This is a genomic window from Microbacterium martis (genome assembly GCF_047246685.1).
Taxonomy (GTDB): Bacteria; Actinomycetota; Actinomycetes; order Actinomycetales; family Microbacteriaceae; genus Microbacterium.
Genome location: NZ_JBFOKT010000001.1, coordinates 967,023 through 1,021,640, shown reverse-complemented (window position 1 = coordinate 1,021,640; position 54,618 = coordinate 967,023). Strand labels below are relative to the sequence as shown.

Genomic DNA, 54,618 nt, shown 5'->3' with positions numbered 1-54,618 from the left:
AGCACCTCAGCGGTCATCGCCTCGGACTGAACGTCGTGACCGACACGGGGAGCGCCCGTCATTTCTCCGACGCACCGCAGCTCGGCCACGACGAGGCATACGACCGGGCGGAGGAGTGGCTGAGCGGCATCCGCTCGCTCTGGCGCAGCTGGGACGACGGCGCGCTGGTGGCCGACCGCGACACGGGCGTCTACGCCGACGGGTCGCGGCTCCGACCGGTGCGGCACCGTGGCGAGCACTACGCGTTCGACGGCCCGTTGAACGCGATCCCGTTCACCGACGGCGAGCCCGCGATCGTGTCACCCGGCGGCTCGGGCCGTGGCCTCGGGTTCGCGGGGGCGAACTCCGACGTCCAGCTCGCGCTCGCGCCGCTGCACGAAGCCTCGGTGCGCGCGTACCGGGCGAAGATCCATGAGGCGGCCGTGGCGGCGGGACGCCGTCCCGACGACATCACGATCCTCTTCGCCATCCAGCCCGTCATCACCTCGTCGGCCGAGGAGGCCGATCGCATCGTGGCCGCGTCGAGGGAACCCGACGAATCGGCTCTCGTGCAGATCGCGCGCAAGCAGTCCAGCGACCTCGAGACCGACCTGACGTCGCTCGACCTCGACCAGCCGCTCGACCTGTCGATCTTCGGAGCGCACGTCTCGCGGGGAAGCATCCAGCGGCTCGTGGGCGACCGCGGGGAGGACGCGCCGCTGCGCGCGCACCTGACCGCTCTCGCCCGCGCCGGTCGCATGTCGGACCGCAGCGGCTTCGTCGGCACCGCCGAGGAGTTCGCCGACCTGATCGACGAGCTCGGCGACTGGGGGAACGACGGCGTGCTCCTGTGGGGCGACTTCCATCCGGTCACCCTTCATCGCACGCTCGACGAGCTGGTGCCCGTGCTGCGCCGCCGCGGCATCCTTCGTCGTGACTTCGTCGACGGCGGCCTGCAGGCGAACCTCCGCGCGTTCTGAACGCCTCGACGCCCGCTCACCAGCCGTGCGAGCCCGGCACGCCCTTGAACGGCCCGACGACCCACGACGTCACCCATCCGCCGTAGAACCCGCCGGGCTGAGGCGTGACCGCCTCTCCCCCGACCGTGCACTCGTCCATCGGTCCGGCGTAGACGGCGACCCGATCGGCCAGGACGTCGAAGCCCGGCTCAGGGTGAGGGTAGTTCCATGCTGCCCCCGGTCTCACCGTGCTCCCGCCTCGCACGTCGAAGTACCGGGCGGCGCCCTTGAACTCGCAGAACGATGCGCCGGTGGCGTCGAGGAGCGCACCCGTCGCGAAGTCGGCCAGCGGAAGGTAGTAGACCGGCGGGTGGCTCGTCTCGAGCACGCGAACGGCATCACGGGAATCGGCGATGACCTCACCGCCCAGACGAATCGTCACCCGCTTCGGCACCGGCTCGACCCGCGGCGGTCGCGGGTAGTCCCAGACGGACTCCTGCCCTGCCGCGGGGACGAAGGGCCGGGGTCTGCGCATCTCCTCAGCGTACGTCGCGGGGTGTTGACTGGGGGCATGTCCGCGCGACCGATGTTCCCGCTCGGCTCTGTGCTCTTCCCGCACACGCCGCTGCCGCTCCGCGTGTTCGAGCCGCGATACCTCACGATGATCGGTCGCCTCCTCGACGACGACGATCCGCGCTTCGGCGTCGTGCTCATCGAGCGCGGACACGAGGTCGGCGGCGGCGACCGGCGCAGCGGCACCGGCACGATGGCCCGGCTCGTCAGTGTCTCCGCCGGCGCGGAGGTCGTGCACGCGGTGGTGGTGGGCACCGAGCGCTTCTCGGTGGACGAATGGTTCGACGACGCCCCCTACCCCCGCGCCGAGATCACCCCGCTGCCCGACCTCACCTGGAACGACGCGCTGACGCCGCTGCGCACCGAAGCCGAGGCCATCGTGCGTCGGGCTCTCGCGCGCGCGCCCGAGGCGCGATGGGATGCCCGCACCGAGCTCTCCGACGAGCCGCTCGCCGCCGCCTGGCAGCTCGCCGCGATCGCGCCGCTCGGCGAGTACGACCGGTACGCCCTTCTGCGGTCGACCACCACGGGAGGACTGCTGCGGCAGGTGATCGATCTCACGCTCGAGGCGGAGCTCGTCTGGTGATGCTCCGCCGACCGCGGCGGAGCGCCGGCGTCACTCGACGGTCGGCGTCGCCCCGGCGGCGCGCTTCTCGCGAGACGAGGCGATGAGGCTCGCGATGGTGGCGACGGTCATCGACGCGAGGATCACGCCGAGCGAGACCATGTTGTCGATGTCGGGCACCCACTCGACGTGCTCGCCGCCGTTGATGAAGGGCAGCTCGTTGACGTGCAGCGCGTGCAGGATGAGCTTGACGCCGATGAATCCGAGGATGACGGCGATCCCGTAGTGCAGGTACCGGAGCCGGTCGAGGAGATCGCCCAGCAGGAAGTAGAGCTGACGCAGACCCATCAGCGCGAAGATGTTCGCGGCGAACACCAGGAAGCCGTTCGTGGTGATCTCGAAGATGGCGGGGATCGAGTCGATCGCGAAGATCAGGTCGGTGACGCCGATGGTGATGAACACGATGACCATCGGGGTGAACATCCGCTTGCCGTCGACGGTCGTTCGCAGCTTGGCGCCGTCGTACCCCTCGCTGATGTCGATGCGTCGGCGGAGCAGGCGCACGACGAAGTTCTCGCGCTTGACCTCGTCTTCATGCTCGCCCTCGGGCATGGCCTGCTTGATCGCCGTCCACACGAGGAACGCGCCGAAGATGTAGAAGATCGGCGAGAAGTGCTCGATGATCGTGACGCCCACGAGGATGAACGCGCCGCGGAGGACCAGGGCGATGATGATGCCGACCATCAGCACCTGCTGCTGCAGCCGTCGCGGCACCGCGAACTGGGCCATGATCAGCACGAACACGAAGAGGTTGTCGATGGACAGGCTGTACTCCAGCGCCCAGCCCGTGATGAAGTCGCCCGCGTTCCGCCATCCCCCGACGTTGCCGAGCAGCACCGCGAACAGCAGGGCAAGACCGACGTAGAAGACGACCCAGAGCGTGGATTCCTTCGTCGACGGGATGTGCGGGCGCAGCCGGATCAGAAGGAGGTCGCCGATCAGGATGATCGACAGCGCGACCATCGAGGTGATCTCGAACCAGAGGGGGATTTCCACGGGGTGCAATGCTACCGGAGCGGAGGTCGTCCGGACGCGGCTCGCGGATTCTGAGACGATGAGGCCTGCGCCGACACCTCCCTGGTGAGAGACACCGAACGGAAACAGGATGCCCGAGCTGACGACTGATCAGAGCTGGGCCGCGGCGGCCGCGGCGGGAGACGAGCGCGCCTTCCGCGCGCTGTATCGCGCCCACGTGCGACCGGTCTACTGGATCGCCCACGGCATCCTCGCCTCGCCGGCCGACGCCGAGGACGTGACCCAGGAGACGTTCGTCGTCGCATGGCGGAAGCTTCCGATGCTCGAGCTGCAGGGCGCATCGATCCTCCCCTGGCTGGCGACCATCTGCCGGCTCCAGGCCGCCAACCGTCTGCGTCAGCGCCGCCGCGACCAGGCGCACACCATCGATGCCGGGGATGACGAGCTCGTCGACACGGTCAGCGTGGAGGAGCAGGTCATCACCGCCGACCTGGCGGAGCGGATCGCCGCGGCGGTGGGCACGCTGGGCGAGCTCGACCGGGAGATCTTCCGGCTGTGCGCCGCGGAGGGCTACGCCTACGAGGCGGCCGCGCAGGAGCTGGGCGTGAGTCACGCCGTCGTTCGGAATCGTCTCTCCCGAGTGCGCAGTCGTCTGCGCAGCACCGTGAGGGAAAGGAGAGACGCATGAACGACCAGGACACCGGCCGAGGGCTTCCCGAGCTCTCGCAGCAGACCATCGATCGCATCGAGGACTCGGTCTTCGCCGCGATCAGCGACGAACGCCCGGGGGCGCGATCTGTCGCGACACGTGCGCGCACACGTCGACGGCGCTGGCTGACGGGCGTGGGCATCGCCGCCGCCTTCGCTCTGGGGGTTCTGGTGACTCCCCCGATCCTCACTGCGGTCGACGGCTCTTCGATGACGGCGGCGGATGGGGGCGGCAGTGCGGTGGACTCGAGCGCGCTCGCGCCCGATCGCAGCGTCGTCCAGCTGCCGGATGGCTCATCGCAGGAGATCGCCGACGCCCCCGCCCTCGTGGGCGGCGACGCCGGCGCCGCCGATCGCGAGGTCGTCGCCACGGCGCGCGCGAGCGTGCAGGTGACCAGCATCACGGATGCCGCGGCGGCGGTGTCGGCCCTCGCCGAGGAGCGCGGCGGCTATGTCGAGAGCACCGAGATCGGCGCCGTGCCCGTCGTCGACGCCACCTCGGAGCCTGTGCCGTCGACCGCGGGTACGGGATGGGTCAGCATCCGCGTCCCGTCGGCCGAGCTCGCCGAGGTGATCGACGAGCTCGACGACACCGGCGACGTCATCTCCTCATCGATCTCGCGACAGGACGTGACGGCGACCGCGATCGACCTGCGCGCGCGGGTCGAGGCCACGCGCGCATCGGTGACGCGTCTCACCGAGCTCATGGCGCAGTCGGCCTCGGTGTCGGACCTGATCGAGGCCGAGGTGGCGCTGACCGACCGTCAGGCCCAGCTCGAGTCGTGGGAGCAGCAGCTCGCCGCGCTCGAGGATCAGATCGAGATGTCGACGCTGCAGGTCGAGCTCACTCGCGCCGCCGCGCCGACGTCCGCTGATCCGGCGGGGTTCGGCGACGGCCTGCTCGCCGGGTGGAACGGTCTCGTGGTCTCGCTCAACGCGCTGGTCGTCGCCGTCGGATTCGTCCTCCCCTGGCTCGCGATCGCGGCACTCCTCATCGCCGTCGTGTGGCTGATCCGTCGTTCGCGACGCGGCCGCACGGCACCGGCGGCCGCGACGACGAGGGAGCCGCGCGACCCCACCGAGTGACGTCGGCTCGACGCCCGAGAGCCGCGGGATTCCCGGATATACAAGAACTCTTGTGAGATGGCCATCCCCGGCCTAGCGTTCTCGTCGTGGAAGACATCTCCGTGATCACGGCCGTGCACCATCCGCTGCGCCGACGCATCTACGATTACCTGCTGCTGTACGGCACGTCGAAGGTGACCACGCTCGCCCGCGCCCTCGAGAGTCAGGTCGGCAGCATCAGCCACCATCTGCGGATGCTGGAACGCGCCGGCGTCGTCGAGCGCGTTCCCGATCACGACGGCGACGGGCGCACCAGCTGGTGGCGCGCCGAGCGGCGGGGACTCAGCTGGTCGACCGACGACTTCGCCGACTCCCCGGCCGACGCGCTCCTGGCCCGGGAGGCGCAGCGACAGGGCATCCGTCTGCAGTTCGAGCGACTGCAGCGATGGCATCGCAACCGCGCCGACCCCGCCTACGCCGACTACGACGGCTACAGCAGCGACACCACCGCGTGGGCGACCCCGGAGGAGCTGAACGACCTGTCGGACCGCCTGCAAAGCGCGGTACGCGAGTGGCAGGCCTCGATCGACACCGATGACGGCCGCGATCGCACACCGGTGTTCCTCTTCACCCACGCCTTCCCGAGCGTGCCCTGATGGCCGTCGCCGAACCCGTCCTGCTGGTCGAGCCTCCGCCGTTCCGCCGTGACCGTCGTGTGCACGCGTGGATCGGGGTCAAGGCGGTGTCCGACGCCGGCGACGCGCTGTGGACGATCGCGCTGGCCTGGACGGCGGTGCAGATCGCCTCACCCGCGGTCGCCGGACTCATCGTGGCCGCGGGCACGGTTCCCCGCGCCGCCGTACTGCTGTTCGGGGGCGTGCTCGCCGATCGTGCCGACGCGCGGCGTGTGATGCTGGTCTGCAACGTCGTCCGCGTCGGAGTCCTCGTCGCAGCGACGATCTGGGTTCTCGCGACACCGCCGACAGCCGGCGTGCTGCTGTCGGCCGCGATCGCGTTCGGCGTGTGCGACGCGTTCTACGAGCCGTCCGCAGGCACGATGGCGCGGCAGCTCGTGCGCCCCGCCGACCTTCCCGCCTATGGCGCGGCCGCGCAGACGGCCTCGCGACTGGGAACGATGGGCGGCGCCGCCGTCGGAGGCGTGATCGTGGCGCACGCGGGCCTCGCGGGGAGCGCATCGGTGAACGCGCTGACCTTCGCCACCGTGGTGGCCTTCATCGCCATCTGGCTGCGCCCCCGATATCGTCTCGCTCGCGCCGAGAAGGAGCACGCGCTGCGCGGCATCGCCCGTGGCTTCGGCCATCTCTCCACCCACCTCACGACGCGGACGCTGGTGCTCGCGCTGTCGGGGCTGAACCTCGCCGTCGGTCCCGCGGTGGGGATCGGTCTGGCGCTCCGCGCGCACGACGAGGGCTGGGGCGCGCCCGCCGTCGGTCTGTTCGAGGCTCTGCTCGGCCTCGGGGCGGCCCTCGGAGCGGTGTCGGTCGCGCGGTGGCGGCCGCGACACGAGGCCCGCGCCGGCTTCGGCGCGCTCGTGGTGCAGGGCGCCGCGATCGTCGCGCTGGGATTCGGGTGGGTCTGGACGGTGTCGCTCTCGGCGTTCGTCGTCGGTGCGACGGCCGGCTACGCCTCGGTGCTCCTCAGCGCTACGTTCTCGGCTACCGTCGACACCGCCTACCTCGGGCGGATGAGCTCGATCACGCGCCTCGGCGACGACTGCCTGATGCCCCTCGCGATGGCGGGTTTCGGCGCCCTCGCCTCTGCGACGGCCTTATGGGTCCCCTTCGCGCTCTACGGCCTCGCGATGCTCGGAGTCATGGCGGTGCCCCTGAGCAGTCGCACGTTCCGGCGGATGTCGCTCCGACAAGAGAGTCGTCGGCACGAGCCGTGCCGCCGCTGCGCTTCCTGATCATCGGAGGCCTGCTCGGCATCGAGCCGGTGCCGGTGGGCGGATACGGGGTGGGACAGGAGCTGTCCGGCATCCCCGACATCGCCTTCGTCTGGTCGTTCGCGCAGCAGGTGGGTTTGTTCCTCGCGCTCCTCGGCACACAGGGTCGCGCTGCGGCTGACGGGCGCCGTCGCTCGTGTCGCGACGACCGAGGCGCTCGGATCCTCACCCGGAACGACGGAAGCCCCCGGCGGACCGGGGGCTTCCTGATGTCGTGTGACCCCAGCGGGATTCGAACCCGCGTTACCGCCGTGAGAGGGCGGCGTACTAGGCCGCTATACGATGGGGCCGTCTGGGGAGCGTTTCCGTCCCGCGACAACCGTTCAAGTATGCCATGGCGATAAAGGCTCCGCCAAATCGAGCCGAGCCCGCCGCGTTCCCGGGCGTGGCGCCGGGAGGAACCGTTTGCCGCGCGACGTTCGAAGGAGTTGACTCGTGTCATGCGCCTGACGAAGTTCGAACATGCCACACTCCGCATCGACCGCAACGACGAGACCCTGCTGATCGATCCGGGCTCCTTCACCACCCCCCTCACCGGGCTCGCCGGGCTCGTCGGAGTGGTGCTGACCCACGAGCACCCCGATCACTGGACGCCGGACCATCTCGACCGCATCCTCCGCGACGCGCCCGGCACGCCGATCTTCGCCCCGTCGGGCGTGGCCCGCGCCGCCGAGGGGTACGACATCACCGTCGTCGCGCCCGGAGACACGGTGACCGCCGGCGGCTTCACCCTCCGGTTCTTCGGCGGCACGCACGAGGTCATCCACTCGTCCCTGCCGGTCGTCGACAACGTCGGCGTGCTCGTCGACGACGAGCTCTATTACCCGGGCGACTCCTATGCCGTGCCGGAGGGCGTGGAGGTCCGCACGCTCGCCGCGCCGCTCGGTGCGCCGTGGCTGAAGATCGGCGACGCCATGGACTACGTCCTCGCCGTCGCTCCGCGCCGGGCGTTCGGCACGCATGACATGACCCTGTCGGTCATCGGCCGGAACATGCATCGACAGCGCCTGCAGTGGGCGACCGAGCAGGGCGGCGGCGAGTTCCTCGCCCTCGAGCCCGGCGACGGCGTCGACCTCTGAGGCATCCTCCGATCAGCGACCGGCGCCGCCGCGCAGGCGCAGAGACCTGGACAGGTGGTCCCGCTGTTCGATCACCAGCCGTCGCAGGGCCGGCGCAGCATCCCGATTCCCCTCCAGCCAGGCGTCGACGAGATCGAGAGACCCGCTCTCGGGGAACAGGCCCACGACGAGGCGGCGCGCCAGCTCGATGCTCCGCGACTCCCACGCGCCTCTGATCCGGAGGAAGTAGTCCTCGTCGAACCGTTCCACGAGATCGCGTCGCCCGCCGGCGCGGAAACCGGCGATCTCGGCGTCGAGGTGGTCGTTGGTGAGGGATTCGTCGGTCCAGGCCGCCGTCCAGGCGGCCGCCCGCACGGCGGGATCGGGTCGAGCGGCCAGCGCTCCCCGTGCGGCGGATCGTCCGCTTCCCGTGTCGTCGCGCTCGAGTTCTGCAGCGACGTCGTCGGCGTCGGCCTGCCCCGTGGTGACCAGCGCCGTGAGGAACTGCCACCGCAGGTCGGGGTCGACCACGAGCCCCTCGGGAACGCGGCCGTCGAGGATCCCCCGCACCTCCTCCCCCCGGCTGTCGTCGAACGCCGACGCGCCCGCGAAGGCCCTCGCCCAGGAGAGCTGCGCATCGCTGCCGGCGTCCGCCGAGTGCAGCGCCTGCCAGGTCGCATCCGTCCACGCCCGCTGCTCGACGGGCCGTCGCGCATCGTCGACGAAGTGCTGCAGTGCGTAGGCGGCGTTCACGAGCGTCGCCGAGAGCAGTCCGCCGTTGCCCTCCGCCGGCGCGTGCGCACGAACGATCGCGAGGTAGCGGGCGACGTCGATGTCGCCGTCGCGCGTGGCGTTCCACAGCGCCGACCAGACGAGGGCGCGGGCCAGCGGATCCTCGACGGCGGAGAGGGAAGCCTCGACGGTGCGAAGCGAGCGCTCGTCGAGCAGCGCTTTGGCATAGGTGAGGTCGTCGTCGTTGAGGAGCACGAGGTCGGCGTCGGGCAGGTCGAGCTCGGTCCGCTCGCCGACGATGTCGAGCTCGACCTGATCGCGCCGGCGGATCCGTCCGTCGACGAGGTCGTACGACCCGATGCGCAGGCGGTGCGGCCGCGGATCCGACTGCACGACGGCGGCGCGGCCCTCATCGATCTCGAGCCGCAGCGTCGAGACGCCCGAGGTCTGCAGCCAGGCCGCGGACCAGTCGCGCATGTCGCGGTCCGACACCGCGCTCAGCTCGACGAGGAAGTCGTCGAGAGTGGTGTTGCCGAAGGCGTTCGCGGCGAAGTACCGCCGCCCACCCTCGAAGAACGCATCGTCGCCGACGAACGCGACCAGCTGCTTGAGCACGGCGGCGCCCTTGGCGTAGGTGATGCCGTCGAAGTTCAGCTTCGCCGCCTCGAGGTCGGGGATGTCGGCGACGATCGGATGCGTCGTCGGGAGCTGATCCTGCGTGTACGCCCAGCTCTTTCGCTTGCCCGCGAAGGTCACCCAGGCGTCGTGGAAGCGCGTGGCGACCGCTGAGGCATGAGCACCCATGTAGTCGGCGAACGACTCCTTCAGCCACAGGTCGTCCCACCACCTCATGGTGACGAGGTCGCCGAACCACATGTGCGCCATCTCGTGCAGGATGGTGTTCGCCCGCGCCGCCCGCTGCGCTTCGGTCGACGCTCCGCGCGAGATGTGAGCCTCGGTGAAGGTGACGAGCCCGGGGTTCTCCATCGCGCCCAGATTGTACTCCGGCACGAAGATCTGATCGTACTTGCCCCACGGATAGGGGAAGGCGAACGCGTCGGTGAAGAAGTCGAGCCCCTGACGGGTCACCTCGAGGATCTCGTCGGCATCGAGGTGGTGGGCCAGCGAGCGGCGCACGAAGACGCCGAGAGGGACCCGCTGCTCATCGCGCCGCCACTCCCCCTCCACCCGGGTGTACGGGCCTGCGGCGACGGCGGTGATGTAGCTGGAGATCGGGAGCGTCGGGGCGAACTCCACGCGCTGCACGCCCAGGCCGTTGTCGATCCGCGAGGGCGCCTGGTTCGACAGCACCTCCCAGCCGGCGGGAGCGTCGACCACGAAGGTGTACGCCGCCTTCATGTCGGGCTGCTCGAAGCAGGCCATGACCCGGCGGGCGTCGGCCGGCTCGTACTGGGTGTACAGGTACGTCTCGTCGTCAGCCGGATCGTGGAAGCGGTGCAGCCCCTCACCCGACCGGCTGTAGGCGCCCACCGCTTCGATGCGCACCGTGTTCATCGCGGCGAGACCGGTGAGCGCGATGCGCGCCCCGTCGTAGTCGATCTCGCGCTCCTCGCCGTTGACCACCACCGCGAGCACCTCCTCGCCGATGAAGTCCAGCCAGGTCGCGTCGACGGTCGCGTCGAAGTCGAGCGTGGTCGTCGTGGGAAAGCCACTGCGCGCGCGCTCGGGCGCCCCGGTCAGGTCGAGTTCGACGCGGATGCTGCGCACGGTGACGGCCGCGGATCGCGCGGCCGTCTCGTGTCGGCTGAGGTTGGCGGTGTCCATGGATCCATCCTTCCACCCGGTCGTCGGATGCCGGGGGTCAGGCGGCCGCCGACACCTTCCGCCGATCCGCCTTGCGCGCCTTCCGCGGTCCGCCCAGCAGGCCTCGGATGGCCGTCTCGGGCGAGACCGAGAGGTCGAGCGTGTGACCGCGGGCGTAGAGGCGGAAGACCCGCGGATCGATGTAGCTTCCGCGAGCCACGGCCGTGGTGTTGCCGAGCGCCGTCGCGGCCGCCTGCACCGCGAGACGCTCGGCCCTGTTCCGCTCGGAGCGGGTGTCGAGCGTGCCGATGCGGGCGAGCGCGTCGGCCGCGATGATCGTGCCGTGAAGGGTCCGGAAATCCTTGGCCGAGAACGAAGCGCCGGTGATCCTGCGGAGATAGGCGTTCACCTCCGCCGGCTGCAGACGAACGCGCCGACGCTTGCGGCGGTAGGCGAGCAGGAACGCCTTCGGGGAGCCCGCGGCGAAGTCGGTGAGGGCGTCGGCGAGCGCCTCGTCGGTCACCTCGATCGAGGCGATGCGCCCGCTCTTCGCCGGGAACGACAGGGCGACGGAGCTGCCGTCCACCCGCACATCGCGTCGGCGCAGGGTGGTGAGGCCGCGACTGCCGTGGCGAACGAGGTACCGCTCCGACCCGATGCGGATGGCGGCGTCGTCGAGCAGTCGGAAGGCGATCGCGAGGGCTCGCTCCTTGGTCTGCCCCTCCTGGCGCAGCGCGCGGGTGACCTGCGCCCGCGCGCCCGGGAGGGCGGCGGCGAGCTCGAGCGCCCGGGTGAACTTCTTCTTGTCGCGCGAGGCGCGCCACAGCGGATGGTACAGGTACTGCTTGCGGCCCTCGCCGTCGATCCCCACCGCCTGGATGTGGGCGAGGGGGTCGGCCGCGATCCAGACGTCGGTCCATGCCGGGGGGATGACGAGGTCGCGGATGCGCTCCCGATCGGCCTCGGGCACCGGGTCGTTCGCCTGATCGACGAAACGGAAGCCCGATCCGGACCGCACGCGCCGGAATCCGGGGTCCTCGCCGGGCACCACCCGCGTCACTGCCGCCATGCGTCGTATCCCCTCTGTCGTGCGCGGCTGACGCGGCGTCTGCCGGCAGCTCGTCTCGACGATGCCGAGAGTTCGCGTCTCGAGGAAGGGAGTGGCGCGGGGGTGCCCGGCGTGGTAGCGGCCTCGCGTGGCACGGTCTGGCGTGGCCGGCCGGCGCGACCCGCTCGATTCAGGCGACGCGCCGTCAGCAGCCGCGGAAGCCCTCGTCGGACGACCACCCGGTGTTCGCCCACTCCTCCACGGGAGCGGGAGTGAAGTCCGAGTGCTCGGACGCGATCTCGTCGAGCAGCCACACGGTGTAGCGGGCGGCGCCCTGCGGGCACACGTGGACGCCGTCGCTGCTGCGATCGGCGACGCCGTCGCGTTCCTGCTGGTACTCCTGCCCCCAGACGTCGACCGCGTCGAGCAGGCGGGCCACGCCGTCCGAGGCGTCGGCGACGTCGGCCGCCACTGCCGCGGTGCGCTGCAGCTCGTCGAGGTGCGGCTCGTAGAAGTCGTCGGCTCGGAGCGGCGGGGGCGTGACGAACACCAGTCGGGCGCCGAGGGATGCGACGAGGTCGACGAGTCGCCGGTAGGCCTCTCGCTGCTCGGCCTCGGTCCCCCAGTCGTAGGAGGTGATCTGGTAGACGACCAGACCGGGTTCCGCCTCCGTCAGCTGAGCGGGGAGCTGCTCCCACACCTTTTCGGAGAAAGGTCCGGTGACATTGCCGCCCCCATCGGACGCCAGGGATCGGAAGCGGTTCCCGCTCGCCGCGAAGGCCTCGGTGAGCGGGGCGGACAATCCGACGGAGATCGAGTCGCCGAGGAGCACGACGGGCGAGATGTCGGACTCGCCCGCGGCGCTCGCCGGCGCCGCACTCTCGGGTGCTGCCGATCGCGACGGAGTGCACGCCATCAGGAGGGGAGGAAGGAGCAGGAGGGCGGCGAAACCGCTGAGAGTGCGTGTGATCTTCATGCTTCGAGGCTCGCGCGACGTCGTCGCGGTCCGACCGTCGTCGTGTCGCGAACGTGTCGCAGACCGCTGCCCAGACCGCGGCACGACGCAGGCGTCCGCACATACTGGAAGCATGCCCGATCTCCTGCTCATCGAAGACGACGCGATGATCCGGCGCGGATTCGAGCTCGCACTCGCCCGACACGGGCACACACTGCGTTCCGTGGAGAGTGGCGAGCAGGGTCTCGAGGCCTTCGAGTCCTCCGCGCCCGATCTCGTCGTCCTCGACCTGATGCTGCCGGGGATCGACGGGATCCACGTGTGCCGCCGGATCCGCGAGAAGAGCACGGTCCCGGTGATCGTGATGTCGGCGCGAGGCGACGACTTCGACATCGTCAGCGGCCTCGAAGCCGGCGCGGACGACTACGTGATCAAGCCGGTCCAGCCCACCGTGCTCGATGCGCGAATCCGCGCGGTGCTCCGTCGCAGTCCCCTCTCGGACGAGGGAGTGCGCACCCTCGGCGACCTGCGCATCGACACGACCGCACTCACGGTCACGCTCCGCGGATCGGTGATCGACCTGACGCCCACCGAGCTGCGGTTGCTGCTGGTGCTCTCCCGATCGCCGGCACAGGTGTTCAGCCGGCAGCAGCTGCTGGAGCTCGTCTGGGAGCACGACTACCTGGGCGATTCGCGTCTCGTCGACAACGGAGTGCAGCGGTTGCGGGCGAAGATCGAAGACACCCCGTCCGCTCCCCGCTATGTGCAGACGGTGCGCGGGTTCGGTTATCGGTTCGGGCCTCTGTGAGGGCGGTATCCCGGTTCCGAGGGCTGCGCACGCGATTGGTCTCGACCGTCGTGATCGTGGCCGTCATCGCAGCGGGCGTCGCCGCCTGGACCGCAGCTGCCCCTGGCCGGGAACGCCCTGGTCGAGTCGACCGAGGAGCGTCTGGTCGAGACGACCGCGGCGACGATCGCCGCATCCGCTCCTCAGATCGGTCTCCCTCCCGATCAGCATCCGCTCCTCAGATCGGTCTCCCTCCCGATCAGCCTCAGCTCGACCTGATGCGTCGCCTCGTCGGGCCGCATACGCTGGTGACCTTCGACGGTCGGTCGTCCGCCGGCGGTGAGATCAGCGCACTCGTGAGCATCGGCCTGCGGGCAGCCGTCACCGACCGGCAGCGTCTGATGACGGAGCGCGTGGTCCACCACGGGGTGCCGTGGCTCGTCATCGGCACACCCGTCATGGTCACCACGGTCGACGGCAGCCGCTCCCCGTCGGGCGTCGAGGTCTACACCGCCGTCGATCTGGCGGGGGTGGACCGCGAGGTCGGCGCGTCGATGCGAAGCGCCGCCGTGGTCTCCATGATCTCCCTTCCCGTCGCCGTGGTGCTCGCTCTCCTCACCGCCGGCAGCGTGCTGCGGCCCCTGCGCCGACTGGGCGAGACCACGCGGCGACTGGCCGCCGGAGATCTCGAGGCCCGATCGCAGCCGACCGGCGACGATGAGATCGGGGACCTCACGACTTCGGTGAACGAGATGGCGGACGCGGTGCAGAGGATGCAGGCCGACGCGAGGCGCTTCGCCGCAGATGTCTCGCACGAACTGCGCACGCCTCTCAGCACGCTCACCGCGGTCATGGAGGTGCTGCGCGACTCGGCCGCCCAGACGGACTCCGAGGGGCGCGAATCCGCCGAGCTGGCCGTCGCCGAGACCAGCCGTCTGGTGCGCCTGGTCGAGGATCTGATGGAGGTGTCGCGCTTCGACGCGGGAAGCGCCGAACTTCGTCGGGAGGACGTCGATGTTGTCGAGGCCGTCCGACGGACGCTCGATGCACGCGGCCTGCTCGACGCGGTCCGGATCGTGGCGCCGCACCGGCTGCGCGCGCGCATCGACCGTCGGCGCGTCGATGTGATCGTGGCGAACCTCGTCGGGAATGCGCTGCGACACGGCGGCACCGATGTCGAGGTCACGCTGTCGCATCGAGACGGAGTCATCTCGCTCGAGGTCGCCGACCGCGGCCCGGGCCTGCCCGCCGACGTCCTCCCCCACATCTTCGACCGCTTCTTCAAGGCCGACGCAGCGCGTGCGCGCAGCACCGGCAGCGGCCTCGGACTGGCGCTCGCGCGCGAGAACGCGCGGCTCCACGGCGGTGACATCGCGGCGGGGAACCGTGCCGGGGGCGGCGCCCGCTTCGTGCTGACACTCCCCCAGGATCCGGAGGACGGATGAGGCGATCGATCTTCGCGACGGTGCTCGCCGCGACGCTGCTGGTGACCGGCTGCGGCATCCGGCCGGCAGAGGTGTCGGATGCGGCGCAGGCGCCCACCGGCATGGCTGACGGCCCGTCCCTGTACTTCTACGATCGTGAGGGCGATCTGCGACCCGAGGTGAGAGACACGGGGCGCCTCGGCACCGTCTCCGAAGCACTCGGGTTGCTGCTCACGGGCGCGGGCCAGGCCGACGCGTACAGCACCGCGCTTCCCGACGTCGCCGTCACCCGGGTCGTCGTCGTGCCCGAGGACGGTGCGATCAGGCTGGTCCTGCCGCTGGCGTTCGACGAAGTCACTCCCCGCGGCATCGACCAGCTCGTCTGTACTGCGATCGGCGTCCACGTGCAGAGCGGCGGTACACCGGACACGACCGTGCGGCTCGACTTCACTCAGGCGCCTCCGGGCGCCGACGCGGACCGGTCGTGCCCCGTGATCGATCAGCGCGCCGACCCGAGCTGATCCACGTCGATCACCGGGCCCGCGGGCTGCGGCACGACCACCCAGAACAGGGCGAGGGCGGCCATGAGGAGGATGAGCGCGAGCAGGCCGGAGCGTCCGCGGGCCCAGGTCGCGCGGAATCGCACGCGATCCTCGATGACGCTCCGGCTCGCCAGGGCTGCGACGAACGACACGGCACCGGTGACGAGCGTCAGCGCCCACCCGTCGAGTCGGGGCACGGCCCACGAGAGCACGACGATGACGGGCCAATGCCAGAGGTAGAGGCTGTACGAGAGATCGCCGATCAGCTGCACCGGCGGGAACTCGAGCAGACGGCCGGGCCCGCGGCGCCCGCTCTGGGCGAGCAGGGCGATGAGAAGCGCGGCGACGGCCGAATGCGCCAGCAGTCCTCCGGGGTAGAGCCACGTCGAATCGGTGCCGTCGACCAGCAGCCACGACGCGACGACGACGGAGATCAGGAGCACCAGGGTCACGTCGCGACCCAGATTCCCCATTCGATCCGCCAGAGCGCCGATGCGGCGTCGCACGGGACCGGTGACGGCGACGGCACCGAGCAGCAAGGCGAACGCCCGGGTGTCGGTTCCCGTGTAGGCACGTGTGGGATCGGAAGGGTCGGTGAGCAAAGCCATCGCCAGCACCGAGGCCACCGCGCCGGCTCCGGCGATCACCAGCACCGCGGCATCCGGACGGCGCGTCCACCGCGCGACGACGAACACGACCAGGGGCCAGACCAGGTAGAACTGCTCCTCGACGGCGATGCTCCACAGATGTTCGAACACCCGCACGTCGCCGAAGTCGTCCCAGTAGCTCGCCGATTCGGCGAGCAGGTGCCAGTTGAGCAGGTTGGCCTGGACCCACGGCCCGTCGCCGAGGGCGGTGCGCAGGAGGTCCTTCGCCCCGATGATGCAGACAACCAGGGTGACGACGACCAGCATGAGCACCAGGGCGGGCAGGAGGCGCCGACACCGGCGACCCCAGAACGCGATCAACGCCACGGAACCCGTCTGAGACGCTTCGCGCAGGAGAAGACCGGTGATGAGGTATCCCGACAGCACGAAGAACAGATCGACCCCGAGGAACCCGCCCGCGAGGACGCCGGTGTGGAAGCGCAGCACGCCGAGGAACGCCGCCCCGCGCAGGCCTTGCAACGCCGGGATGCGCCGAGCGGAAGAGGGAGCGTAAAGAGGTGCGGCGGAGCGGAACGAGATCGTCATGACGACGACGATGGTCGTCGTCTGCACGGGTCAGGTGCCCGGCAGGTCGCAGTCCGGTCGCGGGGTCAGCGCCGTGGCAGGGCGAGGACCCGCTCGAACGCGGCATCCGCGGCCGGATCGATGATCTGCCGCTCCGGGTGCGCGTCGTACCACGCGATGATCTCGCGGGCGCCCTCGTCGAACGTGACCGTGGTCCGGAAGTCCGGCACGAGGGCCTTGATCTTGCTGTTGTCGAAGACCATCGAGTGCGTCCGGTCGCCGAGGAGTCCGGCGGCCCAGTCGGGGTGCACGTCCGCGATCGTCTCGGACGCGACATGGACGAGGTCGGGCTCGACGCCGGCGGCACCGCCCATCCAGCTGTAGATCTGGTTCCAGGTGGGCGTGTGGTCGCCGGTGAGGTGGAAGACGTCGCCCACGGCCGCCGGCAGTCCCAGGAGACCGACGAAGCCGACCGCGAAGTCACGCACGTGCGTGATCGCCCACAGACTCGTGCCGTCGCCCTGCACGATCACCGGCTTCCCCGCTCGCATGCGCGCGATGTCGGTCCATCCGCCGAGGGTGGGGACCGACGTCTCGTCGTAGGTGTGGGAGGGGCGCACGATCGTCGCGGGGAACCCGCGGTCGCGGTAGGCGCCGACCAGGAGATCTTCGCAGGCGATCTTGTCGCGCGCGTACGCGGAGTACGGATTGCGCAGCGGCGTCGACTCGGTCACGGGCAGCCGTGACGGCGGCTTCTGATACGCCGAGGCGGAGCTGATGAAGACGTACTGCCCTGTCCGACCCTCGAAGAGCTCCATGCTCGTCCGCACGTGATCGGTCGTGTACGAGAGGAAGTCGGCGACCACGTCGAAGTCGCCGTCTACGGCATCGAGAGCCTCGCGCGTCCCCTCCGCGTCGCGCACGTCCGCCACGATCGATCGCGCGCCGTCGGGCAAGGGTCGGATGCCGGTGCTGCCGCGGTTGAGCACGCTCACGTCGTGCCCCGCCTGGAGCGCCCGGGACACGCATCCGGTGCTGATGACTCCGGTGCCGCCGATGAACAGGATCCGCTTCGTCGTCATCACGCCATTCTGGCATCGACGCGGAGCATCCTCGCGCCGAGAAACGACGAAACCCCCGTCTCAGCGGGGGTTTTCATCTTGCTGGGGTACCTGGACTCGAACCAAGAACAACTGAACCAGAATCAGCCGTGTTGCCAATTACACCATACCCCAAGGGCGAAACCGCGGCCTCGCACCGAGAGTCCAGCCTACCCGAGCGCGGCCCGGAACGCCAAAACGCCGAGCGCGCCGAGACGCCCGGGCGCGTCAGCTCGCGAGGACCTCGGCGAGCCCGCGCAGCCGCCGCAGCGACTCGTCCTTGCCGAGCAGCTCCATCGACTCGAACAGCGGCGGCGACACGCGCCGGCCGGTGATCGCGACGCGCGGCGGGCCGTAGGCGACGCGCGGCTTCAGCTCGAGGTTCTCGACGAGGGCCGTGGCGAGAGCATCCTGGATCTTCTCCGGTGTGAACTCGTCGACGGGCTCGAGCGCCGTGACGCACGCCTGCAGCACCTCGCCGGCGTTCGCCGGGAGACCCTTCAAAGCGTCGGCGTCGTACGACACCTCCTCGGCGAAGAGGAAGCCGACCATTCCCGGGACGTCGCCCAGCAGCTGCACGCGTTCCTGCACCAGCGGCGCGACGCGGAAGGCGGTCACGAGCTGCTCGTGCGACGGCTCGTCGAAGAGGCCCGCCGCGGCGAGGTACGGCACGGTCCGCTCCGCGAAGTCCTTGGTGTCGAGCATCCGGATGTGGTCGCCGTTGATCGACTCGGCCTTCTTCTGATCGAAGCGCGCGGGGTTGGGGTTCACGTTCGTGATGTCGAACGCCTCCGTGAACTCGTCGAGCGAGAACACGTCGCGATCGGGCCCGATCGACCACCCGAGCAGAGCGAGGTAGTTCAGGAGTCCCTCGTGGATGAACCCGCGCTCGCGGTGCAGGAACAGGTCGGCCTGAGGATCGCGCTTCGACAGCTTCTTGGTGCCGGTCTCCCCCAGCACCAGCGGCATGTGCGCGAAGCGCGGCACGAAGGTCGTCACCCCGGCGTCGATGAGCGCCGCGTACAGCGAGAGCTGACGGGCCGTCGACGGCATGAGGTCTTCGCCGCGCAGCACATGGGTGATGCCCATGAGGGCATCGTCGACGGGGTTGACGAACGTGTACAGCGGGATGCCGTTGGGGCGCACCACCACGAAGTCGGGGAACGACCCTGCCGGGAACGTCACCTCGCCGCGGATGAGATCGACATAAGTGAGGTCTTCGTCGGGCACGCGCAGTCGCAGCGCGGGCTGGCGGCCCTCGGCCCGGAACGCGGCCTTCTGCTCGTCGGTGAGGTCGCGGTCGAAGTTGTCGTAGCCCAGCTGCTTCGCGCGGCCGTTGGCCTCGTTGCGGGCGTCGATCTCCTCCGCCGTCGAATAGCTCTCGTACAGCGCGCCCGTGGCGAGCAGCCTGTCGATGACGCCGCGGTAGATGTCGTGGCGCTCCGATTGGCGGTAGGGGGCGTGCGGACCGCCGACCTCGACGCCCTCATCCCAGTCGATCTCGAGCCAGGTCAGCGCGTCGAGCAGCTGACGGTAGCTCTCCTCGCTGTCGCGCGCGGCGTCGGTGTCTTCGATGCGGAACACCAGCTTGCCGCCGTTGTGGCGCGCGTAGGCCCAGTTGAACAGGGCGGTACGCACGAGACCGACGTGGGGCAGACCGGTCGGCGACGGGCAGAAACGGACGCGGACGTCGGCACCACTGGCGGTCGTGGTCTGAGGATGAGGGGTAGCCATAGCCCTTCGATTCTAGGCCGCACGGCCGACCGCGACCGCCGCCGTGTGCTCGAGCGCCAACGCGCCGTCGGCCTCGTACTCGGCGCACACCGCATCGAAGGCGCGGCCGAATCGGCGTCGTTCCTCCGCATCGAGTCCGAGGTAGAACTGACCGGCGGATGCCACGCCACCCTCGGCGGACCTCCAGAGCCGGTCGGCGTCGATCCTCCACGTCCAGGTCGACTCCGAGACCTCCACGTCCTCCCAGTCGCCCTCCGTCAGCATGCGACGGAATCCGTCACCCGTACGAGCGAAGTCCTTGTCCGGATGGATCCGCTGCTCGGACCCCGGACCGACACCCGCGCGTTCGCGCACGTCGCGCCAGAACCACGAGGGAGACACCGTCCAGCAGCTCGCGGCGAGCAGTCCTCTCGGTGCGACCACCTCAGCCATCCCTCGGGCACTGAGACGCGGGTCATCGACATGGTTGAGGACAAAGTTCGCCGTCGCGACCTCGAACGAGCCCGGCGCGAACGGGAGCGCCGGGAGTCCGCCGTCGACGACCGGCAGATCGGGGTGACGGTGCGCCGAGACGGCGCGCATCGTCGGCTCCGGTTCGCAGCCCGACGCCTGCCACCCGGCATCCGCAAGACGCGCCGCGAGATCTCCCGTGCCCGATCCGACGTCGATGAGGCGCCGCCCGGCGGGATCGCCGAGCAGGTCGATCAGGACGTCGACCGTGCCGGCACAGAGCTCCGCGTACGATTCCGCGTACGCGCCGCCGACCCCCGTCCACGACTTCACGCGCGCATCCGCCCGAACGGCGACAGCAGCACCACGGCGAGCACCAGCACGGATGCCGCCACGCCGAGTCCCGCGTACTGGAAGTTCGACAGCACGACGCCGGCGAGCACCGACCCGGCCGCAGCCGACAGGCTCATGAGGGAGTCGCTTCGTCCCTGCCGGCGGGTGCGGACGTCGGGCGCGGACGCCTCGGTGAGCAGAGCGGCTCCCGCGACCGTCGCCGCGCTCCACCCCAGGCCCAGCAGGATCAGCGCGACGACGACCCCCGCGGGCTCGTTCCCCGCGAAGACCGCGAAGGCGAGGGCGCCCGCGAGCAGCGCCTGACCGAGCAGCACGACGCGCAGCCGCCCCCAGCGGTCGGCCAGCACGCCGAACACCGGCGACAGGGCGTACATCCCGCCCACGTGCAAGGCGATGGTCACCCCGACCAACGCCGAGACGTCGGCGGGTGTGGGAGCCATGCCGTGCGCGCCGTGCGCCATGTGTGACAGGTGCACGGGCGTCATTGCCATGACCGACGCCATGACCACGTGCGAGCCGGCGACCGCGAAGATCGCATAGCGCGCGACGCGCGGGCGGTCGACGACGACGAGGCCCGTCGCCGCGGCGGCCGCACGGGCGAGCCGCTGGGCGGCCAGCAGCGGATCAGGCCGCAGCGCGATGAGATACAGCGCGAGCGCCGCGCACTGCGCGACGAACGAGAACGCGTAGGACCCCGTCTGCGGCGGCATCCCGATCGCCTGCCCGACGATCTCCCCCGGCGCGAGGAGCAGCGGCCCGGCTACGCCGCCGATCGTCGTCGACCAGACGACGATCGAGAGGTCCCTGCCTCGGTGCTCGGCCGCGGCGAGATCGGTCGCGGCGAAGCGCGACTGCAGATTGCCCGCGTTGCCCGCCCCGATCAGGAGGATGCCGGCCAGCAGCAGCGGGAACACCCGGACCGACGCCGCGAGGATGACCACGGTGATGCCGATCAGGGCGAACAGATTGCCGAGGGTGAGGGCGCGACGGCGACCGACCCGCCCGGCGAGGCGGGCGAGCGGGATGGCGCACACGGCCGCCCCCATCGTGACCGATGCGGTGGCCAGACCCGACAGCGCATCGCTGCCGGAGATGTCCGCCGCGAGCAGCGCACCCAACGAGACCGTCGCACCGAAGGCGATCCCTCCGAGCACCTGCCCCAGGGAGAGCACCACCACGGTGCGCCGCTGGACCGCCGCCTGCTGCGCCGCCGTGAGGGCGACGTCGGTCATGACCCGGCTGCGTCGCGCGCGGTGTTGCGGAGGATTCCGAGTCCGGAGATCTCGACCTCGACGACGTCACCGGCGACGAACTCGCCGACACCCGCCGGGGTGCCCGTCATGATGACGTCACCGGGGAGCAGCGTGAAGACCGCCGAGGCGTACTCGATGATCGCGGGCACGGAGTGGATCATGTCGGTGAGAGGGGCCTGCTGGCGCACCTCGCCGTTCACGCGCGTCTCGATCGTCGCCGTCGCCGGGTCGAAGTCGGTCTCGATGACCGGTCCGAGCGGGCAGAACGTGTCGAAGCCCTTCGCCCGCGACCACTGACCGTCTTTGCGCTGGAGGTCGCGCGCGGTGACGTCATTGCCGATCGTGTATCCGAGCACGTGATCGAGCGCGTTCTCGGCCTTCACGTTCTTGGTGATCTTGCCGATCACCGCCACGAGCTCGCCCTCGTACTCGGTGCGATCCGACAGCGCGGGGCGCACGATCGCGTCGCCCGGGCCGATGACCGCCGTGTTCGGCTTGAGGAAGAGCAGAGGCTCCTCGGGCGCCACTCCCCCCATCTCCGCCGCGTGGTCGTGATAGTTCTTGCCGACGCAGACGACCTTCGAACGTGGGATGACCGGCGCGAGGAGCGCGGCATCCGCGAGCGGCACCCGCGCACCGGTCGTCTCGTATCCGGAGAACATCGGGTCGCCGGCGAGGACGACGAGATCGGTCCCGTCGATGATCCCGTACATGATGGCGTCGTCGTGGCTGAACCGGGCGATCTTCATGCGTCCAGCTTAGCCAGCCGCCTCTGTCGCCTCCATCCGTCGAGACCCCGCCCAAGCGTCGACACCCCGCGCTGCTGACGTCAGTAGGGCGGGGTCTCGGCGGGAAGGCGGGGTCTCGGCGCAGAAGAGAAGAAGAGAGTCAGGCGTCGAGACGCAGCAGCCAGCCGTGCCGGTCCTCGCGTCGGCCGTACTGGATGTCGGTGAGCTCCTCGCGCAGCGACAGCGCGAGCTCGCCCTGCGGCTGCGGCTCGTCGAAGTCCTCGCCCACCAGGGCGCCGATCGGCGTGACGACCGCGGCGGTGCCGCACGCGAACACCTCGACGATGTCACCGGATGCCACGCCCTCGCGCCACTCGTCGATCGAGATCGGACGCTTCTCGACCGTGTAGCCGCGGTCTGCGGCGAGCTGCAGCAGCGAGTCGCGCGTGATCCCCTCGAGGATGCTGTCCGACTCCGGGGTGACCACGCGGCCGTCCTTGAACACGAAGACGATGTTCATGCCGCCGAGTTCCTCGACGTTGCGGTCGTCATCGATGAACACGACCTGATCGCAGCCCTTCTCGTACGCCAGCGTCTGCGGGAGCAGGCTCGAGGCGTAGTTGCCGCCGGTCTTGGCCTTCCCGGTTCCGCCGCGACCCGCGCGAGCATGGTCCACGGAGAGCCAGATACGCACGGGCTTGACACCCCCGGCGAAGTAGGCGCCGGCAGGGCTGGCGATCACGTAGTAGGCGACCTTCTGCGCCGCACGCACGCCCAGGAAGGCCTCCTTCGCGAACATGAACGGCCGCAGGTAGAGGCTCTGGTCGTCGCCGGACGGCACCCAGTGTCCGTCGATGGCGACGAGCTCGCGCAGGGACTGGATGAAGTACTCCGTCGGGAGCTCCGGCAGCGCCATGCGCCGAGCGCTCGCCTGCATGCGAGCCGCGTTACGGTCGGGGCGGAAGGTGTGGATCGAGCCGTCGGCGTGGCGATACGCCTTGATGCCCTCGAAGATCTCCTGCCCGTAGTGCAGGACCGATGCCGCGGGGTCGAGCGGGATGGGTCCGTACGGCTGCACGCGCGCGCGGTGCCAGCCGCCCTTGGCCGACCAGCAGATGTCGACCATGTGATCGGTGAAGGCGACGCCGAATCCGGGGTTCTCGTGCACCTCCGCGACTCGGCCGGGAGCGGCCGCCGTGAGATTCTTCGTCACGGCGAACTCGAGCGGAGGCACGGTGGCCGTCTCGTCGATGGTCGTCATCTCGTCATCCATTCCTCGTGGGTGGGCGCATCATCGCGCCGTCTCAGCCTACGCCCGTCGGTCAGAGACGGGCAGTGATCGCGGAGCCGATCTCCGCCGTCGTGCGCGCCCCCGCACGCCCGGCGATGTCCGCTTCGACCGCCGCGTGGACTCGCGCCGATTCGGCGGGGAATCCGAGGTGATCGAGCAGGAGGGCGACCGACAGGATCGCTGCGGTCGGATCGGCTCTCTGCTGGCCCGCGATGTCGGGGGCTGAGCCGTGGACGGGTTCGAACATCGAGGGGAATGCCCCGTCGGGATTGATGTTACCGGATGCCGCGAGGCCGATGCCGCCCGTCACCGCCCCCGCGAGATCGGTGAGGATGTCGCCGAAGAGGTTGTCGGTGACGATCACGTCGAATCGCGAGGGATCGGTCACCAGGAAGATGGTCGCGGCATCCACGTGGAGGTAGTCGACCGTCACGTCGGGGTGGGCGGCCGCCACCTCGTTCACCACGCGCTGCCAGATGGCCCCGGCATGCACCAGGACGTTCGTCTTGTGCACGAGCGTGAGCTTCTTCCGCCGCCGCTCCGCGAGCTCGAACGCGTAGCGCACGACCCGCTCCACGCCGAAGGCGGTGTTCACCGACGTCTCGTTGGCGACCTCCTGCGGCGTGCCCTTGCGGATCGCGCCGCCGTTGCCGACGTACGGGCCCTCGGTGCCCTCGCGCACCACAACGAAATCGACGTCGCCGGGGTCGGCCAGCGGCCCCGGCGCGCCGGCGAAGAGCTTCGACGGTCGCAGGTTCACGTAGTGATCGAGCGTGAACCGGAGCTTGAGCAGCAGCCCGCGCTCGATGTTCGCGTCGGCGAGCCGCGGGTCGCCCGGGGTTCCCCCCACCGCTCCCAGGAGGATCGCGTCGTGCGCGGTGATCGCCGCGAGGTCGTCGTCGGTCAGCGTGTCGCCCGTCTCGAGGTAGCGGGCCGCCCCGAGCGAGAACCGCGTCTTGTCGAAGACGACGTCGCTCTCGGCCGTGACCGCCTCGAGGACCTTCTCCGCCTCGGCGATGACCTCGGGACCGATGCCGTCACCGGGGATGACGGCCAGCTTGACGACACGCGACATGACACTCCTTGCACCGGGATGGACCGCACGCACCCGTTCGCACGGCGCGCGGTCGTGTCCTCCCAGAGTAGTGCTCAGTGCGTGGGGGCCTTGCGCAGTGTGACGGCGGCGATGACGCCCGCCACGACGACCAGTCCCCCGCCGATCACCGAGGTCACCGTCACCCCAGAGCCGAAGGCGGATGCCGCTGCATCCCACAGCGCGTCGCCGAGGGAGGCCGGGAGCTCTTGCGCCGTCGTGTACGCGCCGGCGAGGGTCTCGCGGGCCGCGCGCGCCGCCTCGGCGGGAAGCCCGTCGGGCAGCGCCAGGGCCCCGCGGTAGAAGGCGGTGATGATCCCGCCCAGGACCGCGGTTCCCAGCACCGCGCCGAGCTCGTAGGCGGTCTCGGAGACGGCGCTGGCGGCCCCCGCCTTCTCCGCCGGCGCGCTCGACAGGATGAGTTCGTTCGAGATCGTCTCGGCGGCGCCGATGCCGATGCCGAGCACGACGAACGCGATGATCAGCGGTGCGACGCCGTGATCGTGCGTCGTGGCGGCGACGATCACGTAACCGACGACCGAGAAGACCAGCGCGCCCGGCACGAGGACGTGCGGCGGCACGCGGCGCGAGATCGGGACGACCGTGAGGCCCGCGACGATCATCGCCGCCATCCCGGGCACCAGGGCGGCGCCGGCGAGCATCGGCGTCAGTCCGAGCACGAGCTGAAGGTGCTGCGAGACGAAGTACAGGAATCCGACGAGGGCCACCACGCTGAGCAGGTTGACGAGGATCGCTCCCGAGAAGGAACCGCGGCGGAAGAGCCCCATGTCGAGCATCGGGATGTCGGCGCGCAGCTGGCGCCGCACGAAGAGGGCGCCCATCACCAGGCCGAGGACGGCCCAGGCGGCAGCGGCCGGCGACGGCCCGTCGACGGCCAGCGACTTGATGGCGTACACGATCGGGATCATCGCCGCCATCGAGAGCAGGATGCTGAGCGGATCGATGCGGCCCGGGCTCGGGTCACGGCTCTCGGGGACGAGAAGGGGCGCGCACACCAGCAGCGGAATCAGCACGGGGACGGCGATGAGGAACACCGACCCCCAGGCGAAATGCTCGAGCAGGAACCCACCCACGATCGGGCCCAGCGCCGCGCCGGCCGAGAAGGCCGACGCCCATACGGCGATGGCCATGCGTCGCTGATCACGGTTCCGGAAGATCGAGCGCAGGAGCGACAGCGTCGAGGGCATGAGCATGGCGCCGAAGAAGCCGAGCAGCGCGCGTGCGGCGATGAGCAGACCCGCCGTGGGGGCGAAGGCGGCCAACGCCGAGACCGCGGCGAATCCGGTCGCTCCGATGAGCAGCATCCGCCGCCGTCCGAATCGGTCGCCCAGGGTGCCCATCGTCACGAGGAGCCCCGCGAGCACGAGCGGATAGACGTCGATGATCCACAGCTGCTCCGCACCCGACGGCGCCAGAGACAGCGAGATCTCGGGCAGCGCGAAGCTCAGCACCGTGTTGTCGACCGAGACGAGCAGCACCGGGAGCATGAGGACGACGAGCGCGGCCCATCCGCGCGCGCCGACGCGGGGGGCATCCGTCTCGGTCGTCGGGATCGACGCCGTGCGAACCATGGAACACCTCTCAGATCTCGACGGTCGCGTTAGTAGACCGTCCAGATGGTATAGTAACAGACATGCCACGCCCACCCCTCGCCCGCGAAAAGGTGCTCGACGCCTTCGAACAGATCGTCATCGCCGACGGCGAGCGCGCCGCGACGCTCGACGCCACCGCCAGGGCCGCCGGCGTCTCCAAGGGCGGCCTGCTCTATCACTTCGGATCGAAGGAGGAGCTCGAGACCGGACTGCTCGAGCGTCTCGCCACCCTGACCGCCTCCGATCTCGAACGGATGGCGGCGAGCCCGGAGGGGCCTGTGGCGTACTACGTCCGCACCTCGGTGATGGAGGACCATGCCCTCGATCGCGCGCTCATCGCCGCGTCCCGGCTGGCGCAGGGCGGATCGGCCGCGGCCGCCGACATGCTTCGACAGACGCGACGTCGCTGGGAGGACGCGATCCGACCACACGTGCGCGACACGGCGAGTCTCGATCTCGTGATGCTGCTCAGCGACGGGCTCTACTTCAACAACTCGCTCGACGTCAACGGACCGGAACGACTCGTGCCCCACGACCGCGAGCTCGCCGACCTCATCACGCTGGTGCTGCGAGCGACGGCCGTGAACCCCTCGCAGGCGGCCGAGGGCGGAGACGCCGTCGCTCCCCCGCCCTCGGACTCGTGACCCGGGGTCAGACCTCGGTGATCTCGATCTGACGGAACAGATCGGCGTCGATCGCCGCGCGCACGTCGTCGAGCAGCTCGTCCGACACGGGCGAATCGAGCGTCAGCACGCTGAGCGCCTGTGCGCCGGCGGCCTGACGGGCGATCTGCATGCCGGCGATGTTGATGCCCGCCTCGCCGAACTTCTGCCCGTAGACGGCCACGATGCCCGGACGATCGGTGTAGAGCATCACGACGTGGTGCTTCTCGATCGGCAGCTCGAGGGCGTGATCGTTGATGCCGACGAGCTTCTCGGTCTGCTTCGGACCGGTGAGCGTCCCGGAGACCGAGAGCTGCGATCCGTCCGAGAGGGCGCCGGTGAGGGTGATGATGTTGCGGTACTCGTCGCTGACGTCGTCCTGGAGGAGCCTCACCGCGATGCCGCGCTGCTCCGCGAGCAGCGGCGCGTTCACGTACGACACCGTCTCGCTCACGATGTTGGTGAAGACCCCCTTGAGGGCGGCGAGCTTGAGCACGCTGACGTCGTAGTCGTTGAGTTCGCCGTGCACCTCGACATCGAGGCTCGTCAGCGGGCTGGTCGCGAGCGCGGCGAAGATCTGACCGAGCTTCTCGACGAGCGCGATCCCCGGGCGGACGTAGGGATCGATGACGCCACCGGCCACGTTGACGGCATCGGGTACGAGATCGCCGCCGAGGGCGAGGCGCACGGAACGCGCGACCGAGACGCCCGCCTTCTCCTGGGCCTCCTCGGTGCTCGCGCCGAGGTGCGGCGTGACGACCACGTTGGGCAGGTCGAGCAGGGGTCGTGCCGTTCCGCCTTCGGCGGGCGGCTCGGAGGTGAAGACGTCGAGTCCCGCACCGGCGATCTCGCCGGCCACGAGCGCCTCGTGCAGCGCCGCCTCATCGATCAGGCCGCCGCGCGCGACGTTGACCACGAACGCCGTCGACTTCATGGCCTTGAACTGCTCCGCTCCGATCATGCCGGTCGTCTCGGGCGTCTTCGGCATGTGGATCGTGAGGAAGTCCGCCTCGGCGACGAGCTCGTCGAGCGAGAGCAGCTGCACGCCCAGCTGCTGCGCCCGCGCCGACGTCACGTACGGGTCGTAGGCCACCACCCGCATGTCGAAGGCCGCGAGGCGCGCCGCGACCAGCGCGCCGATGCGACCGAGGCCGACGATGCCGACCGTCTTCTCGAAGAGCTCGGCACCGGTGAACGAGCTGCGCTTCCACTGGCCGGCCGCGAGCGATGCGTGCGCCGCGGGGATCCGACGGGCCAGGCTGAGGATGTGACCGACGGTGAGCTCGGCCGCGGAGACGATGTTCGACGTCGGGGCGTTGACCACCATCACCCCGGCCGACGTCGCGGCCTTGATGTCGACGTTGTCGAGGCCGACGCCCGCACGAGCGACGACCTTCAGCTGCGGCGCGTGCGCCAACGCCTCCTCGTCGATGCGCGTGGCCGAGCGGATGAGCACGGCGTCGGCGTCGGCCAGGGCGGCGAAGAGCGCCTCCCGGTCGGTGCCGTCGACGTTCCTCACGTCGAAGTCGGGGCCGAGGGCCTCGATGGTGGCGGGTGAGAGCACTTCGGCGATGAGCACAACGGGCTTCGGCACAGAGAATCCTTCGGGGCAGCGCGGCAGGCGGGAGGGGCCGATGCGCCGCACACCATGGGGGCGCGATCACCTCAACTGTACCGGAGCACCCCTCCGCCCCGATCCCGTGTGACGCTTCCGTCAGGCGCTGGGAAGCGTGAGGCTCAGCGCGAGCAGACTCATCCAGAACACGGCCACCACGCCGAGACCCGCCAGGAGCGAGATCGCGAGCTCGTCGACCCTGCGGCGACGGCCGATGGCGAACGCCAGGGCGAAGACGATCGCGGGGAACACGACGCCGAACGACAGCGTCGCCCAGCCGGCGCCGGTCAGTCCCGTCTGCGCCATCGTCAGCAGGTGGGCGATCGCGTTCCAGACCGCGTAGGCGTAGAAGAGTCCCGCGACGCCGATGACGAGTCCCACGAGCCAGCGCGGCGATCCGGCCGACACCGGCGCGCTCCGAGTCTCGCTCATGAACCGATCACCCCCACCGTGACGAACGGCCAGGGAACGAGGAGGATCACGCCCGCGAGAAGCGCCACGACGCGAACCCAGACCGGCCGGGCACGGGTGAGCAGCCAACTGGCCAGGAACCAGAGGGCGGGAGCGGCGATCGCGAGCACGAACCACGGCAGGAACATCGCGTCGGCGACGAGGAAGGATGCCAGGGGTCGCAGCCGCAGGCCACCGACGACCCACCCGAGCGTGTAGAGGAGGTACACGCCGGCGACGACGCCGATGAGGAGCAGCATGCCGGTGCTGATCCCTGCGACCTCGTCGGTCGCCCGCTGCCCCGAGCCGGAGTCGACGGCTTCGGCGGCGCGACCCGGGGCAGGCCGCGGAGTGCGCGACGCCGCGCTGCTGCGGGATGCCGCCGTCTCATCGCCCTCCCACCGCAGAGCATCATCCGAATCGGAAGTCATCTCCCCAGCGTAGGACACGCGCTCCACTATGCTCGGGCATCAATCGGGCCGACCGCTGCCCGTCAGGGAGAGGAGTCGTCGTGGCACAGCAGGAGGACAACGCGCGGCCCGCGGACTGGACGCCGACGGCGGCGGCGAAGAAGAAGGCCACGACCTTCCGCTGGATCGCCGGAGCGCTGTGGGCACTGGCCATCGTGGGCGAGGCGGTCGGGATCTTCTGGCTCCTGCGGCAGCGGGAGTTCGTCGGTGATGACGGCACGCTCGTCCGCGATCCCGGAACCGGTCTCCTGCAGGAGCAGGGCGTCACCGCGCACTTCCCCCAGTGGGCCTTCATCGCTCTGCTCGCGCTCCTGGTGGTGATCGCCGCTCTGTCGATCACCGGCTCCGTGCTGTGGAAGAAGGCCAATCGCCTCGACCCGGCCCGCAAGTCCGACACCGTGCGGTTCTTCGTGCAGAACCAGCTCGGCGCGATCATCGCCGTCGTCGCTTTCCTCCCCCTCATCATCCTGGTGTTCCTGAACAAGGATATGGACAAGGGCCAGAAGACGACGGCGGGAATCGTGGGCATCGTCCTGGCGGCCCTGGCCGTCGTGCTGGGCATCGACTTCGATCCCCCGTCGGTCGAGCAGTACACCGCCGATCAGTCTGCCGTGATCCAGCTCCTCGGCAAGGACGAGGTGGTGTGGGTCGACGGCGGCGAGGTCTATCACGTGTGCGACGAGGTGTCGGCGATCCAGACCGGCAGCGAGATCCGCACCGGGACCACGGCCGAGGCCGTGGAGGCCGGCAAGATCCGCCTCACGCTGCAGTTCCCGTCGGAGCTGCGCGCCTGCGACCTGGCCGTTCCGGAGAACGCCGACGAGATCACCGAGGCTCTCAGGGCCATTCAGGGCGGCCAGGTCGACACGCCGCTCCCCGCTCCCGTGTGGGCCGATCCCGCCGATGCGCCGATCGAGGTCGAGGACGCCGCTCCCGCAGAGTGACCACGTCGGAAAGGGAAGAGCCCGGTGCATCGCACCGGGCTCTTCCCTTTCCGTGTGGGATCAGCGAGCGGCAGAGCCGTCGACGTAGTCCTCGTCCTGCTGCTTCCACGCGAACAGCGAGCGGAGCTCCTTGCCCGTGACCTCGATCGGGTGCTGCTCCTCCTTGGCGCGGAGCGCGAGGAACTCCTCGCCGCCGTTGTCCTGGTCGTCGATGAAGCGCTTGGCGAAGGCTCCCGACTGGATGTCGGAGAGGACGCCCTTCATGCTCTCCTTGACGCGCTCGTCGATCACGCGCGGGCCCGAGACGTAGTCGCCGAACTCGGCGGTGTCGGAGATCGACCAGCGCTGCTTGGCGATGCCGCCCTCCCACATGAGGTCGACGATGAGCTTCAGCTCGTGGAGCACCTCGAAGTAGGCGATCTGCGGCTGGTAGCCCGCCTCGACGAGCGTCTCGAAGCCGGCCTGCACGAGGTGGCTCATACCGCCGCACAGCACGGCCTGCTCGCCGAACAGGTCGGTCTCGGTCTCTTCGGTGAAGGTGGTCTTGATGACGCCGGCGCGCGTTCCGCCGATCGCCTTGGCGTACGACAGGGCGAGGTCCCACGCGTGGCCCGAGGCGTCGCGCTCGACGGCGATGATGTCGGGGATGCCGCGGCCCGCGACGAACTCGCGACGCACCGTGTGACCCGGCGCCTTCGGCGCGACCAGGATCACGTCGACGCCCTCGGGCGCGTCGATGTAGCCGAAGCGGATGTTGAAGCCGTGCGCGAACGCGAGGGTCTTGCCCGCGGTGAGGTTCGGTGCGATCGACTCGCTGTAGATGATGCGCTGGTGCTGGTCCGGCGCGAGGATCATGATGAGGTCGGCCCACTCGGTCGCCTCGGCGACGGTCTTCACGGCGAAGCCGGCCTCTTCGGCCTTCGCAGCGGACTTCGAGCCCTCCTTCAGCGCGATGGCGACCTCGACGCCCGAGTCGCGCAGGTTCTGCGCGTGGGCGTGGCCCTGGGAGCCGTAGCCGACGATCGCGACCTTCTTGCCCTGGATGAGGGACAGGTCGGCGTCGGCGTCGTAGAAGATCTCGGTGCTCACGGTGTGTTTCTCCTTATTGGTGGTTGTGTCGGGCCCTTCGACAGGCTCAGGGACCCAGCGAGTATGTGGGGTTCAGCTGCGCAGGACGCGCTCGGTGATGCTCTTGCCGCCGCGCCCGATGGCGAGCAGACCCGACTGGGCGATCTCCTTGATGCCGAAGGGCTCGAGGGCCTTGAGCAGAGCGTCGACCTTGCCCTTGTCGCCCGTGACCTCGACGACGAGCGCGTCCGGCGCATAGTCGACGACCGAGGCGCGGAAGAGGTTGACGACCTCGATCACGTTCGACCGCGTGGCGTTGTCGGTGCGCACCTTCACGAGCATGTGCTCGCGCTGCACCGACGCCGCCGGATCGAGCTCGACGATCTTGATGACGTTGATCAGCTTGTTGAGCTGCTTGGTCACCTGTTCGAGCGGGAGCTGCTCCTCCACGTCGACGACCACGGTGATGCGGGAGATCCCGGGCACCTCGGTCACGCCCACGGCGAGGGACTCGATGTTGAAGCTGCGGCGGGCGAACAGCCCGGCGACACGGGTCAGAAGACCGGGGCGGTCCTCCACCAGCAGGCTCAGCACATGTGTCGACATCGCTCAGTCCTCCTGGTCGAAGGCGGGCGCGTGGTCTCGCGCGTACTGGACGTAGCTGTTGCTGACCCCCTGCGGCACCATCGGCCACACCATCGAGTCGGCGCTCACCACGAAGTCGATCACCACGGGGCGGTCGTTCGTCTCGAGGGCGAGCTGGATGGCGGCATCCACCTCGTCCTCCTTCTCGACGCGGATCGCCAGGCATCCGTAGGCCTCCGCGAGCTTCACGAAGTCGGGGATGCGCACGGTTCCGTGCCCCGTGTTGAGGTCGGTGTTCGAGTGCCGGCCGTCGTAGAACAGCGTCTGCCACTGGCGCACCATGCCGAGCGAGGAGTTGTTGATGACCGCGACCTTGATGGGGATGTTGTTGATCGCGCAGGTGGCGAGCTCCTGGTTGGTCATCTGGAAGCAGCCGTCGCCGTCGATCGCCCACACGTGACGATCCGGCTGGGCGACCTTCGCGCCCATCGCCGCGGGCACGGAGTATCCCATGGTGCCCGCGCCGCCCGAGTTGAGCCACGCGTTGGGGCGCTCGTACTTGATGAACTGCGCCGCCCACATCTGATGCTGGCCCACGCCGGAGGCGTAGACGCCCTCGGGGCCGGTGAGCTCGCCGATCCGCTGGATCACGTACTGCGGAGCGAGCAGGCCGTCGGTGGTGGGCGCATAGCCGAGCGGGAACTCGTTGCGCAGGCCGTCGAGGTACGACCACCATTCCTCGGTGTCGGGCTTCGCCGCCCCCGTGACACCGCGGTACGCGGCGTCGAGATCGGTCAGCACGTCGCGCACGTCACCCACGATCGGCACGTCCGCGGTGCGGATCTTGGAGATCTCCGCGGGGTCGATGTCGACGTGGACGACCTTGGCGTGCGGTGCGAACAGCGCGGCCTTCCCGGTGACGCGGTCGTCGAATCGCGCGCCGAGCGAGACGAGCAGGTCGGCCTCCTGCAGGGCGAGGACGGCCGGGACCGTGCCGTGCATGCCCGGCATGCCGAGGTGCTGCGGATGCGAGTCGGGGAAGGCGCCGCGCGCCATCAGCGTGGTCACGACGGGCGCTCCCGTCGACTCCGCCAGCTGCAGGAGCTCGGCCGACGCACGACCGCGGATGACACCGCCGCCGACGTAGAGAACCGGCTTCTTCGCCTCGGCGAGAAGGGCGGCGGCGGCCTGGATCTGCTTGCCGTGCGCCTTCGTCACCGGTCGGTATCCGGGCAGGTCGACCTTCGGCGGCCACACGAAGGGCACCGTGTCCTGCTGCGCGTCCTTGGTGATGTCGACCAGCACCGGGCCCGGTCGTCCGGTCGAGGCGATCTCGTACGCGGCTGCGAGGGCGCCGGGGATGTCGGCGGCGTCCTTCACGAGGAACGAGTGCTTCGTGACCGGCATGGTGATGCCGACGATGTCGGCCTCCTGGAACGCGTCGGTCCCCATCAGCGTCGAGAACACCTGACCGGTGATCGCCAGCAGCGGCACCGAGTCCATGTAGGCGTCGGCGATGGCGGTGACGAGGTTGGTGGCGCCGGGGCCGGAGGTGGCGATGCACACGCCGACCTTGCCCGACGCCGTGGCATAGCCCTCGGCGGCGTGCCCGGCACCCTGCTCGTGGCGCACGAGGATGTGACGCAGCTCGGAGGCGTCCATCAGCGGGTCGTACACGGGCAGGATCGCTCCACCGGGCAGTCCGAAGACGTCGGTGACGCCCAGGAGCTCGAGCGAGCGGACGACGGCCTCGGCGCCGGTCAGCTCGGGCGCGGCGGCCTGACGGGAGGGCGGTCTCGGCACGGCCGAGACGGAATCAGCAGTCATGACTTTCCTTCTGATGATCTGTGGGCGACGTCGGTCCTTCGACGGGCTCGAACCCCTCGACGGACCGGATCAGCCGGTCGTCGCGCCCTCGGCGGCGGACCGCACGAGGCGCGAATACTTGGCAAGAACGCCTCGGGTGTAGCGCGGGGGAAGCGGCTCCCAGCCAGAACGGCGGGAGGCGAGCTCAGCGTCGTCGACGAGTAGGTCGAGAGAGCGAGCTGCGATATCGACCCGTATCAGATCACCATCGCGCACGAAGGCGATGGGACCAGCGTCCACCGCTTCGGGTGCTATGTGGCCGATGCACAGGCCGGTTGTGCCGCCTGAGAATCGTCCGTCCGTCAAGAGTAGTACATCTTTTCCGAGCCCTGCGCCCTTGATGGCCGCCGTGATGGCGAGCATCTCGCGCATACCCGGGCCGCCCTTGGGACCCTCGTAGCGGATGACGATGACCGTGCCCGGCTCGATCGACCCCTCGGCCACGGCATCCATCGCGGCGCGCTCGCGCTCGAACACCCGCGCCGGGCCCTCGAAGACGGCGGCGTCGAACCCGGCCGTTTTCACGACCGCGCCCTCGGGCGCCAGCGACCCGTGCAGGATCGTGAGGCCGCCGGTGGCGTGGATCGGGTTGTCGAACGTGTGGATGACCTCGCCGTCGATCGGCTGCGGATTCAGGTCGGCGAGGTTCTCGGCGAGCGTCTTCCCCGTGACGGTCAGCGCGTCGCCGTGCAGCAGGCCCTCGTCGAGCATCGCCTTCATGATCACGGGGATGCCGCCGTGGCGGTCGACGTCGTTCATGACGTACTTGCCGAAAGGCTTCATGTCGGCCACGTGCGGGACCTTGTCGCCGATCCGGTTGAAGTCGTGCAGGCTCAGCTCGACCTCGGCCTCGCGGGCGATGGCGAGCAGGTGCAGCACCACGTTCGTCGATCCGCCCAGCGCCATCGCGAGCGCGATCGCGTTCTCGAAGGCGTCCTTGGTGAGGATGTCGCGGGTCGTGATCCCCTGCCGGAGGAGGTTCACCACGGCCTCGCCCGAGCGGTGGGCGAAGTAGTCGCGCCGGCGGTCGGCTGCGGGCGGCGCCGCGGATCCCGGCAGGCTGAGCCCCAGCGCCTCGGCCACCGACGCCATGGTGTTCGCGGTGTACATGCCGCCGCAGGCGCCCTCGCCGGGCGCGATCGCGCACTCGATGCGCTTGAGGTCCTCCTCGCTCATGAGACCGGCTCGGCACGCGCCGACGGCCTCGAAGGAGTCGATGATCGTGACGTCCTTCTCGGTGCCGTCCGAGAGCTTGACCCATCCCGGGGCGATGGAACCGGCGTAGAGGAAGACGCTCGACAGGTCGAGGCGGGCGCTGGCCATGAGCATCCCGGGGATCGACTTGTCGCAGCCGGCGAGCAGGACCGATCCGTCGAGGCGCTCGGCCATCATGACGGTCTCGACGGAGTCGGCGATGACCTCGCGCGACACGAGGGAGAAGTGCATGCCCTCGTGCCCCATCGAGATGCCGTCCGAGACCGAGATCGTGCCGAATTGCAGCGGGTATCCGCCCCCGGAGTGCACGCCCTCCTTCGCACCCTGAGCGAGACGGTCGAGGCTGAGGTTGCAGGGCGTGATCTCGTTCCAGCTCGAGGCGATGCCGATCTGCGGCTTGTCCCAGTCGGCATCGCCCATGCCGACGGCGCGGAGCATCCCGCGAGAGGTCGTCGCCTCGATGCCGTCGGTGACGACGCGGCTGCGGGGCTTGATGTCGATGGGCGCGCTGGCGGAGGGATCATGCGAGGACATGACGGAAGTCTATTCCCGCAGAGCGGCCCGCTCGTCCGCGAGCGCCTCCAGAAGCAGGGCGATCCGTTGTGGATCCTCCACACGCAGGATCGCGGCACTCTCTCCCGGCCCGACCCGTACGCCGAGATCCCCCGGCTGCAGGACGCGCATGGCGTCCTCGTCGGTCACGTCGTCGCCGGCGAAGAGGATGCCGGTCGCGTCGAACCGGGCGCGCAGCGCGGCGATCGCCGCATCCTTCCCCTCGTTGCGCGACGAGAACTCCAGCACCCGGTGCCCGGACCGACGCCGCCAGTGCGGGAAGCGCTCGGCGACGAGGGCGTCGATCTCGGCGAAGGCCAGCTCCTCCGTCCGACGGTCGGCGCGACGCGTGTGCACGCCCATCCCGAAGGTCTTGGGTTCGAACTCGACGCCCTCGTACCGGTCGATGATCGGGCGCGCCGCCTCCCACAGCGCCTCGCGGTCGGCATCATCGCCCGCGTCGTCGGCGGAGCCGTCGCCGTCCCCCGGGTACCAGTACTGCGCACCGTGCGAACCCGCGAGCGCGATGACGGAGTCGTCGGTGTGCTCGGTGATGACCCGCAGGTCGTGCATGCTGCGACCGGAGACGTACGCCACCACGGTGTCGGGCAACTCCGTCAACCGTCTGATCTGCGTCGCGATCTCGGGCAGGGCTCTGGCCGCCATCGGATCCGGCACGAGCGGCGAGGCGGTGCCGTCGAAGTCGAGCGCGACGACGAGGCGGGGCGTCGCGGCGAGGGCGGAGAGATCGGCGTCGGGTTCGCCGGGGATCCAGGTGCGGGTCATGTCGGTCTCCTGTCAGCGGGCGAGGCGGGCGTCGGCGAGCGCCGAGAGGAACGAGTCCGACCACGCCACGACGTCGTGGTCGAGCACGCGGCGGCGAAGCGAGCGCATCCGACGCGACTGCTCGCGGACCGGCATCTCGACGGCCTGCATGATCGCCTCCTTCAGCCCGGCGATGTCGTGCGGGTTGACCAGGATCGCGCTCCCCAGTTCGTCGGCGGCTCCGGCGAACTCGCTGAGCACCAGGACGCCGCGGTTGTCGATGCGGGTGGCGACGTACTCCTTGGCCACGAGGTTCATGCCGTCGCGCAGCGCGGTGACGAGCATCACGTCGGCCGCGAGGTAGAGCGCCGCCATCTCCTCGCGCGGGTACCCCTGGTGCAGGTAGCGGATGGCGGTGTGGCCCATGGTGTCGTTGTCGCCGTTGATGCGGCTGACCGAGAGCTCGATCTCGTCGCGCAGATTGGCGTAGGCGTCGACGCGCTCCCTGCTGGGGCTCGCGACCTGCACCAGAGTCACGTCCTCGACCGACAGCACGCCGTCGGTCAGGAGCTCGCCGTAGGCCTTGATGCGGTGGCCGATGCCCTTGGTGTAGTCGAGGCGGTCCACGCCGAGGAGAATGTGCTTCGGGTTCCCGAGGCTCTCCCTGATCTCGGCAGCGCGCGCCTGGATGTCGGGACGGGCGGCGAGTTCGAGGTAGGGCGTGGTGTCGATCGAGATGGGGAACGCCCGGACGAGCGAGCGATGCGACTCGCCGACGATCTCCGTGCCTCCGTCTCCGCGGGGAACCGTGACCGACGAGGACTTGATCTCGTACTTGAGCCGTCGACGGACGGCGTTGAGGAAGTTGGTCGCGTCGGTCGCCCGCTGGAAGCCGATGACGTCGGCGCCGAGGAGTCCGCGCAGCACCTGGCCGCGCCAGGGCAGCTGGGAGTAGAGGCCGTGGGCGGGGAACGGGATGTGGTGGAAGTATCCGATGGTCACGTCGGGGCGGAGTTCGCGGACCATCTGCGGCACCAGCTGGAGCTGATAGTCGTGCACCCACACGGTGCCGTCGGTCGCCACGGCGGCCGCGGCCGCTTCGGCGAAGCGCCGGTTGACGGCGACGTACGCGTCCCACCACTCGCGGTGGTATTGCGGCGGAGCGATCACGTCGTGATACAGCGGCCAGATCGTGTCGTTCGAGAACCCCTCGTAGTACTCGGCGACCTCCTGCTCGCTCAGCGCGATCGGGATGAGGCGGATGCCGCCGGAGCGGAAGGGCTTGAGCTCCACGTCGGCCTGCCCGGGCCAGCCCACCCACGCGCCGTCGACGCCCTGCATGACGGGCTCGAGCGCGGCCACGAGCCCACCGGGCGAGGTGCGCCACACCTCCTCGCCGTCGGGTCCTGCGACTCGGTCGACGGGCAGCCGGTTGGCCACCACGACGAACTCTGCGGCAGCCATCGTGTCTCCTCACGCCTCGGGGTCGGATGCTTCCCAGGCTATCGAGGTCGGCGCGCGGGGGCCGACACGGCTCACGCGGTGGTGCGCTCCGCGGGCGTCGCGCGACCGCTCAGGAACCAGTTCGCGGCCCCGGCGGCGAACGCGATGGCCGCGGCGACCATCGGCAGCACGAGGGCGGCAGCAGTGCCCGCGCTCTCGGCGAGCTCGCCGGTCACCGCCGCGCCGAGCGACTGCCCGACGACGATCCCCGATCCGAGCATGGTCATCACGGTGGCCGAGCGTCCGCGGGGGCTGCGAGCGGCACCGAAGCTGTACTGCGTGACGAGCGTCGGACCGATTCCCACGCCCATGACGGCGAGGGCGATGGTCATCGTCGCCGGCGAGTCGACGAAGCCGAGCAGCACGGTTCCCGCCAGGAGGATGCCGGAGAAGACGAGCCATCGGGCACGCAGCGAGAAGGCCGGCGGCAGCCAGGCCACGCCGAGCGCCAGCACCGCGGAACCGACGCCCATCACCCCGTAGAGCAGGCCGGCCTGCTCGGGAGCGCCTCGATCGGCCATGAAGGAGGTGAGCGAGGTCAGCATCGCGCCGAAGAACACGCCGACCCCCAGGATCCCGACGACGACGATCAGCAGCTGGGCCCGGAACAGCTCGGAGACGCCCGAGGGTGCGCGCCCCGACGAGTCGCGCTCCTGCGAGACGTGGCGGCCGGTCGGATGCAGCGCGAACGCCCCCACGAACACCACGGTCAGCGCGGCCGCTCCGATGAGGGGCGCCCACGGTGCCAGGGCGGAGGCGAGGATGCCGACGAGGAAGGGCCCGAACACGAACACGGTCTCGTCGGCGGCCGACTCGTAGGCCATCGTCCCGGAGAGGGTGCGGTCGCGTCGCCCCACGGGCATCCGCTCGCGGATGATCGTCACCAGGCGCGACCGCGACAGGGGTGCGACCTGGGGAGCGGTGGCGCCGATGCCGACTGCGGCCAGGAGCACGAAGCCGTCGGCCGCGGAGCCGTAGACCACCACGGTGAACACCGCGAGCATGCCCCCGTTCGCCAGTGCCAGCACGAGGAGGACCGTGCGCTGGCCGAACCTGTCGGCGGCGGCGCCGAGCAGCGGACCGAAGCAGGCCGTGCCGAGACCGACCGCGGCCGACGTGAGACCGCCCAGCGAGAGCGAGCCGCGGGCGGCGACGACGACCGTGAGGACGCCGACGACCATCATCGCGAAAGGAAGTCTCGCGATGAAGGCGATGAGGAAATACGGCAGCCCGGCGAGGCGGAACAGGGAGGGCTCGTCGTGACGAGGATGCTGCAGCGGGGCGCGTGTCTGTGCGTGTGTCATGGCTCTCGCGCGTCGAAGACGCGGGTGTCGGGTGCCGCCGCTGTCCGCGGGATTGCCCACGGCCGGTAGATACACGGTTGATGCGGCCGCGGGCGAGCCGCGACGGGACCATGATAACCCGTCGCACCTGCTCCCCGTCCACAGACAGCTCTCCTTCCACGCATCCCCTGACAGGATCAGACAGGGCTTGTCAAGGCTCGGGACGGCCCGGCGCGACGCCGAGTAACGTGGGGGCATGCGCTACCTCTTCAGCACCGGACTCGTCGCAGCCATCTCCGCGGGCATCTCGCTGCTGCGCGGCACGCGCGAAGAGCCCATCACCTGGCGCTCCGTGCTGTCGTGGGTCAGCTGGGGCATCACCATGGCCCTCGCGGTCGGGGCGGTCGTCGACATGAACCGCGCACGACGCGGGGTCCTCGTCGATGCCGACTCGCCGCAGTCGGTGAAGAAGTCGAAGAAGGCCCAGCGTCTGCAGTTCCGCTCCCAGAAGGCCCTCGCCGACGCGCAGGGGCACGCGAAAGACCGCCGCGGCTGAGCTCGCCCACCGGCGCCGCGAGCGCTCTCGGGGTCGTCAGCGGGTCAGGATGAGCGCCTCGCCCTGACCACCGCCGCCGCAGAGTCCGACGGCCGCGGTCCCGCGACCGCGACGCACGAGTTCGTGCGCGACGTGCACGACCAGTCGATTGCCCGAGGCCCCGATCGGGTGGCCGATAGCGATGCCGCCGCCGTGGATGTTGACGATCCCGCTGTCGAGACCGAGCTCGGTCTGCGACCTCGCCACGACGGCACCGAACGCCTCGTTGATCTCGACCAGGTCGAGGTCGGCCGGGGTGATGCCCTGCTTCTCGCAGGCCCGCTCGATGGCCCGCGCCGGCTGTGCCTGCAACGAGTTGTCGGGCCCGGCCGTCTGGCCGCCTGCGCCCACGGTCACGAGGATCGGCCAGCCCTTCGCGATCGCGGTGGCGCGCGAGGTGACGACGACGGCCGAGGCGCCGTCGGAGATCTGCGAGGAGTTGCCGGCGGTGATCGAGCCGCCCTCGGCGAACGCCGCGCGCAGCCCCGCCAGCGTCTCGACGGTGGTCTCGGGTCGCACCCCCTCGTCGGCGCTCACGCGGAGCGGCTCGCCGCGTCGCTGCGGCACCGTCACCGCGACGATCTCGTCGTCGAACACGCCCTCCTCCCTTGCGGCGGCGGCTCGCTGGTGCGACAGCGCCGCCACGGCATCCTGCGCCTCTCGGGTGAGCTCGTACCGGGCGTTGTGCCGCTCGGTCGACGCCCCCATGCTGTCGTGGTCGTAGGCGTCGGTCAGCCCGTCATAGGCCATGTGGTCGAGCACCTCGACGCTGCCGTACGCCCATCCGTCGCGCGATCCCATCAGCAGGTGCGGCGCGCGGGTCATCGACTCCATGCCCGCGGCCACGACGACCTCGGCATCGCCCGTGCGGATCATCCGCGCCGCGTCGATGATCGCCGTCAGCCCCGAGAGGCACGCCTTGTTGACCGAGTGCGCGGGCACATCCCAGCCGATCCCCGCACCGATCGCCGCCTGCCGAGCCGCGTTCTGCCCCGACCCGGCGGCGAGCACCTGACCGACGATCACCGCGTCGACCTCGGCCGCATCGACCCCGCCCTGCTCCAGCGCGCCACGGATCGCGAACGAGCCGAGCTGCGGCGCCGTGAAGGCGGAGAGCTGACCTTTGAGGCGCCCTTGCGGGGTACGCGCGGCGGCGACGATGACGACGTCGTCGGCCGACTCCTGCTCAGCCATGGTCTGGGATCCTTTCCTCGGTGAGGCCCTCCGCGATCGTGAGCGGAGGTTCGGTGGCGGCGACGACCTCGTCGACGGTGACGCCGGGCGCGAGCTCGACCAGCGCGAGCCCATTCTCCGTCACGTCGATGACGGCGAGGTCGGTGATGATCCGATCGACCACTCCTCGTCCGGTGAGGGGAAGAGTGCAGTGTTCGACGATCTTGGCGGAACCGTCGCGCGCGACGTGCTCCATGAGGACGATGACGCGCCCGGCCCCGTGCACCAGGTCCATCGCCCCTCCTGGACCCTTGACCATCTTCCCCGGGATCATCCAGTTGGCGAGGTCGCCGCTCGCCGACACCTGCATCGCACCGAGGATGGCGGCGTCGATCTTCCCGCCGCGGATCATGCCGAAGCTGGTCGCCGAATCGAAGAACGCCGATCCCGGCAGCACGGTGACCGTCTCCTTCCCCGCGTTGATCAGGTCGGGGTCGACGGCATCCTCTTGCGGATAGGGCCCGACGCCGAGGATGCCGTTCTCCGACTGCAGCACCACCGTGACCCCCGGCGGCACATGATTCGGAACCAGCGTCGGGAGCCCGATGCCGAGGTTCACATAGGCGCCGTCGGCCAGCTCCGCGGCGGCGCGCGCCGCCATCTGCTCACGCGTGAGCGCCATCTCAGGCTCCTTCCGCGGCGCTCGGGGGTGCGGAGACCGTGCGCCGTTCGATGCGTTTGGGGATGTCGGTGCCGACCTCGATGATGCGATGCACGTAGATGCCCGGAAGGTGAACGCGATCGGGATCGATTTCTCCCGGCTCGACCAGCCGCTCCACCTGCGCGACGCAGATGCGGCCGGCCATGGCAGCGAGCGGGTTGAAGTTGCGCGCCGACCGCGAGAAGACCAGGTTGCCGTGCCGATCTCCCACGGCGGCGTGCACGAGGGAGAAGTCGGTGGTGATCGCCTCCTCCAGCACGAACTGCGTCGGCTCACCGTTCACCGGGAACGTCCGGACGTCTTTGACCGGGGATGCCACGGCGATCGACCCGTCCGGGTTGTAGCGGCGCGGCAGGCCGCCCTCGGCGACCTGCGTGCCCACGCCGGTCTGGGTGAAGAACGCGGCGATGCCCGACCCGCCCGCGCGGAGCTTCTCCGCCAGTGTTCCCTGCGGGGTGAGTTCCAGCTCGAGCTCACCCGCAAGGAACTGCCTCTCGAACTCCTTGTTCTCGCCCACGTACGACGAGGTCATCTTGCGGATTCGCTGCGCCGCGAGCAGGACGCCGAGTCCCCAGTCGTCGACACCGCAGTTGTTGCTCACGATGCTGAGGTCCCGGGTCCCCTTCGCCAGCAGCGCCTCGATGAGCGCGATCGGGTTGCCCGAGAGACCGAAGCCGCCGACGGCCAGCGACGAGCCGTCGTCGATGTCGGCCACCGCGGCATCCGCCGATTCCCATTGCTTGTCGATCACGTCTGCTCCTCCGGATCCGCGTCTCACTCCAGCATCCGCCCTCTCCGGGGCGTCCTCCATCCCGATCTTGCGATGTGGTCGCGGGCGGCGATAGCGTCCACATCATGGAATCCCCGCGCACGGTACCGGGTGCTCAGGCGGTCGCCCGCGCCGCCGGGCTGCTGCGACTCGTCACCGCAGCCGGCGTCGACGGGGCGGCACTGCACGAGCTGGCGCGCGACGCCGGTCTCTCCCGGTCGACGGCGCACCGCCTCCTGACCGCGCTCAGGGCCGAGGGACTCGTCGACCGCGACGACGAGAGCTCGCGCTGGATGCCCGGCCCCGAGCTCTTCCTCATGGGATCCGTCGCCGCGGCGCGCTACGACGTGACCGCGCTGGCACGTGACATCGTCCGGTCGTTGGCCGTCAAGACCGAGGAGAGCGCCTTCTTCTCCGTCCGCCGCGCCGACGAGACCGTGTGCCTGCTCCGCGAGGAGGGGGCGTTCCCGATCCGCTCGTTCGTGCTGAGTGAGGGCGTGCGGTTCCCCCTCGGCGTCGCCAGTGCCGGCCTGGCGATCCTCTCGTTCCTCCCCGACCACGATGTGGATGCGTATCTCGCTCGCCACCCCGAGCTCGAGGGCTCCTGGGGCCGCGCCCACGGCGCTTCGGCGCTGCGCACTCGGCTCGCCGAGACGAAGGAGCGGGGCTACGCCGTGAACCCGGGCCTGATCGTCGAGGGCAGCTGGGGCATCGGGGCGGCGGTCTTCGATCGCGCCGGCCGTCCGGAGTGGGCGCTGAGCCTGACGGGGGTCGAGTTCCGTTTCGGTCCGGATCGTCTGGCCGACCTCGGACGCACGCTCCTGGCGCACGCGCATCAGCTCTCGGCGCGCATCGCGAGCGCCCGTCGATAGCCGGTGCACCCTCGATACATACCATCGGGTATATACTTAGCGGTATGAATCGTCCCGATGTCATCGCCTCTCTGGTGCTCTCCGGGTACGCCCTGGGTCGCATCGCCGCCCAGGATGCCGGAAACGACGCTCCGGCGGCGCAGTGGCGGGTGCTCAGCCTCCTCGAACAGGCCGGACCGCAGCGGGTGGGCGCGCTCGCACACGCCGCCCGCACTACCCAACCCGGGATGACCCGTCTGCTCGGGAGCTTGGAGCGCGAGAAGCTGGTGCTCCGCTCCCCCGATCCCGACGACTCCCGCGCGACCGTCGTCCACGCGACACCCCTCGGATCCGAGACGCTGGCCGCCTGGCGCCGCGAGTTCCGCGAGACGCTGGCTCCTCGTTTCGACGACCTGAGCGAGGACGACTGGCACACCCTCTCACGCGCCGCCGAGATCCTCGCCGCGCACACCGCTTCCGATTCGACAGGAGACGCCCGATGACCACTCCCGCACGAACTTCTGGGTCGTCTTCTACGTCGGTGTGGAAGCAGCCCGCGCAGGTCTGGGCCGTCGCCTTCGCCTGCGTCGTCGCCTTCATGGGCATCGGCCTCGTCGACCCCATCCTCCCCGCGATCGCCGAATCGCTGGAGGCCAGTCCGGTCGAGACCGAACTGCTCTTCACCAGCTACCTGCTCGTGACCGGGCTCGCGATGCTCGTCACGAGCTGGATCTCCAGCCGCATCGGCGCCAAGGCGACCCTGCTCATCGGACTCGCCCTCGTCGTGGTCTTCTCCCTGCTGTGCGCCGTGAGCGGGAGCGTCGACGCGGTGATCGGCTTCCGCGCGGGCTGGGGACTCGGCAACGCGCTGTTCATCTCCACCGCCCTGGCGACGATCGTCGGCGCCGCGTCGGGCGGGAGCGGCACCGCCATCATCCTCTACGAGGCGGCGCTCGGTCTCGGGATCGCCGTGGGGCCGCTGCTGGGCGGCATCCTCGGCGAGCAGAGCTGGCGCGGCCCGTTCTTCGGCGTGGTCGCGCTGATGGCGATCGCCTTCGTGGCGGTGCTGATCCTGCTGCGCGGCCCGCGCGAGCAGCGGCATCCGGTCCCCTTCTCCGCCCCCTTCGCGGCCCTTCGTCGCCCTGCGCTGGCGATCCTCGCCGTCGCCGCGCTGTTCTACAACATCGGGTTCTTCGTGCTGCTGGCGTTCTCGCCCTTCCCGCTCGGGTTCGGAGCACTCGGCATCGGCTTCACCTTCTTCGGCTGGGGCGTCGCTCTCGCCGTCACCAGCGTGTGGGTGGCCCCTGTGCTGATGCGTCGGATGCCGCGCACGCGCGTCATCCTCATCGTCCTCCCGCTCCTGGCCGTCGACCTCGTGATCGCCGGCCTCGTCGTGAAGAGCGCCGGCGCTCTCGTGGCCTGCATCGTCGTCGGCGGGCTCCTTCTCGGCATCATGAACACCGTGCTCACCGAGGCGGTGATGGAGGCGACCGACCTCCCGCGTTCGGTCGCCTCGTCGGCCTACTCGGCGGTCCGCTTCCTCGGCGGCGCGATGGCCCCGCCGATCGCCGCGCTGCTGTGGCACGCGTTCAACGCCACCGTGCCCTATCTCTTCGCTGCCGTGTCGGTGCTGCTGGCGGCGGTCACCGTGCTGCTCGGACGCCGGGTTCTGGCCCACATCGACGATGAACCCGACGACGCGGCGACCGACGACGCCGCGGCCGTGCTGATCGGCGACGCGGCCTGAGCTCCTTCGACGCGGTGAGTCACGGCTCCGATACGGTGGAGCGATGACCGACCATCTGTCGCTCCCCGAGCGCAGTCAGGCCGTGCACCGGGCGCTCTCCGAGCGTGGCGTCGACGCCGACATCCGTGTGCTGCCCGATTCCGCCCGTACGGCACCGGAAGCCGCCGCCGCGATCGGATGCGACGTCGCAGCGATCGCCAACAGCCTCGTCTTCGTCGCCGACGGCGAGCCGGTGCTGGTGATGACCAGTGGAGGACACCGGGCCGACCCGTCGGTGGTCGCGGCGGCGATCGGCGCCGTCGAGGTGGGTATGGCGCCGGCATCCGTGGTTCGCGCCTCGACGGGACAGGCGATCGGCGGGGTCGCGCCGGTCGGTCACCCTTCGCCTCTTCGCACCTTCGTCGACGAGTCGCTGCAGCGCTACGACGAGATCTGGACGGCGGCCGGTCATCCGCATACCGTGATGCCGATGACTTTCGACGACCTGTGCCGTATCACCGACGGCCGTGTGATCGGCGTCGCGTGACGCTCCGGCCCTGAAGCACGAGAAGGAACCGAGATGTCCGAGACCCCGACCGTCCTGTTCGTCTGCGTCCACAACGCGGGGCGCTCGCAGATGGCCGCCGGATACCTGCGAGAGCTCGCGGGAGACCGGGTGCGTGTTCTCTCCGCAGGGAGCGAACCCGCCGACCGGATCAACCCCGCCGCGGTCGCCGTCATGGCCGAGGAGGGGATCGACATCACCGCGCAGGCGCCCCGAGTCCTCACCACGGAGAACGTGCGTGCGTCTGACGTGGTCGTCACGATGGGATGCGGCGACGCCTGTCCGATCTTCCCCGGCAAGCGCTACGAGGATTGGGAGCTGGCCGACCCAGCAGGCCAGGGCATCGATGCCGTGCGGGTCATCCGAGACGAGATCAAGGCGCGCGTCGAGGAACTGCTGGAACAGCTGACCTGACGTGGCTCGCAACGAAGAAGACCCGGCCAGGACCTGCGTCCTGACCGAGTCTTTCTGTGTGGTGCACCCCCAGGGACTTGAACCCTGAACCCACTGATTAAGAGTCAGTTGCTCTGCCGATTGAGCTAGAGGTGCGTGGGCCGGGATCAACCCGACCGAGGAATTACACTACCAGCCGGTGGCCATCACGCGAAATCGAGTCGGTCCCGGGCGTGGCCGACCGTGAGACCACAGCCACCTTGGCCAAACGACCCTCTGGGCGCGCGGAACGGCCGACTATTCTGGGACGGTGACCATCCCCGCCCTCCGTGCAGAGCGCCTGCAGCGCGATCTCGAGCTCGCTCTCCGCCTGGCCGACGCGGCCGACGCGCAGTCGCTCCCCCGCTTCGACGCGGCCGACCTCGAGATCTCGACGAAGGCCGACCGATCCCACGTCACAGACGCCGACCTCGCCACCGAGCGGGCGATCCGCGGCATCCTCGAGGTCGAGCGCCCCGAAGACGGGATCTTCGGCGAGGAGTACGGCGCCCAGGGCAGCACGGAGCGTCAATGGATCATCGATCCGATCGACGGCACGGCCAACTTCCTCCGCGGCGTGCCGCTGTGGGGCACGATGATCGCCCTCGCGATCGACGGGGTGCCGCAGGTCGGGGTCGTCAGCATGCCGGCTCTCGGGCGGCGCTGGTGGGCATCCGCCGGATCGGGCGCCTGGACGGCGACGGATGCCGCGCCGCGACAGCTGCAGACCTCGCAGGTCGCCACGCTCGACGACGCGAGCGTGAGCTTCCAGAGCCTCGGGCAGTGGACCGGTGCAGGACAGCGTGACGCACTCCTCGCCCTCGCCGACCGTGTCTGGCGCGACCGGGCCTACGGAGACGTCTACGCCTACATGCTGCTGGCGGAAGGACGCATCGACATGGTCGCGGAGTTCGACGTCAAGGAGTACGACATCGCCGCGGCGGTGGCGATCGTGCGCGAGGCCGGCGGACGGATGACCTCCTTCGACGGCGAGGAGACGATCTCCGCCCGCTCGACGCTCGCCACCAACGGCATCCTGCACGACGACTTCCTGTCGCTTCTCCAGGCCTAACCGACCGAGGCCCCATGTTCCGCCGCATCACGTCCGCCTCCGTCGGCAGCATCCTCGCGCTCGCCGTGCTGACCGCCTGCGCCGGAGCGCCCCACGCCCCGTCGGCGACACCGACTCGCGCGCCGGCGTCGGCCGATCCCGCGCCGACCGTCGCTCCGGTGGCGACACCGGCGCCTACCGCCACGGCGGAGGAGATCTCCTGCGAGTCGTTGATCTCGGCCGGCACGGTCGAAGCCCTGACCGACGCCGGCTGGACGGCACAGCCGAAAGAGTTCGTGGTCGGCGACGTCGAGCTGACCGAGGGGCTCCTGTGCTTCTGGGCCGACTACTCCGTCGGTTCGGATCACGGACAGCTCTACGGCTGGTCGACGATCACCGCGGATGAGACGACGCGGGCTCAGTCCGCCCTGCTGGAGAGCGGCTGGCGGCGCGAGGAGAGCGCGGAGGGCACCTACTTCACCGAGGATCCGCAGTACTCCATGGGCACCGACGACGAGGGGTACGGCATGACGTATCTGTTCTCCGACGGCTGGGTGAAGCTGGCCGACACCAAGCAGGGCCTGGTCCTCATCGAGTGGACGGGCTGAGCCCATGTCAAGGCGCTGTGCGCGGCGCACCGGCCGCGCCAGTGTGAACACGCAAGACGACGAAAGGAAAGTCGCATGAGCTCCGACAGCGACCGCAACGACATCAGCACCGAGCCCTCGCCGGCTCCCGGCGACGGTGACAATCTCGGTGCCGAGGAACGCAAGGGGACCCCGCCGACCGTGCCGCCGTCGAAGGGCGACGGCGGAGAGGCCGGAGACGTCGAGGCCGAGGAGCCCGACGCCGACTGACGCCACGGCATTCCTCGTGTGAACGCAGAAACCCCCTGACACCTCGTGAGATGTCAGGGGGTTTCCGTTCGCGACAGCGACCTGGTGGAGCTGGGGGGAATCGAACCCCCGTCCAACGCTGATAATCCACGCCTTCTCCGGGCGCAGTCTGTGGAGACGTTCTGCTCGGCTCCGACCTTTGTCACAGACACCTAAGTCGACGAGCCCGGCCTGGGAAGAGTCCCACGTGACGTCCAGACGCCGTCACGCAGCAAGATTCCTCAATGACGCCAGGATCCATGCCGGAATCACACATGGTCTGACGGACTATCGGGCTCGCTTAGGCAGCGAGGGCGAAGTCGTTGCGCTTGGTTTCGGCAACTATTTTTTTGCAGAGAGCGTTTACGAGATAACTCTGCATCCTCGGCCCGCTTCTCGTGGATACACAGGCGCTGTCGAAACCGATCAGCCCCGTGGTCCTTCTCTCGAAGGAGCCGCTGTCGCACTGTGGAGTTGTTCCTCTCGGATGAGAACACCCGAGCATCACAGACTACAACGTTGCGGAGGCGTTCGCCATTCCATCGGTGGCCGGATCTCGGCGTAGAGTCGCGGCATGAGCGATGTCACCATCACCGTCCGCGGCGAGCACGAGGCGCGGATCATGCCCGAACTCGCCACGATCCGCCTGAGCGTGCGCACCGAGGGTTCCGAACGGGCGTCGGTCGTCGCGCGGGCGATGCACCTCGCCGACCCGGTGCGCGCGAGCCTGACGGAGAGAGCGGATGCCGGCGAGCTGAGCGATTGGAGCAGCAAGAACCTGTCTGTGCGGGCTGAGCGCCCCTGGAACCATGAGGGCAAGCGCCTCGCACCGGTGTATTACGCCGCCATCGACTTCACCGCCACGTTCGCCGCCGCCGGCGAGCTCTCGGTCTGGGTGTCGGATATCTCGTCATGGGACGGCGTGGAGGTCGGCGCCGTCGATTGGCATGTGACGCCGGCGACCGCGGCTCGTATCGAAGGCGAGGTCGCAGCTCACGCCGTCGGCGTCGCGGTGGCGCGCGCGGAGACCTACGCCCGGGCGCTCGGCCTCGGTCAGGTGATGCCGGTCGAGATCGCCGACGCGGGTCTCATCTCCGACGCATCGCCGAGCACGCCGCCGATGCTGAAGGCTCGCGCCGTCACCTTCTCCGCGGATGCGGCGCCGGCGATGCAGTACGAGCCGGAGGAGATCGTCATCGCGGCGACCGTCGAGGGCCGCTTCCTCGCCCGCTGAGCGCCGGTCGAGCGCGTCTCTCAGTCGCGGACGGTGAAGGGGGCGAGGTCGGCGGCAAGGCGCTCTGAGACGCGCGCGTGCACGGCGGTGCCGTCTTCGCGGTGATCCACCGACAACAGCATCCCCGTCTCGTGGATCGCGGCGATCAGATCGCCCCTGTCATAGGGGACCACCGCGTTCACCTCGACCGCCGGTCGCGGCAGGGCCTCCTCGATCGCCGCGCGCAGCTCGGCGATCCCCTCCCCCGACCGCGACGAGACGAAGTGCGCCTGGGGCTGAAGCCCACGGAGCACGAGACGCTCGTCCGCGTCAATGAGGTCGGCCTTGTTGAAGACCACGATCTCGGGCAGGTCACGCGCACCCACGTCGCCCATCACGTCGCGGACCGTCTGCAGCTGACCGGCGGGGTCGGGGTGCGAGCCGTCGACCACGTGCAGGACGACATCTGCCTCGGCGACCTCTTCGAGAGTCGAGCGGAAGGCCTCGACGAGCTGATGCGGGAGATTGCGCACGAACCCGACGGTGTCGGTGATCGTGTACACGCGGCCGTCTTCGGTCTCGGAGCGGCGCACCGTCGCATCGAGCGTCGCGAACAGCGCGTTCTCGACCAGGACGCCCGCACTCGTGAGCGCGTTGAGCAGGCTCGACTTGCCCGCGTTGGTGTAGCCGGCGATCGCGACCGAAGGGATCGTGTTCCTCTTGCGCTCTGCCCGCTTGGCCTCGCGCGCCGGGCCGAAGTCGCGGATCTGCCGGCGCAGGAGAGCCATCTTGGTCCGGATGCGGCGGCGGTCGAGCTCGATCTTCGTCTCACCCGGACCGCGGGAGCCCATTCCGGCGCCGCCCGCACCGACCTGGCCACCGGCCTGACGGCTCATCGACTCGCCCCAGCCGCGCAGACGCGGAAGCAGGTACTCGAGCTGCGCGAGCTCGACCTGCGCCTTGCCCTCGCGGCTCTTCGCATGCTGGCTGAAGATGTCGAGGATCACCGTCGTCCGATCGATGACCTTCACCTTGACGACGTCTTCCAGCGCTCGGCGCTGACTCGGCGCCAGCTCGGTGTCGGCGATCACCGTATCGGCGCCCACCGCCGCCACGATGTCCTTGAGCTCCTGCGCCTTGCCGCGACCGAGGTAGGTGGCCGCGTCGGGGTGCGGTCGCCGCTGCAGCACGCCGTCGAGCACGACCGCTCCCGCCGTCTCGGCGAGGGCGGCGAGCTCGCGCAGCGAGTTCTCCGCGTCTTCCTGAGCACCCTGCGGGTAGACGCCCACCAGGACGACGTTCTCCAGGCGCAACTGCCGGTACTCGACCTCGGTGACGTCTTCGAGCTCGGTCGACAGACCGCCGACGCGGCGCAGCGCGTGACGATCCTCGAGATCCCACTGCTCGCCGTCGGTCGTGGAATGGGCGGCTGTCGCGTCGTCCTGCAGCGCCTGCGCGGCGCCGAACACGCGCACTTCCGAGCGCTTGTCGGCGTTCGCGAGCACGCGGTCGAGCGCCTCGTCGTCGGTGGAGTGGGTGGTGGTCTCCGTCATCCGTTCCTGATCTCTGGTTTCGTTGCGAGCCTTAACCTTAGCCCGGGAGGTCCGGTACGCTCACCGTATGGGGACCGATCACTATTTCACTGCGGCCCCGGCAAGCCCCGAGAACCTGCGGTCGATCCGAGTGATCCTCGCAGGTCGAGAGCGAGACGTCACCACGGCGGGCGGCGTCTTCAGCCCCGATCGGCTCGATGCCGGCACTGCAGTGCTTCTCGCCAACATGCCCCCGGTACCTCCGGGAGGGAACCTCCTCGACCTCGGAAGCGGCTGGGGCCCCATCAGTCTCTCCATGGCCCTGGCCGCTCCGCACGCGACCGTCTGGGCGGTCGACGTCAATGAGCGGGCTCTCGACCTCGTCCGCCGCAATGCTGCGGCTCTCGGCCTCACCAATGTCAACGCGGCACTGCCCGACGATGTTCCCGCCGACGTGACCTTTCGCACCATCCGCTCCAACCCGCCCATCCGCGTCGGCAAGAACGAGCTGCACGGCCTGCTGGAACGCTGGATCCCCCGGCTCGACGAGCGCAGCGACGCGTGGCTCGTGGTGCAGCGCAATCTGGGTGCCGACTCGCTGCAGCGCTGGATCGGCGCGACGTTCCAGCCGGGCTACAGCGTGTACCGCACCGCGACGGGCAAGGGTTACCGCATCCTCAAGGTGCGCAAGCACGGCACTCCGCCCACCGAGCCCATCGCCGTCGGCTGAGGCTCACGGAGACCCCACCTCCGCACGACGACCCCGCCTCCGCACGACCTCAGACGAGCTCGACGTCTCCCTGGAACACGAGCTGGGCGGGACCGGACAGCCCGACGTGCTCACCGTCCTCCGCGGGGAACATGCGCACGCCGAGCGTGCCTCCCGGCACCTCGACCTGCCAGTTGTCAGGAGCCTGAGCGCCTGCCCAGTACCGCACCGCCAGTGCCGTCGCCGCGATGCCCGTGCCGCAGCTCAGCGTCTCGCCGACGCCGCGTTCGAAGACGCGCATGCGGACGTGCCCGATGCCGTCGCGCACGAGCGGCTCGCCCGGAACGACGAATTCGATGTTCGCCCCCTGAGCGGGCGCGGGATCGAGGTCGGGTGCGCGGTGCAGCTCGACGGACGTCAGCTCCGCTTCGGATGCGAGGGCGACGACCACATGCGGATTGCCGACGTCGATGCCGAGACCGGGGCGCGTGACGGGCAGCCCGTCGACGCGCACCAGTGGTTCGCCCCCGGCGAGCTTCCAGGGGCCGAGGTCGACCTGATAGCCCGTCGCGCTGCGCGTGACGTCGCGCACGCCGGCCCGCGTTCCGATCGGCAGGGTCGCCCCGTGATCGATGGTGGCCATGCCGGAGCGCAGCAGATAGTGCGCGAAGACACGGATGCCGTTGCCGCACATCTCGGCGATCGACCCGTCGGCGTTCCGGTAGTCCATGAACCACTCGGCTTCCGGCTCCTCCGCCAGAGCGGCGGCGCCCTCGACGATGGCGGTGGATCGCACGACGCGCAGCACGCCGTCGGCACCGATGCCGAAGTGCCGGTCGCAGAGCACGGCGACCTGTTCAGCGGTCAGTTCGAGCTCGCCATCGGGATCGGCGATGATGATGAAGTCGTTGCCGGTGCCGTGTCCCTTGGTGAATGCGACCATGAGCCCAGTCTAGGGATGCGCGGCGGAGCGCCCGACCGAACGGGTCAGTCGCGCACCACGCGATAACGGCCGCAGAGGAAGTCTCGATTCCGGGCGACGTCGAGCAGCTCGAGGTCGAGCGCGCGCGGCAGCAGAGGCGCCCCCGCACCGAGGGTGACCGGCGCGTACTGCACCCAGACCTCGTCGAGCAGGCCGACGTCGGCGAACTGGCCGGCGAGGTCTCCGCCGCCCACGATCCAGACGTCCTTCTCGCCGGCCGCATCGACCATCTCGGCATGGACCGCGGCGATCTCGCCCTGTGTCAGCCGGATGTCGGCGCCCGTCGGAACGTCGAGGGATCGATGGGTGAAGACCCAGGTGGGCTGGGTGTAGGACCAGCGCCGGCCGTCGTGCCGCATCACCCACTCGAAGGTCGACGCGCCCATGGCAAGGGCGCCGATCGTGCGCTCGAACTCCTGATACGCCATCGGACCGTCGGGGTCGACATCTCGCTTGAGCAGCCAGTCGAGCGAGTGGTCGGTGGTGGCGATGAATCCGTCGAGACTCGAGGCCGTGAAATAGTGCGTCGTCATCCCCACAGCGTGCCAGGGGCCGCCGACATCGTCACGTCAGGTCGTCGAGGAAGAGTCCGGTCTCGGCCGGCGGGCGGAGCCATTCGATCTCGGCGTACCGCGCGAACCACGAGACCTGACGCCGGGCGTAACGGCGGGTCAGCGCCTGCGTCTCGGCGATGGCCTCGGCCCGGGTGAGCCGCCCGTCGAGCTGGCCGAGGGCCTGGGCGTACCCGATGGCTCGACCGGCCGTTCCTCCCTCTTCGAGTCCGTCCCGGCGGAGAGCGGCGACCTCGTCGACGATTCCCTGCTCCCACATGCGCTCGACGCGGGCATCGAGCCTTTCGACGAGCTCGTCGCGCTCGACCCGCAGACCGATCACGCGGGTCCGCGGATGCCACAGTGCGGGACGGTCCGGAAGCGCGGCACCGTGGGTGGCACTCCCCTGTTCCAGCACCTCCAGCGCGCGGATCACCCGTCGGACGTTGCGGGGATCGATCTTCGAGGCCGTCGCCGGATCGACGCGGCGCAGTCTGTCGAGGAGCGGCGCGGGTCCCCCGGTCTCGAGTTCGCTCTCGAGACGCTCGCGCACCGCCGGATCGCGGGGCGGGAACCGGAAGTCGTACACGACGCTCGAGACGTAGAGACCGGAGCCTCCGACGAGGATGGCGTCGGCGCCTCGCCCCTGGATCTCCTCGATCGCGGCGCGCGCCCGCGGCTGATACCAGGCGACAGCCGCCTCCTGCCGGACGTCGCACACGTCGAGCAGATGGTGCGGGATGCCGCGACGCTCGGCCACGGAGAGCTTCGCCGTTCCGATGTCCATGCCGCGATACAGCTGCATGGCGTCGGCGTTGACGATCTCGGCAGACCCTCCGCTCGCTCGGAGGGAGTCGGCGAGATCGAGGGCGAAGTCGCTCTTGCCCGTCCCGGTCGCGCCGACGACGGCCCAGAGCCGGGGCCGATCGCTCACACGCCGACGCGGAGCGTGGGAAGCCCGAGCGACACGGCGCGCGGAGCACCCTCGGTGCTGGGCGTCGGCACGGCACACGCCTCGGACTGCGCCCGGTCCCAGGCGTCTCCGCCGCGCGTACGACGGATGCGCAGCGGCGCACCGGTCGGGTCATCGGCGAGGAGGTGAAAGGGAGCCGCGTGCGTCACGGTGACCGTGACGACGTCTCCGGGCCGCGGAAGCTCCGACCCCGGGGTCACCTCGAAGTGCACCAGTCGGTTGTCCTGCCCGCGGCCGGTGAGCCGGTGCGTCGTCGCATCTTTCTTGCCCTCACCGGTCGACACCAGCACCTCGATCTCGCGACCGACCTGCTTCTGGTTCTCCTCCAGCGAGATCCGCTCCTGCAGGGCGATGAGCCGGTCGTATCGCGCCTGGACGACCTCCTTGGGCACCTGGTCGTCCATCGTGGCGGCGGGCGTACCCTCGCGAATGGAGTACTGGAAGGTGAAGGCTCCGGCGAAACGCGCCTTCTCGACGACACGCATCGTGTCTTCGAAGTCGTCCTCGGTCTCACCCGGGAAGCCCACGATGATGTCGGTGGTGATGGCCGCGTGCGGGATGCGCTCGCGCACCCGGTCGAGTATTCCGAGGAACCGCTCACTGCGATACGAGCGCCGCATCGCCTTGAGGATGCGGTCGCTGCCGGACTGCAGCGGCATGTGCAGCTGCGGCATCACGCTGGGAGTCTCAGCCATCGCGTCGATCACGTCGTCGGTGAAGGCGGCGGGATGCGGGCTGGTGAACCGGATGCGCTCCAGACCGTCGATGGCGCCTGCGGCACGCAGAAGCTTCCCGAAGGCCTGCCGATCGCCGAACTCGACGCCGTAGGAGTTCACGTTCTGTCCGAGCAGGGTGACCTCGATCGCTCCGTCGTCGACCAGCAGACGGATCTCATTGAGGATGTCACCGGGACGGCGGTCCTTCTCCTTGCCCCGGAGGCTCGGCACGATGCAGAAGGTGCACGTGTTGTTGCA

At 69.9% G+C, this 54,618-nt stretch carries 55 protein-coding genes, 3 tRNA genes and 1 other RNA gene (2 of these 59 running past the window's edge); 23 read left to right on the top strand and 36 right to left on the bottom strand.

Features of this window, described 5'->3' with window-relative positions:
* On the top strand, positions 1–959 hold the 3' portion of the coding sequence (locus tag AB3M90_RS04865) for an LLM class flavin-dependent oxidoreductase (RefSeq protein WP_412950304.1). 355 nt of this gene lie to the left of the window's left edge; the window shows 959 of its 1,314 coding nt (coding positions 356–1,314); the start codon falls outside the window, past its left edge; the stop codon is at positions 957–959.
* A 16-nt stretch (positions 960–975) separates the two neighbouring features.
* Here the strand turns inward: AB3M90_RS04865 and AB3M90_RS04860 are convergent, their stop codons facing one another.
* On the bottom strand, positions 976–1,473 hold the full coding sequence (locus AB3M90_RS04860; protein WP_412950302.1) for a DUF427 domain-containing protein: 498 nt from the start codon (positions 1,471–1,473) through the stop codon (positions 976–978).
* Positions 1,474–1,509: 36 nt separating this feature from the next.
* Here AB3M90_RS04860 and AB3M90_RS04855 point away from each other — a divergent pair, with 36 nt between their 5' ends.
* Positions 1,510–2,097 carry an LON peptidase substrate-binding domain-containing protein gene (locus AB3M90_RS04855; protein ID WP_412950301.1) on the top strand — a complete coding sequence of 196 codons (588 nt, stop codon included), beginning with the start codon at positions 1,510–1,512 and terminating at the stop codon, positions 2,095–2,097.
* 30 nt (positions 2,098–2,127) lie between these two features.
* Here the strand turns inward: AB3M90_RS04855 and AB3M90_RS04850 are convergent, their stop codons facing one another.
* Complete coding sequence (locus AB3M90_RS04850) at positions 2,128–3,132, bottom strand: TerC/Alx family metal homeostasis membrane protein (protein WP_412950299.1); 1,005 nt, start codon at positions 3,130–3,132, stop codon at positions 2,128–2,130.
* Positions 3,133–3,241: 109 nt separating this feature from the next.
* Between AB3M90_RS04850 and AB3M90_RS04845 the strand changes: the two genes are divergently transcribed.
* The 4 genes from AB3M90_RS04845 (at position 3,242) to AB3M90_RS04830 (ending at position 6,811) form a co-directional block, all read left to right on the top strand.
* Positions 3,242–3,799, top strand: a complete 558-nt coding sequence (locus AB3M90_RS04845) for an RNA polymerase sigma factor (protein ID WP_412950297.1) — start codon at positions 3,242–3,244, stop codon at positions 3,797–3,799.
* Positions 3,796–4,905: a DUF4349 domain-containing protein gene (locus AB3M90_RS04840; protein ID WP_412950295.1), complete on the top strand. Its 1,110-nt coding sequence runs from the start codon at positions 3,796–3,798 to the stop codon at positions 4,903–4,905. The genes AB3M90_RS04845 and AB3M90_RS04840 overlap by 4 nt, the downstream gene beginning before the upstream one ends.
* Positions 4,906–4,991: 86 nt before the next feature.
* Positions 4,992–5,540, top strand: coding sequence for an ArsR/SmtB family transcription factor (locus AB3M90_RS04835; RefSeq protein ID WP_412950292.1), 549 nt, complete (start codon positions 4,992–4,994; stop codon positions 5,538–5,540).
* Positions 5,540–6,811 (top strand): MFS transporter, encoded by a 1,272-nt coding sequence (locus AB3M90_RS04830; RefSeq protein ID WP_412950291.1) that lies wholly within the window; start codon positions 5,540–5,542, stop codon positions 6,809–6,811. The genes AB3M90_RS04835 and AB3M90_RS04830 overlap by 1 nt, the downstream gene beginning before the upstream one ends.
* A gap of 256 nt (positions 6,812–7,067) precedes the next feature.
* Here AB3M90_RS04830 and AB3M90_RS04825 read toward each other — a convergent pair.
* Positions 7,068–7,140, bottom strand: a tRNA-Glu gene (locus AB3M90_RS04825).
* Between the two features lie 150 nt (positions 7,141–7,290).
* Here AB3M90_RS04825 and AB3M90_RS04820 point away from each other — a divergent pair.
* On the top strand, positions 7,291–7,929 hold the full coding sequence (locus AB3M90_RS04820; protein ID WP_412950289.1) for an MBL fold metallo-hydrolase: 639 nt from the start codon (positions 7,291–7,293) through the stop codon (positions 7,927–7,929).
* A 12-nt stretch (positions 7,930–7,941) separates the two neighbouring features.
* On the opposite strand, the gene pepN is transcribed toward AB3M90_RS04820, so the two are convergent.
* From pepN to AB3M90_RS04805, 3 genes are all read right to left on the bottom strand, one after another.
* On the bottom strand, positions 7,942–10,425 hold the full coding sequence (gene pepN, locus AB3M90_RS04815) for an aminopeptidase N (protein ID WP_412950288.1): 2,484 nt from the start codon (positions 10,423–10,425) through the stop codon (positions 7,942–7,944).
* 37 nt (positions 10,426–10,462) lie between these two features.
* Positions 10,463–11,473 (bottom strand): DNA topoisomerase IB, encoded by a 1,011-nt coding sequence (locus AB3M90_RS04810; protein WP_412950286.1) that lies wholly within the window; start codon positions 11,471–11,473, stop codon positions 10,463–10,465.
* A 184-nt stretch (positions 11,474–11,657) separates the two neighbouring features.
* Positions 11,658–12,428: an SGNH/GDSL hydrolase family protein gene (locus AB3M90_RS04805; RefSeq protein ID WP_412950284.1), complete on the bottom strand. Its 771-nt coding sequence runs from the start codon at positions 12,426–12,428 to the stop codon at positions 11,658–11,660.
* A 112-nt stretch (positions 12,429–12,540) separates the two neighbouring features.
* Here AB3M90_RS04805 and AB3M90_RS04800 point away from each other — a divergent pair, with 112 nt between their 5' ends.
* From AB3M90_RS04800 to AB3M90_RS04790, 3 genes are all read left to right on the top strand, one after another.
* Positions 12,541–13,215: a response regulator gene (locus AB3M90_RS04800; RefSeq protein ID WP_412950282.1), complete on the top strand. Its 675-nt coding sequence runs from the start codon at positions 12,541–12,543 to the stop codon at positions 13,213–13,215.
* Between the two features lie 257 nt (positions 13,216–13,472).
* Positions 13,473–14,639, top strand: coding sequence for an ATP-binding protein (locus AB3M90_RS04795; RefSeq protein ID WP_412950281.1), 1,167 nt, complete (start codon positions 13,473–13,475; stop codon positions 14,637–14,639).
* The gene (locus AB3M90_RS04790) at positions 14,636–15,139 is read left to right on the top strand and encodes a hypothetical protein (protein ID WP_412950280.1); all 504 of its coding nucleotides are present in this window, start codon (positions 14,636–14,638) and stop codon (positions 15,137–15,139) included. The genes AB3M90_RS04795 and AB3M90_RS04790 overlap by 4 nt, the downstream gene beginning before the upstream one ends.
* Here AB3M90_RS04790 and AB3M90_RS04785 read toward each other — a convergent pair.
* From AB3M90_RS04785 to AB3M90_RS04740, 10 genes are all read right to left on the bottom strand, one after another.
* Entirely contained in the window at positions 15,118–16,353 is a 1,236-nt protein-coding gene (locus AB3M90_RS04785; RefSeq protein ID WP_412950279.1) for an acyltransferase family protein, read from the bottom strand. The two genes, AB3M90_RS04790 and AB3M90_RS04785, sit on opposite strands and share 22 nt — an antisense overlap.
* A 65-nt stretch (positions 16,354–16,418) precedes the next feature.
* Positions 16,419–17,414: an NAD-dependent epimerase/dehydratase family protein gene (locus tag AB3M90_RS04780; protein ID WP_412950278.1), complete on the bottom strand. Its 996-nt coding sequence runs from the start codon at positions 17,412–17,414 to the stop codon at positions 16,419–16,421.
* Between the two features lie 81 nt (positions 17,415–17,495).
* Positions 17,496–17,567 (bottom strand) — tRNA-Gln (locus AB3M90_RS04775).
* A 93-nt stretch (positions 17,568–17,660) separates the two neighbouring features.
* On the bottom strand, positions 17,661–19,166 hold the full coding sequence (gene gltX / locus AB3M90_RS04770; RefSeq protein WP_412950277.1) for a glutamate--tRNA ligase: 1,506 nt from the start codon (positions 19,164–19,166) through the stop codon (positions 17,661–17,663).
* A gap of 12 nt (positions 19,167–19,178) precedes the next feature.
* Positions 19,179–19,949 (bottom strand): class I SAM-dependent methyltransferase, encoded by a 771-nt coding sequence (locus AB3M90_RS04765; RefSeq protein ID WP_412950276.1) that lies wholly within the window; start codon positions 19,947–19,949, stop codon positions 19,179–19,181.
* Complete coding sequence (locus AB3M90_RS04760; protein ID WP_412950275.1) at positions 19,946–21,202, bottom strand: MFS transporter; 1,257 nt, start codon at positions 21,200–21,202, stop codon at positions 19,946–19,948. The genes AB3M90_RS04765 and AB3M90_RS04760 overlap by 4 nt, the downstream gene beginning before the upstream one ends.
* Positions 21,199–21,972: a fumarylacetoacetate hydrolase family protein gene (locus AB3M90_RS04755; protein WP_412950274.1), complete on the bottom strand. Its 774-nt coding sequence runs from the start codon at positions 21,970–21,972 to the stop codon at positions 21,199–21,201. Before AB3M90_RS04755 ends, AB3M90_RS04760 begins: the two co-directional genes overlap by 4 nt.
* 139 nt (positions 21,973–22,111) lie before the next feature.
* Positions 22,112–23,212, bottom strand: coding sequence for a branched-chain amino acid aminotransferase (locus AB3M90_RS04750; RefSeq protein ID WP_412950273.1), 1,101 nt, complete (start codon positions 23,210–23,212; stop codon positions 22,112–22,114).
* A gap of 61 nt (positions 23,213–23,273) precedes the next feature.
* A complete protein-coding gene (locus tag AB3M90_RS04745) occupies positions 23,274–24,317 on the bottom strand; it encodes a 3-isopropylmalate dehydrogenase (RefSeq protein WP_412950271.1) in 1,044 nt (347 codons plus the stop codon).
* A 74-nt stretch (positions 24,318–24,391) separates the two neighbouring features.
* Positions 24,392–25,927 (bottom strand): MFS transporter, encoded by a 1,536-nt coding sequence (locus AB3M90_RS04740; RefSeq protein ID WP_412950270.1) that lies wholly within the window; start codon positions 25,925–25,927, stop codon positions 24,392–24,394.
* A 62-nt stretch (positions 25,928–25,989) separates the two neighbouring features.
* On the opposite strand from AB3M90_RS04740, the gene AB3M90_RS04735 reads away from it, so the two are divergent.
* On the top strand, positions 25,990–26,592 hold the full coding sequence (locus AB3M90_RS04735; protein ID WP_412950268.1) for a TetR/AcrR family transcriptional regulator: 603 nt from the start codon (positions 25,990–25,992) through the stop codon (positions 26,590–26,592).
* Between the two features lie 7 nt (positions 26,593–26,599).
* Here AB3M90_RS04735 and serA read toward each other — a convergent pair whose 3' ends face one another.
* The 3 genes from serA to AB3M90_RS04720 all read right to left on the bottom strand — a co-directional run bounded on the left by serA (position 26,600) and on the right by AB3M90_RS04720 (position 29,106).
* A complete protein-coding gene (gene serA / locus AB3M90_RS04730; RefSeq protein ID WP_412950266.1) occupies positions 26,600–28,204 on the bottom strand; it encodes a phosphoglycerate dehydrogenase in 1,605 nt (534 codons plus the stop codon).
* A 120-nt stretch (positions 28,205–28,324) separates the two neighbouring features.
* Positions 28,325–28,657 (bottom strand): hypothetical protein, encoded by a 333-nt coding sequence (locus AB3M90_RS04725; RefSeq protein WP_412950265.1) that lies wholly within the window; start codon positions 28,655–28,657, stop codon positions 28,325–28,327.
* Entirely contained in the window at positions 28,654–29,106 is a 453-nt protein-coding gene (locus tag AB3M90_RS04720; protein ID WP_412950263.1) for a hypothetical protein, read from the bottom strand. Before AB3M90_RS04720 ends, AB3M90_RS04725 begins: the two co-directional genes overlap by 4 nt.
* A gap of 80 nt (positions 29,107–29,186) precedes the next feature.
* On the opposite strand from AB3M90_RS04720, the gene AB3M90_RS04715 reads away from it, so the two are divergent.
* On the top strand, positions 29,187–30,089 hold the full coding sequence (locus AB3M90_RS04715) for a hypothetical protein (RefSeq protein ID WP_412950262.1): 903 nt from the start codon (positions 29,187–29,189) through the stop codon (positions 30,087–30,089).
* A 60-nt stretch (positions 30,090–30,149) separates the two neighbouring features.
* Here AB3M90_RS04715 and ilvC read toward each other — a convergent pair whose 3' ends face one another.
* The 7 genes from ilvC to AB3M90_RS04680 form a co-directional block, all read right to left on the bottom strand.
* The gene (gene ilvC / locus AB3M90_RS04710; RefSeq protein ID WP_412950260.1) at positions 30,150–31,178 is read right to left on the bottom strand and encodes a ketol-acid reductoisomerase; all 1,029 of its coding nucleotides are present in this window, start codon (positions 31,176–31,178) and stop codon (positions 30,150–30,152) included.
* 72 nt (positions 31,179–31,250) lie between these two features.
* Positions 31,251–31,763: an acetolactate synthase small subunit gene (gene ilvN, locus AB3M90_RS04705; RefSeq protein WP_412950259.1), complete on the bottom strand. Its 513-nt coding sequence runs from the start codon at positions 31,761–31,763 to the stop codon at positions 31,251–31,253.
* Between the two features lie 3 nt (positions 31,764–31,766).
* Positions 31,767–33,569, bottom strand: coding sequence for an acetolactate synthase large subunit (locus AB3M90_RS04700; protein WP_412950257.1), 1,803 nt, complete (start codon positions 33,567–33,569; stop codon positions 31,767–31,769).
* A 69-nt stretch (positions 33,570–33,638) separates the two neighbouring features.
* A complete protein-coding gene (ilvD, locus tag AB3M90_RS04695; RefSeq protein ID WP_412950256.1) occupies positions 33,639–35,357 on the bottom strand; it encodes a dihydroxy-acid dehydratase in 1,719 nt (572 codons plus the stop codon).
* 9 nt (positions 35,358–35,366) lie between these two features.
* On the bottom strand, positions 35,367–36,161 hold the full coding sequence (gene otsB / locus AB3M90_RS04690) for a trehalose-phosphatase (RefSeq protein WP_412950255.1): 795 nt from the start codon (positions 36,159–36,161) through the stop codon (positions 35,367–35,369).
* A 12-nt stretch (positions 36,162–36,173) separates the two neighbouring features.
* The gene (locus tag AB3M90_RS04685) at positions 36,174–37,604 is read right to left on the bottom strand and encodes an alpha,alpha-trehalose-phosphate synthase (UDP-forming) (protein WP_412950254.1); all 1,431 of its coding nucleotides are present in this window, start codon (positions 37,602–37,604) and stop codon (positions 36,174–36,176) included.
* Positions 37,605–37,675: 71 nt separating this feature from the next.
* The gene (locus tag AB3M90_RS04680) at positions 37,676–38,947 is read right to left on the bottom strand and encodes an MFS transporter (RefSeq protein WP_412950253.1); all 1,272 of its coding nucleotides are present in this window, start codon (positions 38,945–38,947) and stop codon (positions 37,676–37,678) included.
* Between the two features lie 235 nt (positions 38,948–39,182).
* Here AB3M90_RS04680 and AB3M90_RS04675 point away from each other — a divergent pair, with 235 nt between their 5' ends.
* The gene (locus AB3M90_RS04675; RefSeq protein WP_412950252.1) at positions 39,183–39,482 is read left to right on the top strand and encodes a hypothetical protein; all 300 of its coding nucleotides are present in this window, start codon (positions 39,183–39,185) and stop codon (positions 39,480–39,482) included.
* Between the two features lie 36 nt (positions 39,483–39,518).
* On the opposite strand, the gene AB3M90_RS04670 is transcribed toward AB3M90_RS04675, so the two are convergent.
* The 3 genes from AB3M90_RS04670 to AB3M90_RS04660 are packed head-to-tail and all read right to left on the bottom strand — an operon-like array spanning position 39,519 to position 42,166.
* Entirely contained in the window at positions 39,519–40,715 is a 1,197-nt protein-coding gene (locus tag AB3M90_RS04670) for an acetyl-CoA C-acetyltransferase (RefSeq protein WP_412950251.1), read from the bottom strand.
* Positions 40,708–41,376: a 3-oxoacid CoA-transferase subunit B gene (locus tag AB3M90_RS04665; RefSeq protein ID WP_412950250.1), complete on the bottom strand. Its 669-nt coding sequence runs from the start codon at positions 41,374–41,376 to the stop codon at positions 40,708–40,710. The genes AB3M90_RS04670 and AB3M90_RS04665 overlap by 8 nt, the downstream gene beginning before the upstream one ends.
* Position 41,377: 1 nt before the next feature.
* A complete protein-coding gene (locus AB3M90_RS04660; RefSeq protein WP_412950249.1) occupies positions 41,378–42,166 on the bottom strand; it encodes a CoA transferase subunit A in 789 nt (262 codons plus the stop codon).
* A gap of 104 nt (positions 42,167–42,270) precedes the next feature.
* On the opposite strand from AB3M90_RS04660, the gene AB3M90_RS04655 reads away from it, so the two are divergent.
* The 5 genes from AB3M90_RS04655 to AB3M90_RS04635 are packed head-to-tail and all read left to right on the top strand — an operon-like array spanning position 42,271 to position 45,740.
* Positions 42,271–43,056, top strand: a complete 786-nt coding sequence (locus tag AB3M90_RS04655) for an IclR family transcriptional regulator (RefSeq protein WP_412950247.1) — start codon at positions 42,271–42,273, stop codon at positions 43,054–43,056.
* A gap of 44 nt (positions 43,057–43,100) precedes the next feature.
* Positions 43,101–43,538, top strand: coding sequence for a MarR family winged helix-turn-helix transcriptional regulator (locus tag AB3M90_RS04650; RefSeq protein ID WP_412950246.1), 438 nt, complete (start codon positions 43,101–43,103; stop codon positions 43,536–43,538).
* Positions 43,535–44,782, top strand: coding sequence for an MFS transporter (locus AB3M90_RS04645; RefSeq protein ID WP_412950245.1), 1,248 nt, complete (start codon positions 43,535–43,537; stop codon positions 44,780–44,782). Before AB3M90_RS04650 ends, AB3M90_RS04645 begins: the two co-directional genes overlap by 4 nt.
* Positions 44,783–44,825: 43 nt before the next feature.
* Positions 44,826–45,308 carry a YbaK/EbsC family protein gene (locus tag AB3M90_RS04640; protein WP_412950244.1) on the top strand — a complete coding sequence of 161 codons (483 nt, stop codon included), beginning with the start codon at positions 44,826–44,828 and terminating at the stop codon, positions 45,306–45,308.
* A gap of 33 nt (positions 45,309–45,341) precedes the next feature.
* Positions 45,342–45,740, top strand: coding sequence for an arsenate reductase ArsC (locus tag AB3M90_RS04635; RefSeq protein ID WP_412950243.1), 399 nt, complete (start codon positions 45,342–45,344; stop codon positions 45,738–45,740).
* A gap of 59 nt (positions 45,741–45,799) precedes the next feature.
* Here the strand turns inward: AB3M90_RS04635 and AB3M90_RS04630 are convergent.
* Positions 45,800–45,875 (bottom strand) — tRNA-Lys (locus tag AB3M90_RS04630).
* A 160-nt stretch (positions 45,876–46,035) separates the two neighbouring features.
* Here AB3M90_RS04630 and AB3M90_RS04625 point away from each other — a divergent pair.
* From AB3M90_RS04625 to AB3M90_RS04615, 3 genes are all read left to right on the top strand, one after another.
* Positions 46,036–46,830: an inositol monophosphatase family protein gene (locus AB3M90_RS04625; RefSeq protein ID WP_412951217.1), complete on the top strand. Its 795-nt coding sequence runs from the start codon at positions 46,036–46,038 to the stop codon at positions 46,828–46,830.
* A 14-nt stretch (positions 46,831–46,844) separates the two neighbouring features.
* A complete protein-coding gene (locus AB3M90_RS04620; protein WP_412950242.1) occupies positions 46,845–47,417 on the top strand; it encodes a hypothetical protein in 573 nt (190 codons plus the stop codon).
* Between the two features lie 75 nt (positions 47,418–47,492).
* Complete coding sequence (locus AB3M90_RS04615) at positions 47,493–47,666, top strand: hypothetical protein (RefSeq protein ID WP_412950241.1); 174 nt, start codon at positions 47,493–47,495, stop codon at positions 47,664–47,666.
* 82 nt (positions 47,667–47,748) lie between these two features.
* Here the strand turns inward: AB3M90_RS04615 and ssrA are convergent.
* Positions 47,749–48,118: a transfer-messenger RNA gene (gene ssrA / locus AB3M90_RS04610) on the bottom strand.
* Between the two features lie 140 nt (positions 48,119–48,258).
* On the opposite strand from ssrA, the gene AB3M90_RS04605 reads away from it, so the two are divergent.
* The gene (locus tag AB3M90_RS04605; protein WP_412950239.1) at positions 48,259–48,918 is read left to right on the top strand and encodes an SIMPL domain-containing protein; all 660 of its coding nucleotides are present in this window, start codon (positions 48,259–48,261) and stop codon (positions 48,916–48,918) included.
* A gap of 20 nt (positions 48,919–48,938) precedes the next feature.
* Here AB3M90_RS04605 and hflX read toward each other — a convergent pair whose 3' ends face one another.
* Entirely contained in the window at positions 48,939–50,450 is a 1,512-nt protein-coding gene (gene hflX, locus AB3M90_RS04600; RefSeq protein WP_412950237.1) for a GTPase HflX, read from the bottom strand.
* 67 nt (positions 50,451–50,517) lie between these two features.
* Here hflX and AB3M90_RS04595 point away from each other — a divergent pair, with 67 nt between their 5' ends.
* Positions 50,518–51,159, top strand: a complete 642-nt coding sequence (locus tag AB3M90_RS04595) for a class I SAM-dependent methyltransferase (RefSeq protein ID WP_412950236.1) — start codon at positions 50,518–50,520, stop codon at positions 51,157–51,159.
* Positions 51,160–51,208: 49 nt separating this feature from the next.
* Here the strand turns inward: AB3M90_RS04595 and dapF are convergent, their stop codons facing one another.
* The 4 genes in view from dapF to miaB are tightly spaced (at most 44 nt apart) and all read right to left on the bottom strand, a layout consistent with a single transcriptional unit that may run on beyond the window.
* Entirely contained in the window at positions 51,209–52,081 is an 873-nt protein-coding gene (dapF, locus tag AB3M90_RS04590; protein ID WP_412950234.1) for a diaminopimelate epimerase, read from the bottom strand.
* Between the two features lie 44 nt (positions 52,082–52,125).
* On the bottom strand, positions 52,126–52,653 hold the full coding sequence (locus tag AB3M90_RS04585; protein ID WP_412950232.1) for a dihydrofolate reductase family protein: 528 nt from the start codon (positions 52,651–52,653) through the stop codon (positions 52,126–52,128).
* A 31-nt stretch (positions 52,654–52,684) separates the two neighbouring features.
* The gene (miaA, locus tag AB3M90_RS04580; RefSeq protein WP_412950231.1) at positions 52,685–53,605 is read right to left on the bottom strand and encodes a tRNA (adenosine(37)-N6)-dimethylallyltransferase MiaA; all 921 of its coding nucleotides are present in this window, start codon (positions 53,603–53,605) and stop codon (positions 52,685–52,687) included.
* Positions 53,602–54,618, bottom strand: the 3' portion of a protein-coding gene (gene miaB / locus AB3M90_RS04575; RefSeq protein ID WP_412950230.1) for a tRNA (N6-isopentenyl adenosine(37)-C2)-methylthiotransferase MiaB. The gene runs 531 nt beyond the window's last position; only the last 1,017 of its 1,548 coding nucleotides appear in the window; the start codon falls outside the window, past its right edge — the gene reads right to left on this strand; its stop codon occupies positions 53,602–53,604. Before miaB ends, miaA begins: the two co-directional genes overlap by 4 nt.

What these genes read in the sequence shown, in the direction of transcription:
- AB3M90_RS04755 (WP_412950274.1), bottom strand. Translation starts at nt 21,972, where the DNA reads ATGAAGATCGCCCGGTTCAGCCACGACGACGCCATCATGTACGGGATC.
- AB3M90_RS04720 (WP_412950263.1), bottom strand. Translation starts at nt 29,106, where the DNA reads ATGACTTCCGATTCGGATGATGCTCTGCGGTGGGAGGGCGATGAGACG.
- AB3M90_RS04655 (WP_412950247.1), top strand. Translation starts at nt 42,271, where the DNA reads ATGGAATCCCCGCGCACGGTACCGGGTGCTCAGGCGGTCGCCCGCGCC.
- ilvD (WP_412950256.1), bottom strand. Translation starts at nt 35,357, where the DNA reads ATGTCCTCGCATGATCCCTCCGCCAGCGCGCCCATCGACATCAAGCCC.
- AB3M90_RS04785 (WP_412950279.1), bottom strand. Translation starts at nt 16,353, where the DNA reads ATGACGATCTCGTTCCGCTCCGCCGCACCTCTTTACGCTCCCTCTTCC.
- dapF (WP_412950234.1), bottom strand. Translation starts at nt 52,081, where the DNA reads ATGGTCGCATTCACCAAGGGACACGGCACCGGCAACGACTTCATCATC.
- AB3M90_RS04845 (WP_412950297.1), top strand. Translation starts at nt 3,242, where the DNA reads ATGCCCGAGCTGACGACTGATCAGAGCTGGGCCGCGGCGGCCGCGGCG.
- AB3M90_RS04725 (WP_412950265.1), bottom strand. Translation starts at nt 28,657, where the DNA reads ATGAGCGAGACTCGGAGCGCGCCGGTGTCGGCCGGATCGCCGCGCTGG.
- AB3M90_RS04750 (WP_412950273.1), bottom strand. Translation starts at nt 23,212, where the DNA reads ATGACGACCATCGACGAGACGGCCACCGTGCCTCCGCTCGAGTTCGCC.
- pepN (WP_412950288.1), bottom strand. Translation starts at nt 10,425, where the DNA reads ATGGACACCGCCAACCTCAGCCGACACGAGACGGCCGCGCGATCCGCG.
- AB3M90_RS04620 (WP_412950242.1), top strand. Translation starts at nt 46,845, where the DNA reads ATGTTCCGCCGCATCACGTCCGCCTCCGTCGGCAGCATCCTCGCGCTC.
- AB3M90_RS04860 (WP_412950302.1), bottom strand. Translation starts at nt 1,473, where the DNA reads ATGCGCAGACCCCGGCCCTTCGTCCCCGCGGCAGGGCAGGAGTCCGTC.
- AB3M90_RS04685 (WP_412950254.1), bottom strand. Translation starts at nt 37,604, where the DNA reads ATGGCTGCCGCAGAGTTCGTCGTGGTGGCCAACCGGCTGCCCGTCGAC.
- AB3M90_RS04745 (WP_412950271.1), bottom strand. Translation starts at nt 24,317, where the DNA reads ATGTCGCGTGTCGTCAAGCTGGCCGTCATCCCCGGTGACGGCATCGGT.
- hflX (WP_412950237.1), bottom strand. Translation starts at nt 50,450, where the DNA reads ATGACGGAGACCACCACCCACTCCACCGACGACGAGGCGCTCGACCGC.
- AB3M90_RS04795 (WP_412950281.1), top strand. Translation starts at nt 13,473, where the DNA reads ATGCGTCGCCTCGTCGGGCCGCATACGCTGGTGACCTTCGACGGTCGG.
- AB3M90_RS04810 (WP_412950286.1), bottom strand. Translation starts at nt 11,473, where the DNA reads ATGGCGGCAGTGACGCGGGTGGTGCCCGGCGAGGACCCCGGATTCCGG.
- AB3M90_RS04740 (WP_412950270.1), bottom strand. Translation starts at nt 25,927, where the DNA reads ATGGTTCGCACGGCGTCGATCCCGACGACCGAGACGGATGCCCCCCGC.
- AB3M90_RS04800 (WP_412950282.1), top strand. Translation starts at nt 12,541, where the DNA reads ATGCCCGATCTCCTGCTCATCGAAGACGACGCGATGATCCGGCGCGGA.
- AB3M90_RS04670 (WP_412950251.1), bottom strand. Translation starts at nt 40,715, where the DNA reads ATGGCTGAGCAGGAGTCGGCCGACGACGTCGTCATCGTCGCCGCCGCG.
- AB3M90_RS04840 (WP_412950295.1), top strand. Translation starts at nt 3,796, where the DNA reads ATGAACGACCAGGACACCGGCCGAGGGCTTCCCGAGCTCTCGCAGCAG.
- AB3M90_RS04640 (WP_412950244.1), top strand. Translation starts at nt 44,826, where the DNA reads ATGACCGACCATCTGTCGCTCCCCGAGCGCAGTCAGGCCGTGCACCGG.
- AB3M90_RS04605 (WP_412950239.1), top strand. Translation starts at nt 48,259, where the DNA reads ATGAGCGATGTCACCATCACCGTCCGCGGCGAGCACGAGGCGCGGATC.
- gltX (WP_412950277.1), bottom strand. Translation starts at nt 19,166, where the DNA reads ATGGCTACCCCTCATCCTCAGACCACGACCGCCAGTGGTGCCGACGTC.
- AB3M90_RS04680 (WP_412950253.1), bottom strand. Translation starts at nt 38,947, where the DNA reads ATGACACACGCACAGACACGCGCCCCGCTGCAGCATCCTCGTCACGAC.
- AB3M90_RS04650 (WP_412950246.1), top strand. Translation starts at nt 43,101, where the DNA reads ATGAATCGTCCCGATGTCATCGCCTCTCTGGTGCTCTCCGGGTACGCC.
- AB3M90_RS04855 (WP_412950301.1), top strand. Translation starts at nt 1,510, where the DNA reads ATGTCCGCGCGACCGATGTTCCCGCTCGGCTCTGTGCTCTTCCCGCAC.
- AB3M90_RS04665 (WP_412950250.1), bottom strand. Translation starts at nt 41,376, where the DNA reads ATGGCGCTCACGCGTGAGCAGATGGCGGCGCGCGCCGCCGCGGAGCTG.
- AB3M90_RS04760 (WP_412950275.1), bottom strand. Translation starts at nt 21,202, where the DNA reads ATGACCGACGTCGCCCTCACGGCGGCGCAGCAGGCGGCGGTCCAGCGG.
- AB3M90_RS04635 (WP_412950243.1), top strand. Translation starts at nt 45,342, where the DNA reads ATGTCCGAGACCCCGACCGTCCTGTTCGTCTGCGTCCACAACGCGGGG.
- AB3M90_RS04700 (WP_412950257.1), bottom strand. Translation starts at nt 33,569, where the DNA reads ATGACTGCTGATTCCGTCTCGGCCGTGCCGAGACCGCCCTCCCGTCAG.
- AB3M90_RS04615 (WP_412950241.1), top strand. Translation starts at nt 47,493, where the DNA reads ATGAGCTCCGACAGCGACCGCAACGACATCAGCACCGAGCCCTCGCCG.
- AB3M90_RS04735 (WP_412950268.1), top strand. Translation starts at nt 25,990, where the DNA reads ATGCCACGCCCACCCCTCGCCCGCGAAAAGGTGCTCGACGCCTTCGAA.
- AB3M90_RS04820 (WP_412950289.1), top strand. Translation starts at nt 7,291, where the DNA reads ATGCGCCTGACGAAGTTCGAACATGCCACACTCCGCATCGACCGCAAC.
- AB3M90_RS04645 (WP_412950245.1), top strand. Translation starts at nt 43,535, where the DNA reads ATGACCACTCCCGCACGAACTTCTGGGTCGTCTTCTACGTCGGTGTGG.
- otsB (WP_412950255.1), bottom strand. Translation starts at nt 36,161, where the DNA reads ATGACCCGCACCTGGATCCCCGGCGAACCCGACGCCGATCTCTCCGCC.
- AB3M90_RS04675 (WP_412950252.1), top strand. Translation starts at nt 39,183, where the DNA reads ATGCGCTACCTCTTCAGCACCGGACTCGTCGCAGCCATCTCCGCGGGC.
- AB3M90_RS04805 (WP_412950284.1), bottom strand. Translation starts at nt 12,428, where the DNA reads ATGAAGATCACACGCACTCTCAGCGGTTTCGCCGCCCTCCTGCTCCTT.
- AB3M90_RS04830 (WP_412950291.1), top strand. Translation starts at nt 5,540, where the DNA reads ATGGCCGTCGCCGAACCCGTCCTGCTGGTCGAGCCTCCGCCGTTCCGC.
- ilvN (WP_412950259.1), bottom strand. Translation starts at nt 31,763, where the DNA reads ATGTCGACACATGTGCTGAGCCTGCTGGTGGAGGACCGCCCCGGTCTT.
- AB3M90_RS04595 (WP_412950236.1), top strand. Translation starts at nt 50,518, where the DNA reads ATGGGGACCGATCACTATTTCACTGCGGCCCCGGCAAGCCCCGAGAAC.
- AB3M90_RS04585 (WP_412950232.1), bottom strand. Translation starts at nt 52,653, where the DNA reads ATGACGACGCACTATTTCACGGCCTCGAGTCTCGACGGATTCATCGCC.
- AB3M90_RS04790 (WP_412950280.1), top strand. Translation starts at nt 14,636, where the DNA reads ATGAGGCGATCGATCTTCGCGACGGTGCTCGCCGCGACGCTGCTGGTG.
- AB3M90_RS04780 (WP_412950278.1), bottom strand. Translation starts at nt 17,414, where the DNA reads ATGACGACGAAGCGGATCCTGTTCATCGGCGGCACCGGAGTCATCAGC.